This is a genomic window from Streptomyces sp. NPDC002698, from assembly GCF_042888945.1.
Classification (GTDB): Bacteria; Actinomycetota; Actinomycetes; order Streptomycetales; family Streptomycetaceae; genus Streptomyces.
In genome coordinates, this window is sequence record NZ_JBIAQM010000016.1 from 55312 (window position 1) to 110757 (window position 55446).

Consider the following 55446-nt stretch of genomic DNA (forward strand, 5'->3'; position numbering starts at 1 on the left):
GCCGGCCCGGCCTCCCGCGAGGCGCTGACGGGTCACCACATTCCGGGATCCTGAACCTGGATGCCCGCGCCGCGCCGCCGCCCGCGGGCCCGCTCCGACCTCGCCCTCCCCCGACCCTCACCTCCAGGAACACGATCAAGCCATTTTTCCTTCACACGAACGGCACAACAGGACCTAGAGTGTGCGCGTGACCGAGCAGAACCCCGAACTCATCGCAGGCCGCTACCAGCTGGTCGAACGCATCGGCCAAGGCGGTATGGGCCGGGTCTGGCGTGGCGTGGACCAGCAACTCTTCGGGCGGGAGGTCGCCGTCAAGGAGATCCTCTTCCCGCCGGGGATGGAGGACGCCGACCGCTCGACGCTGCTCGGGCGTTTCGCCGCCGAGGCTCGTGCGGCAGTCACTCTCAGCCACCCGGGAATCATCACGATCCATGACGTCGTGGAGCACCAAGGCGCCCCGGTGATCGTCATGGAGTTCATCCGCGGGCAGTCCCTGGCGGCCGCCATCCGCGGGCAGGGCCGGCTGCCCGTGCGGCGGGTGGCCGAGATCGGCGCCGCCATGCTCGACGCGCTCGCCGAGGCGCACGAGGGACGGATCGTCCACCGCGACATCAAGCCGGACAACGTGCTCCTGACCAAGGACCGGGTGGTCCTCACCGACTTCGGCATCGCGCACCTCGCTGACGCCACGACCAAGCTGAGCCACAGCGGGATAGTCATCGGTACGCCGCAGTACATGTCCCCGGAGCAGTTGGAGGGCAAGCGCCCGACCCCCGCCAACGACCTGTGGGCACTCGGCGCCACCCTGTACCACGCCGTCGAGGGACAGCCGCCGTTCGAGGCGGAAGGTCTCCACGCCCTGGCCGTGGCCGTCTTCACCCGCCCGCACCGCCCGCCGGTCCACGCCGGGCCGCTCGCGCCCGTGCTGGAGGCGCTGCTCACGAAGGATCCGGAGCAGCGGGTGGGCGCCACCGAGGCCGCCGGGATGCTGGCGTCGGTGCTGCGCTCCTTCCCGGCCCGGGACGACGCGGCCGCCGAACCGGGGCCGGATCACGAGCACAAGCCCGGGCGCGGTCCCGCCCCGGACGCCGCGACGGAGCACGCACCGCCTTCCGTGCCCCCCAAGCCCCGCAAGCCTCCCAAGGCCTCGACGCCGGGTGCGCCGCACGAGCCCACGGTCCTGGACTCCGGGGCGACCCCGGCCGGCCCCCGGCCCCGTGTTCCGGACCAGGACCCCGTTCGCGACCATCACCCGGTCCCGGACCCGGATCACGTTCCGGACGAGCCCTCCGTCCCTGACGAGCGCTCTGTCCCGGACCGGCACTCTGTCCCGGACCGGCCACCCGTTCCGGATCGGGACCCCGTTCGGGACCAGACTCCCGTCCCGGACCGGCCGACCGGCCCGCCGCCGGTCCCCGCACCCACGCCCCCGACCGAGGACCTGGTCTGGCCGGGGACGACGGCCGAGATGGAGGCGGGCGAGCCGAAGCCGGTACGGTCCCGCGCCCTCACCCGGCGTTCCGTGGTCCTGGGCGCGGCACTGGCCACGCTCGCGGCCGGTTCCGCCCTGACCTGGACCCTCTCGGGTGATGACAAGACACCCGGCGGTGGCAAAGCGGCCGGCGGCGCCGCCGCGGGTTCCGCGGTGACGGTGGTGATCGGGGTGGACGCACCGCTCACCGGCGGTATGTCCTCGATGGGCCTCGGCATCCGGAACTCCGCCGACCTCGCGGTCAAGACCGCCAACAAGAAGAGGCTCGTTCCCGGCGTCAAGTTCGAGATCAAGTCCCTGGACGACGCGTCCGATCCCGCCAAGGGCCAGGAGAACGCCGTCGGTCTCGTCTCCGACGCGAAGGTGCTGGGGGTCGTCGGGCCGTTGAACTCCAAAGTGGCCCGGACCCTGGTGCCACCCCTGGCACAGGCGGACCTGGTCAACATCTCACCGGGCAACACCGCTCCCGAGACGACGCTGGGCCCCGACTGGGCGACGGGCACCAAGTCCCGTCCGTACGACACGTACTTCCGCACGGTGGCCACGGACGTGGACCAGGGTCCGTTCGCCGCCCGCTACCTCCATGCCGAGGGCGGGAAGAGCAAGCTGTACGTCATCGACGACAAGAGCCTCTACGGCACCGGCCTCACCGCCGGTTTCATGGCGGAGTTCAAGAAGCTCGGCGGAACCGTGGTCGGCGCGGAGCAGGTCGATGACGGCCAGGCCGATTTCTCCGATCTCGCCTCGAGCGTCCGGGCCTCGGGCGCCGACGCCGTCTACTTCGGCGGCTACTACGACACCGCGGGGCCGCTCTCCAAGCAGCTCAAGGAGGCTGGGGCCGACATCCCCCTCATGGGCGGCGACGGCTTGTTCACCGACGCGTTCCTCACGTCCGGTCCGAAGGCCGACGGCGACCTCGCCGTCAACATCGGCGTGCCCGCCGAGGAGCTGGCGGGCGGGGCGGACTTCCTCGCCCGGTACCGCGAGGCCGGGTACAGGGACGGCGCCGACTGGTACGGGCCGTACGCCTACGACGCGACCTGGAGCATCATCGAGGCCGTGAAGTCGCTCGTGGCGGCCAACGGCGGCACGCTCCCCCGGGACGCCCGCGCGAAGATGCGGCAGGCCGTGTCCCGGCTCGCCTTCGACGGGGTCACCGGCCGCGTCGCCTTCGACGAGTACGGCGACACCCGCAACCGGGGTCTGACGGTGTGCTCGGTGACCGGCGGCCGCTGGACCACCGTCACCAGCGGAGCCGCGCCCTCCTGAGTCCGACGGGCCCAAGGACCGGTACGAGCACCGATACCAGGCGCTCCCGCCGACACCGCAGGCCAGGAACGGCCGGCCAAGAACACAGAACGCGTTACCGAAGCCGAAAGCCGGTCCGAACGCCAGGGCAACCGCAACCGGCCGCCGGGTGTCTAGGCAGCGTGACACATCACCTGGTTCGCCGTGAGGAAACGGCGTGCCTCACGATCCCGAGGGGGGATTTCATGCGCGTCCGCCCGGCCACCGCCGCCGCGTTCCTCGCCACCACTCTTTCCGCGTCAGTGATTCCGGCAGCCGCCCAGGCGGCGGACCGGGCCGCGCCCAGTGACACGACGTTCTCGAACGTCGTCGTCAACGGCGGCAAGGACGTCGTGCTCGGTCTGGCCACCAAGAAGACCGTCACGATCACGTGGACGGCGACGGACCCGGACGGTGTGGCCGCTTCCTGGGCCTACCTGTGGCACGGCCCCAACACCGACGACGCCGACGGCAGACTCCCGGCCTACCCGCCGGCGGGCACGTGCACGGTGTCGCCCACCGACCGCACCGTCTCCACCTGCAAGGTGAGCTTCGGGGTGGACGCCGCGCGGGACTTCGACGACATCGGTCTCGCCGGCACCTGGAAGGTACTCGCCGAAGCCCAGGACACCAACGACGACTGGACAGCCGTCGATGTCGCCGGCACGGCGCGGTTCAAGCGGTACGCCAAGCTCACCGTGAACGCCTCGCCCGAGCCGGTGAAGGCGGGCAGGACCATCACGGTCACCGGCAAGCTGACCCGCGCCAACTGGGAGACCGGCACCTACACCGGTTACGAGGGCCGGTCCGTCCAGCTCCAGTTCCGCAAGAAGGGCAGCACCGCCTACACCACTCTCAAGACCGTCACCAGTGGCAGCAAGGGAACGCTGAAGACCACCACGACGGCCAAGGCGGACGGCTACTTCCGCTTCCTCTTCACCGGCACCTCCACCACCGGCCCGGCCACGGCGACGGGCGACTTCGTCGACGTCAGGTGACGATGCCGGAACGGGCGGGGGCGGAACGACCCGCCCCCGCGACGACGACGGCGACGGCGACGGCGACGGCGACGGCGACGGCTGAGCGTTTCCCTACCGCGGGTCGCGCGGGGCGAGCCGTTCGGCGACCTCGGTCCTGACCGTCTCGCGCAGTTCGTCCGGCGTGAAGCCGAGTCCGCGCAGGACCTGCGCCGCCGTGCTCTCCTCGGCGCGGATCAGGCCCAGCAGCATGTGTTCCGTGCCGACCCAGTCGTGGCCCAGGTCCACCGACGCCTGGCGTGCCTGTTCGATGGCCTCCTTGCTCTCCGGACGGAACGCGATGTGGCCCCGCAGCGCCTTCTGCCCGGCTGGCGGCATCGCCTCCTCGATCACGTCGCGGACACGCTGCTCCGACTCGGCTTTCGCCAGCAGCAACTCGTACGCCATGCCCTGCGGTTCGCCGAGCAGGCCGAGCAGGAGGTGTCCGGTACCGATGAAGTCGTGCTTGTACGTCCGGGCGGCTTCCTGTGCCAGCACGATGCTGTGCCGGTTCAGGTTGGTGAACCGCTCGAACGGTGCGGGGGCGTGGCGTTGCTGGGCGGCCTGCTTGGACACCCCGATGGCGTCGCCGATCTGCGTCCACGACGCGCCGGTCCGCTTGGCCTTGCTGACGTAGTGGTCGATGAGCTGGTCACCGAGGTCGGACAGTGTCTGGGCGCGGAGTCGCGCTTCGCTGATGCGGGACAGTTCGTCGGCTTCGGGAAGTTCCTCGTCGAGCCGGGCGATCAGATCGGCGAGGCTGATGTCGAGTGGGCTCATGCGTCAATCTTAAGTTGACGATGCAGGGTCGTCAACTTGTAATTGACGACGATCTCGGTTCCCGCACGGAGACGGCCGATCCGACAGGACGGTTCGTCCGCCGCGTACCGCGCCCACGAACACGTACCACCGTATGTAGGCACCTGCCACCGCACGCACCGGGATCCGACCACCACGAACCCCGTCCGTCTCGCTCTCCGAGGGATCCGGTCACCGGCTCGGGAGAGAGCGGGGCAGCCCGAACCACGGGAGCACGCTGTTGTCGAATCGGGTCATGGCGCAGATCCGGTCACCGGCGAGCGTGAGGACGTAGAGGCCGGTCCCGTGACTGATGCCGTCGGGGGTGCGCAGGTAGGCCCCGAAGGCCGGCTGGCCGTTGGCCCGCGACGGGACGAGGTCGAACCTGCGGCCGGCGTCGAACAGGCCGGCGCAGAAGCGGGCCACGATGTCCCGGCCCTGGTATTCGAAGGGCATCGGTGGCATCGACATGAAGACGTCGTCGGTCAGGAGGGCCACCAGTGCGTCGACGTCCGCGGACTCCCACGCGCGGACGAACCTCGCGACGATTCCTTCCTCGGCGGGTGAGCCGGCGGCGGGAGGCGGTTGGTGTCCGACGGTCGCCGGCCGGCCGCGTCGCAGGCCGGCGCGTGCGCGCTTGAGGGCGCTGTTGACCGAGTCGACGGTCGAATCCAGCATGTCGGCCACTTCGCTCGCCCTGAACCCCAGGACGTCGCGCAGGACGAGGACGGCGAGCTGGCGGGGCGGCAGGGCCTGAAGGGCGGTCACGAAGGCCAGCGAGACGGATTCGGTCCGCTCGTAGCGGGCCTCCGGGCCGAGCGGCGCCTCGGCCTCGTCCAGCAGGGCGCCGGGAAACGGCTGCAGCCACACGATCTCGCCGAGCCGGGTCGGCTCGGGCGGTTCGGCCCCTGGCACATCCCACTCCTTGGCCGGGCGCCGGGAGGCCGCGCGGCGCGCGTCGAGACACCGATGGGTGGCGATCCGGTAGAGCCAGGTGCGCGGTGAGGCGCGTCCCTCGAACCCGGCAAGGCTTTGCCAGGCGGTCAGCAGTGTGTTCTGGAGAGCGTCCTCGGCGTCCTCGATGGATCCGAGCATGCGATAGCAGTGCACCTGAAGCTCTCGAAGGTGCGGCTCGGTCAGCTCCCTGAACGCGTCACCGTCCCCGGCTCGCGCCCGTTCGATCAGTTCGGCTGCCGCCATCGTCACCGTCTCCTTCTTTCCGCGCCCTGCCGCGCCTCCATCCTGTACAGGCGCCGACCGGGTGGAGAACTGGGCGGCCGGGCGGTGCCCAGTTCCCCACCCGGCCGGCGCCTGTACCTACGTGGTCGACGACAACGTCGGCGCGAGGAGGGATCGGGCATGGGAAAGATCGTGATGAGCGGGCCGCAGAACGTCTCGCTCGACGGAGTGGTACAGGACCCGGACGGCGAGGAGGGCTTCGAGCTGGGCGGCTGGTTCCCCCGGTTCGGCGGTGAGGATCTCGCCGAGTGGAGCAAGATCGCGCTCGAGGAGGCGCTGGGCGCCGAGGCCTGGCTGCTGGGCCGCAGGAGCTACGAGTTCTTCGGGGAGCGGTGGCGGCCCCGGAGCGGCGAGCTGGCGGACCGGTTGAACAGCATGCCCAAGTACGTCGTGTCCTCGACGCTCGAAGAACCCGACTGGGACAACTCGACGGTTCTGAAGGGCGACGTGGTGACCGAGGCCGCGAAGCTGAAGCGGGAGCTGGACGGAGAGATCGTCGTCCCGGCCAGCTACCGGCTCGGTCGTACGCTGATCGAGCACGACCTCGTCGACGAGGTGCGGATGGTCGTCTTCCCGGTCGTGCTCGGGGCCGGCGAACGGTTCTTCGGCGAGGCCCCGAGCACGAAGCCCCTGCGTTTGGTGGAAGCCAGGACCGTCGGTGACGGCCTGGCCTTCCTCACCTACGAGTTCGTCCGGAACTCCTAGAGACCGAGCGGCCGGTCGGCGGGTCGGGCACGGGGGTCAGAGCGCCGGCTCGGGGAGCTCGCCGGGCTCGACCACGACGACCTCGACACGGGTGCAGCCGACCGCCTCCAGCGCACGCCGGCGCCGCGCGGCGGAACGCTTGTCGTAACGGCCGGCCGAAGCCTGCGACGCACCGTCCGGGTCGGTCCACGTCAGGCTGTACCGACGTTGTGTAGTCGACATGCAGCCATCCTCTCTGGCATCACCGGCTCGTGCGGGCGTGCCCCCGGCCGGTTCATGGTCCATTCGGTCCAGCAGCCTCACATACCCGGAGCCGTACCGGAAGGATTGGCAGAAACTGATACCTCATGGCGCGGTCGGCGGGGTGTCATTCCGAGGGTGCTTCGGGGATCTGGGCGGGGCCGTGGCGGTCGAGGGCGTCTTCCAGTTCGGCACGGATGTCCGGAGGGATGTCGCCTTCGCGTCCCCAGACCAGGATCAGTTCGGCGACGTCGCGGAGCTTGGTGTTGGTGTGCTGCGAGACGTCCTTCAGCACGGCCCAGCCCTGGTCCGGGGACACCCGGCCGAGAGCGACCACCATCCCGATGGCCTGGTCCACGACGGCGTGCGATGTGACGGCCTCCTTCAACTGCCGCACTTCCGCCTCAAGTTCGACAACGCGGTCACTCTCGTCGTGCGATGCGCCGGATCCCGGTTCCATGCGCCCATCCTCCTGACTCGACCGGCGCGATGCCACCAAGGGCACGACGGCGGCGGCGAATGTCCGGGATACGTCCCGGGAGTTGCGGACGGGCCTGCCTGCCGGCCCGACACACGATGTGACGGGCCGTGCCGTCGGCTCCCGCTTCCCGCAGCGCGAGCCCTGAGCGTGGCGAGAACCACTGCCTCGGCGTACAACCATGTCGCCGATCTCCGATCGTTACGTCAAGCGACCCTAACGGGCTGGCAAAGTCCGCTGGTTGTGGGCTTGAATGCGGCTCGGCGCGACCGTTGTCGTGGACGCGCTCATGAAGAGACAAGGGTGGGAACGAACGTGAAGTCAGTTCCGGGGCGCGTCCTGGTGGGTATCGGCGTGGCGGCGGCGCTCGCGACGACGGCCGCGTGCGGCGGGCAGGACACCGGCGGCAAGAGCGACGGCAACAAGAACGGCGGCAGCTCGAAGAAGCCGGCCGCCGCGGCGAAGCCCGCCGTCGAGGAGGGGCTGAAGCCCCTCACCGAGGCGCAGTTGACGAAGGCCGTGATCACCAAGGCGGACCTCAAGGGATACCGCGTCGGCGACACTCCCGACGACGAGATCCCGGAGGTGAGCGTTCCCGCGAATCCCGCCAAGTGCCAGGCTCTCGCCGACATGTTCCTGCTGGGCACCGAGCCCGACGCGACGGCCCGTGTGTCCCGCTCGGTGACGAGCCTGACGGCGACCGATGCCACGGTGCTGCGCGTCGGTCTGCTCGCGCAGAAGGAAGCGGACGCCAAGAAGGTGGTCGCGGACCTGCGCACCCAGAGCGGGACGTGCAGCTCCTACGAGCACACCGACTACCACTACACCGGGGTCAAGCCCGCGAAGGCCCCCGCCCTCGGTGACGAGGCGGTGTCGTACACGATGACCAGCGACATCGAGGGAACCAAGATCCCGGTGACCTACACGGTCGTGCGGAGTGGTTCGACCCTGGCCGTCTTCTACGCGATGAACATCCTGGGCAAAAAGGCCCCCGAGGTGCCGGCCAGTGTCGTCGAGGCACAGGTCACGAAGATCAAGAAGACCGCCTGACGGTCCCTGCCTCACATCCGCGAAGGGCCCCGCAGCACGGCTGCGGGGCCCTTCGCCGCAGGCGCCCCGTCGAGTCGCGGCGGCCCGGCCCGAGGAAGCCGTGAAGGAAGCTGCGGAGGAAGCCGCGGGCGAAACCGTCCTGTCGATCATCACCGCCCCGTGCACGCGCGGGTTCTCGCACTGCGATCCGGAGGCTCCCGCGAAGTACGCGCGGCGCGTCGTTCCGAGGAGACCGGCGACCGGGCAACGGGCGACCGGGCAACGGCCGATACGGCAAGGCCACATCTGCCGAACCGGCCTTTAGAATCTGCCTGTTGGCTCCCTCACGCGCCCCGGCATCCCGGCCCCACCGTCCCGACCCGACGTCCGCCGACGAAAGCCGATCACCTCGTCGGCTCCTGGCCCCGCCCGCTCATGGCGTCCCTACGACCGCGGTCCCCGTCGACGCCGCCACCGGTCGCCGCCGAGCCCAGCCGTCCCTTCCGCCATCTGACCGCACTCCCTACGACCAAGGAGCACAGGATGCAGGATCGGCCCGAGGATGTCCCGGCGCAGCCCCAGGCGCAGACGTCACCTCACCCCGGCCCCACCACGCAGCCCACACCCGTCCCCGCGCCCCAACCGCAGGCACAGGCGCAGCACCAGCCGTTACCCCAGCCAAGACCCGAACCCGCGCCGGGCCCGAACCAAGGCGCGACGCCGACGGTCACCTACGGGACTGCTCCCGCCTACCCTCCGGCCCAGCAGTACGCGTACGGGCAACCGCCCGGCTTTCCCCCGCCGCCCGGCGGCAAGGGCACCGCGGGGCGCGCGGTGCTGTGGGCGGCGGTCGGTGCGGTGGCGGCCTCCGTGCTGTGGGCCGGGGGAATCCTCGTTCTCGGCCCGTTGGGCGACGACGCCGATCTCGCGGGCTACCGGGCCAAGGCCAATCTCTGCTCCGCGGTCGACTACACCGCCTTGAGGACCGAGTACGCCGAGGAGGACAACCTCCCCACGCACAGCGCGCTGAAGCACAAGGCGATCGATCAGAGTTACTGCAGCATCTCCCTGAAGACGTCCTCCAGTTCCTCCTACGCCGACGCGTACCTCTCGGTGGAGATGGACCTGCACAAGACGACCGACCCGGCCCCCGAGTTCACGGCTGTGTGGTCCGAGTACGCCCAGCGGTACGAGGACTACGAGGTCGAGGAGGTTTCCGGTTTCGGCGACGAGGCGTATCTCGTGACCGAGGACACCACGTCCGGCTCGGGAACCAGCGGCAGCCGGGCGGTGATCCTCGCGGTGCGCGACGGCTGGATGACCTACCAGATGAGCTGGAGCACCTATTCGTCCTCCTACGGGACGACCACCCCGCCCGAGATCGACGAGGTCTCACGGTGGGTGAAGACCGACACCCGCTCGACCTTGGAGAACCTCCGGCCGGAATGACCGGACATCCGGAGGGGGCCCTGTCCCGCGCGACACGGGACAGGGTCTTCCGTACGACCGCACGCGTGCGAGAAGCGTGGCCCGGCGTTCCGTCAGCGGGCCGCGAAAAATCAGAGGCTCTTCCATTCCTGTGCCGCCCGGGCCAGGTGTTCCCACACGGCGGCGAGGGCGGGGCTCGCCGGCGTGTCGCGCCGGGACGCCAGGTACAGGGTGTTCAACGGCTCGACCTCCGGCCGGTGCATCTGCACCACCTGCCCCGCGGCCAGCGCCGGAGCGGCGAGGTAGCGGGGCAGCACGGAGATGCCCATGCCGGACACCACCGCGGCCAGCACGGCGCGCAGGTCCGGGACGACGACGGCGACCTGATTGGGGGGCCGTCGCCCGAACTCGCTGCGCCAGTACCGCCGGATGATCGGAAGATCGGCCGCGTACGCCACCAGCGGCATGGGGGCCAGTGCGGCGACCGGGTCCGCCGCCAGCCGCTCCCGGTCCACGGCGTGCGCCAGCGCGGGCGGCCCCACCAGGAGGAACTCCTCGTCCACCAGCGGTGCCACCGACAGCCCCTCCTGCCGGGGGCGGACCGCGGAGACGACCAGGTCGAGCCTTGCCGCCGTCAGTGCCGCCAGCAGTTCCCCGGCCAGGCCCAGCGTCACCCGGATCCGCAGGCCGCGGGCGGAGAGCGGCGCCAGGGCGGGAAGCACCTGGAGGGCCATCACCTCGGCCGCTCCGCCGAGGTGGATCGTGCCCTCCAGCATGCTGTCCTCCCCCGAAGGGGCCAGGGCGGTACGCAGCCCGTCGACATGCAGGCCGACCCGGGCGGCCAGCACCGCCGCCCGGGGCGTCGGCCGGGCTCCTTTGCTCGACCGCACGAACAGCGGCTCGCCCAGTTGCTCCTCGAGACGGGCGAGCTGTCCGGTGACCGCCGGCTGGCTCACGCCCAGCCGCGCGGCCGCGGCGGAGAGCGAACCGGTGCGGTAGATCTCGAGGAACGTCGCCAGTAGGTCCAGACCGGGCACGGGCACCTCCGTCCATCACTTCATCCATCACGGAGCTTATGAAAGGCTCCGGTCGATCCAATCCTAGTGATGGACTCGGCGCCCGGGGCACGGCCACCGGCCGGGCGACGCCTTACGGCACATCCACGGGAAGCAGGCCACCCCGGTCCATAACTCTTCTTATGGCGCGGCGGAGGCGGCAGGGCATTTCCGTGATGAATGCTGGGGTTGTCCCGAGCACCGCGGTACTGCGGTCCGCAGGGCCCAGGTACCGCCTCCAGAGTCGCCCCACAGATAAGAGCAGGTATTCCGATGCCGAAGATCCTCATGATCGTCTCAGCCGCCGACAGCTTGGTCCTGGCCGACGGATCGACCCATCCGACCGGCTTCTGGGCCGAAGAGGTCGCCGCCTCCCACAAGGTGCTGCGCGCCGCCGGAGCACAGGTGGACATCGCCACCCCCGGGGCCGTCCGCCCGACGGTCGACGCCCTCAGCCTCGACTCCCGCGGCGGTGTGTCCGAGGCCGACGCCCAGGAGTTCCGCGCCTACCTCGACACCCTCGCCGACCAGCTCTCCAGCCCGCTGAAGCTGGCGGACGTACGCCTGAGCGACTACGACGCGCTCTACATCCCCGGCGGTCACGCGCCGATGGCGGACCTCGCTCACGACACCGACCTCGGTCGGCTCCTCAACGAGGCCGACGCCCAGGGCACGATCGTCGCCGCCCTGTGCCACGGCGTCGCCGCCCTGCTCAGCGCCACCACGCCGGACGGCGGCTTCACGTACGCGGGCCGCACCCTCACCTCCTTCGCCGACGAGGAGGAGCGCCAGGGAGGCCTCGGCGACAACACCCCCTTCTACCTGGAGAGCGTGCTGCGCGAGCGTGGTGCCACGGTCGAGACCGGGGCGCCGTGGAGCAACCAGGTCGTCGTGGACGGCAAGCTGATCACCGGCCAGAACCCCCAGTCCAGCACGGGTACGGCCGAGGCCACCCTGAAGGCACTGGCCGGCCGCTGAGTTCCCTGGCCACTGTCCGGGCCGCCCGCCACGGAGGCGTGTCAAGCCTCCGTGGCGGGCGGCCCCGTTGCTGGGCAAAATCGTTCCTCAAGTGGCTTTTCATGGCAGGCTGTTGGCGGCCGTTCGAGGTGGGGCAGTGGACTGCGAGGGGGATCGCCCGATGGTGTTTCCGACGAGGGGGACGGCGGAGGCCGTGTCATGAACGGCGAGATGGCCTGGATCGCCGTCTACTGGCTGCTGGGATTCGGCGCGGTCAACGCCGTGCTGTTCTCGGTGTGGTGGCTGCGTACACGGGACGAGCGGAAGTTCTTGCGGGGCATACGGACGACGGACGTCGACCCGATACAGGCGGCATGGTGGCTCGGCGCCGCGTGGGAGGGCGCGTCCCCGCAACAGGAGGGCTACGCGGCGGAGACGGCCGTGAGCCTGCTGATCCTGGCCGGGGACGCCGAGATCGACGACGACGGCCGGATCACCGTGCCGCCCGGACGGCTCGGCAGCCAGAAGGATCCGGTCCTCGCCGCGCTCGTGACACTCCTGCGCCGCCACAAGGGGGCCACGGTGTACGAACTGCTCAACGACCCTCCTTTCCAACGGTTCAGGACGGCTCTCGAGGCCCGTCGTGCGCCCCTGCGCGAATGGTTCGGCTACTACCGCGTCCCCGCGCTGACCGCCGCGTTCGTCACCGCGTTCGGCATGTCCATGCACGCGATGCTCCTGCGCTGTCCTGTCCCCGGGCTGCCCGACCGGGATCCGGGCTTCTGGACCACGGCCTGGATGGCGGTGTGGGCCGTGCTGGCCGCACCGGCGGCGCTCTGGCCCCAGGAGTTGTCCCGTCCCTGGCGCCGGTTCACCCGTCGGTGCCGGGCCGCCGTCACCGCGGCGCTGGCCGACCGGAGCCCGGGCACCGGCTACCTGGTGTACGTCAGCACAAGGGAACCGTCGGACCGACGCCCGCCGGAGGACAAGGCCCCGCAGCCCCGGGCCACGGCCGCCGTCACCGCCCACAAGCCGTCCCCGTACGACGATCTCACCGACGACCTGGACTTCGACCTGGCCACACGGTCGGACGCCCACCACGACGGCGCCGGAGGCGGGGACGCGGGCGGGGCCGACTGAGCCACGCCCCTTGTCAGTGCCGTGAGGTTCACTGTCTGTCATGGAGCTCACGCAAGAGACCGTCAACGACCTGTTGGACCGACTCGGTCCACGGAACGGCTACATGTACCTGTCCGGTGACGTGGACCCGCAGGAGCTGACCGATCTGCTCTCCGACAGATACGGCGTCCCGCGCACGCTCGTTCTCGACGGCTTCACCGATCCCACGGTCGACGAGTCCAAGGGGTCCGGGCTCCTGGTCCCCTTCGAGGACCGGGCCGTGAGGATACGGGCATGGGCGTACGGGGATCAGTAGGTCGGCACGGGTGTCGCGCGGGACGCGGAGGACATCGAACGACCGGTCCTCGTGGTCGCTCACCGGGAGGTGCCGGAACTCTTGACGGCGTCTCCGGATGAGGACGCGGACGCCGACGTCGGCTGGATGGAACGGCTCATACGGATCACCGGCTGGACACAGCCGGCCCAGCGGCCGGACGTGGACTGGACGGAGGTGGAGTCGCGCCTGGGTACGGCATTGCCGGGCGACTACAAGCGCATGGTCGAGACGTTCGGTCACGGTGCCTTCGACGCGTATCTGGACCTCAACCAGGAGCCCTGGACACACCTCGAACAGGACGGGCTTCTCGTCTGGGCGGGCACCGAACACGAGGACCTGTACTGCTGGAGGACCGACGGCGACGACCCCGACCGTTGGCCCGTCGTGGTCCGGTCCTTCGACAACGAGGACGTCCCGTTCACCTGCGGGACCGCCGAGTTCGTCTGCCTCGTCCTCGTCGACCCGCACCACCCGTTCACGATGGCCCGCTATTTCGACACTCACTGGTTCATGAACTATCGGACAGCCGACTGACCGTGCTCTCACCGCGAACGAGAATCCGCGGTGGGGCCCGTCGGAGCCTTTGGCGAACGGAAGCGGCGAGTTCGTACGGGCGGGCTACTGAACGGCCCCTGGCGGTAAGGGTTGAGAGACATCCGCACGACCCCCTGACCGCCGGGGCGCACACCGGCGCACGGACGTTGGCTGTAGGTGTTCTCGTACGCCGGGCAGGGGCGGATGCCCCTCCCCAGCCCGCTCTTGATCCCTCCCGTTCGGCTTCGGCCGGTGATCAGTTACGCTGCGGCCCGTCGATCACGAGGGAAAACATGTTCAAGCGACTTGCCACGGCCGCGGTGACGGCTGTTCTGATAGCCGGGCTGGGTGCGTGCGGCAACGGGGGTGACGTCCGCGACGAGGGGGCGAACCACTCTGCCGGCGTCGGCCAGGACAGCGGGAACGCCGCCGGGGAGCGCCGGCCGGACACGGCCGCCCCGGCCGACACCAGCGTCTTCGGCCTCCGTGACGAGATCCGCCACCGCGCGGCCCTGACCACCCGGGCCAAGCGGCCGCACATGACGAAGAAGTGCACCACGGCCACCCGGCGGGTCAAACACACGACGAGCACCGGCTCGGGCTCCAAGCGGCGTACCCGCACCTGGTATTCGACCGAGCACTCCAAGAGCTGCAAGCAGGTCCGCAGCGGAACCGAGACCTACACGCGTGTCGTCCGGCGGGAACAGTGGTGTGTCAGCCTGGACGACGTGAGCGGCGACAAGAACAAGGACGACGTCTGGTACCAGGTCAGCAGAACGACCTACGACGCGGCCATCGGCACGGACGAGCACGCGCGTATGGACTTCACCCCCAAGCACACCGGCTGCTGACCCGGAATCACACGCCGGGCCGGCCGAACCGGGCCTGAAGAAGGACCAGTACGAGCGGCGCCCGGACCAGGGTCCCGGCGCCGCTCGCGTCCGCCGCCCGGCGAAACTGTCATGATCCGCGTCGCCCGAGGCGAAACCGGTCCACCGGTGCCCGGCGACAGCCCCGGACCCCCGAGCGGCCCCGGACGGCACGGGCGACGAGACACACCGAGGACGGGCGCCCCGCCGGCCCCGCCCGGGCGGTTCATCCGTCCGGACTCGTCCCGTCCCGCAACGGGAAGGCCATCACGCTCACGCCCAGCGGGACGGTGCCCGGCGTGTGCGGAGGCCGGGCCGCTTCGTGGAGCTCGGTGGCGAGCTCGACGAGTCGCCGCCGGACGTTCTGCCAGGTCCGGGGATCCACCCACAGCTCGGCGTCCACGGTGACGCCCTCGCTTCCCTCCACACGTCGCCGGGCTCGTTCCCGAAGGGTGTGCGCCATGGTCTCGGCCAGCATCGGGGTTCCCTCGTGCCGGTCGGAGAGCGGTGTGCCCTGGACGGTGCGGTAGCGGCGCTCCCTGCCGCCGCGGCGGGTGCGTTCCTCCGCCAGCTCGACCAGGCCCACCGCGTCCAGGCGTCGCAGGTGCTGACTGGCCAGCGCGTGAGAGACGTCCAACTCGCGGGCGAGCTCGGCGGCCGACATCGGCCCCGGCCACATGAGGCTGAGCATCCTCAGCCGCAAGGGGTGGGCGAGCGCGCGCAGCACGGGATCGGTATCGGTCACGCGAGCCAGTAAAGCGCATGCCCGGCACCGGCGGACCCTTACCGCCAAGCAGATGATTGGGGGTAGGTTGTGCCGCCGGGCGCACCGAAGGGCGAGGGAATGAGCTGGAACACGCTGAAGGTCTTCCGGGACCGCAACGCGAGTCTCTATCTGGGCGGAGTGATCGTCTCCGGTTTCGGCGACTCGGCCATGGCGCTGGCCGCCGGGATCTGGGTCAAGACGCTCACCGGTTCCAGCAGCCTCGCCGCGCTCGTCGGCTTCTGCATGTGGCTGCCGGCCTTCGCGGGACCCGTGATCGGCACCGTGGCGGACCGGGTGCGCCGACGTCCACTCCTGGTCGCGGCCAACCTGGCCCTGGCCGTCGTCATGACCGCGCCGCTCTTCGTGCGTTCAGAGGAACAGGTCTGGCTGCTGTTCGCCGTGCTGACCCTGGTCGGAACGGGCATGGTGCTCACGGACGCGGCCGAGACCGCCCTGGTGACGGCCGCCGTGCCGGACGAACTGCGCGGCGACTTCAACGGCCTGCTGCTCACCGCCCTCGAGGGCATGAAGCTGTTCGCTCCGCTGGCCGGCGCGAGCCTGTTCACCTCGTTCGGCGGCCGGACCGTGGCACTGCTGGACGCGGCCAGCTTCGTCCTGGCCGCAGCCGCCTTCAGACTGATCCGGGTGCGGGAGGCCTCGCCCGCACCGCGCACCGGGCGGGCGTGGACCGCCGGGACCGTCGAAGGCGCCCGCTACCTGCGGCGGCACCCGGCACTGCGTTCGCTGGTCGTCACCAGCGGCACGACCATGATGCTGGCCGGCGTCAGCAGCACGGCCACGTACGCGATGCTCGACGCCGGGCTCCACCGGTCCCCGGCCTTCGCGGGCGTGCTCACCTCGCTCCAGGGACTCGGCTCGGTCGTCAGCGGGCTGGCGGCCGGTGCGCTGATGCGCCGGATACCCGGGCGCACCTTCTCGGCGGCCGGACTCGCCCTCTTCGCGCTCGGCGTGCTGGCGCGGGCGACTCCCTGGCTGCCCGTCACGCTCGGCAGCAGTCTGCTCATCGGCCTCGGCATGCCCTGCCCGCTCATCGCGGCACTGACAGCCGTCCAGAAGTACACCCCGTCCGAGTTGCTCGGCAGGGTCGCGGCGACGGCCAACACCGTGATGTACGCGCCCACCGGGCTCGCCCTGCTCCTGGGCTCGGGCATGGTGGCCGTCTTCGACTACCGGGTGCAACTCCTCGCCGCCGGCATGTCCGGCCTGGCCGCGGCATCCGTGCTCACGGTGAAAGGCCGCGTCGAGCGGGCCACGGCATCGGCCGGCACCCCGGCCATGCCCGAAGCCCAGGAAATGTGACGCCGCGCGGCAGGCGCGATACCGGAGGGCGAGTACGGCGCACACGGCCCGGCACACGACGCGGGGCGAACGGGCCCGTCCGGCGGCCACGACCGGTACCGGCACACCGGTCGCCGCCCGCGGCCCGGACCGCGTGGCCCTCAGGTGCGGAGGTTCCTGCTGGGGGTGCGAATGCCGTTACTTGGACGTAACGGTTCCGCAACCTTGACTGTATTGGTCCAGTCCAATAACGTCACCCCCGCACAGAACCCCACATGAAACAACTCCCCCCAACCGTCATCAGGTTGACGGACCGTCACCCCCTCCGGGAGGGCCCCCGTGGTTTCCCGACGTTCCTTCCTGGCCGGAGCCGTTGCCGTCACCAGTACGGCCGCGCTCAGCCCGTTCTCGCCGGTCTCGCCGTTGACGTCCACTGCGGCGGCGGCAGCGGTCTCACTCCCCGTGAAGCTGGCGAACACCTCCGGCCACGACACCGTCTACGCGTACATATCCGGCACCGACAGCAGCGGCTGGCCGGTCTTCGTCTCGGCGAACGGCACGCTGAACAGGCTGTCCAGCCCGTCGTCGCCGGTGACCCCCATCGCCGACTACTCCATCGCGCTGGGCGCCTCCGGTTCGGCCCCCAAGACCGTCACGCTGACCGACTACATCATCGGCGGCCGCGTCTGGTTCTCGGTCGGCCAGAAGCTCCAGTTCTTCGTCAACCCGGGCTCCCCGCCCGGTGTGGTGCAGCCCGCCCTGGTGAGCTCCGACCCCAACTGGGCCACCAACTGGACGTTCTGCGAGTTCACCTTCAACAGCGCGAACCTCTACGCCAACATCTCCTACGTGGACATGGTCGCGCTGCCGATCTCGATGGCCAGCACCGGCAGCGGGGGCAACCAGTCGGTCAGCCCGCTGCCCTCGGGCGCCCTCGCCTCCATCGCCTCAGGCCTGCAGGCGCAGCACGCCTCCGACGGAGCGCCCTGGGACAGGCTGGTGGTCACCGACTCCTCCGGTGGGGTGCTGCGCGTCATGGCTCCCGCGCACTCGCCGGTGGACTTCGGCGGCTACTGGAACGACTACCTGAACCGGGTCTGGAGTCACTACGCCACCACCCCGCTGACCATCAACGGCCAGGGCGGCATCGGTTCCTACACCGGCACCGTCTCCGGCAACGCCATCGTCTTCTCCGGTCTCAACACCAACGGCGTGCCGTTCACCAAGCCGAGCGCCGTCGACATCTTCGGCTGCGCGTCCGGTCCCCTCTACAACTCCGGCGGGGACGCCCGCGGGGCGATCGCCGCCCGGCTCGCCGCCGCGCTCAACCGCAGCTCGCTCCTGGTCCCGGGCGGGAACAACAACCCCGACGGCGTGACACCCTCGCAGTACTACACGGACTCGATCACGAACCACTACGCGCGGCTGGTCCACAAGTACGCCAGCATCGGCTACGCCTTCCCCTACGACGACGTCGGCCCGACCGGCTCGGCCCCCGTCGACGGACACATCCAGGACGGGGCGCCCACCTCGTGGAGCATCACCCTGGGCGCCGGAGGTACCGGAGGAGGATCGGGGGGCGGCTCGGGCAACGTCAGCGCCTACAGCACCATCCAGGCCGAGTCCTACTCGGCGCAGAGCGGGACCACCACCGAGAGCTGCTCCGACTCCGGCGGCGGCAGCGACGTGGGCTACATCGCGAACGGCGACTGGCTCAAGTTCTCCTCCGTGGACTTCGGTTCGGCCTCCCCGAACCAGTTCAAGGCCCGGCTCGCGTCCGGCGCCGCCGCCGGTGTCAGCGGTGCCGTCCAGGTACGGCTCGACAGCACCAGCGGCACGAAGATCGCCGAGATCAACTTCGCCAACAACGGCGGCTGGCAGAACTGGCAGACCGTTCCCGCGAACATCGTCGCCTCCGCCACCGGAGTCCACGACGTGTACCTGGTCTTCTCGGGCAGCGGTTCCGACTTCACCAACATCAACTGGTTCACCTTCACCAGCTGATCCGCGCGTTCCAGCGGTGCGACCTCCCCACAAGGGCGGTCGCACCGTCGTCCTTCTGTCTTGTCGCCCCGTTCCCGCGCCGCCTGAACGACCTCGCCCGCCGCCCGGGCCCCGGCATCAGTGGGCGATGCCGTCGATCAGTTCGCGGGCGCCCTGTCGCAGCAGAGCCAGCGCGACGGAAGCACCGAGGTCCGACGGGCTGAGCCGTCCGGCCCATTCGTGGGCGTTCAGGACGGTCTTTCCGTCGGGGCTGAACACGCAGGCCCGCAAGGACAGATCACCCCGGGACGCCTTCGCGTATCCGGCGATCGGACTGTTGCAGTGGCCTTGGAGGACGTGCAGGAACATCCGCTCCGCCGTGGTCTCCCGATAGGTGGCGGGATCGTTCAGTCCGCTGACGACGCCGATCGTGGAGGTGTCCGCCTCACGGCACTGAAGAGCCAGGACGCCGGCCCCGATCGGCGGGCACATCGTCTCGGTCGACAGGACCTCGGTGATCACGTCCGGCCGACCGATGCGCTCCAGTCCGGAGGCGGCCAGCAGCAGGGCGTCGACCTCGCCCGCGGCGAGCTTGTCCAGACGTCGGTTGGCGTTGCCGCGAAACGGCACGCATTCCAGATGCGGGTGGGAGGCGGCGAGTTGAGCGACCCTGCGCACCGAGGACGTTCCGATCCGGGTCCCCGCGGGGAGCTCGTCGAGGAGCAGGCCGCCGGGATGGACGAGGGCATCGCGGATGTCGTCACGCTTGAGGAAGGCCGCGAAGGTCGTCCCGGCGGGCAGCGGCCTGTCCGCGGGCACGTCCTTGACGCAGTGCACCGCGAGGTCCGCCTCCCCGGCGACGAGCGCGGCGTCGACCTCCTTGGTGAACGCCCCCTTGCCCTCGACCTGGGAGAGATCTCCCATCCATTTGTCGCCGGTGGTCTTGACCGGGATCACCACGGTGCGGAGTTCGGGATGAAGCACGCCGAGCTCGGCGCGGACGCGCTCCACCTGGGCCAGGGCCATCGGCGAGTCACGGGAGACGATGCGGATCAGCTCAGGAGCGGACATGTCGTACACGATAGTGCGTCGGAGCGGGCCTCCTGCTCCGAACCCGAAGGCCCAACTCAGCAGCGCGAGACGGGTGTTCGAGACTCGGACAGGGTACCGAGAACGATCCGCGCACACGGCGGTGGCCGCCTCAACGCGTCGCGGCGCCGCGACGTCTCGCCGCGGAACGTGCCACCGGGACCCCCGCGGCCGGCGTTCGCGGCACGACGAACGCCTCCCGCCGGGGTGCCGGTAGGTCCTAGTGCCGTGTCAGTCAAGGTTTGCCCCTTGAGGAGCGGCGTCCGGTGCGTGCTCTCGGCGTGCCGGCCGGAAGTCCTCGTACTGGATGTACTTGGGCTTTCGGCCGGTGCGGCGAGAGGGCGTGCCGGGCGTCGCGACGGGGCGAACCTTGGCTGACGCGGCACTAGCCGTTCGGCACGGTCACCGGGCCGAGGGTTCCGCCCTTGTCGGACGAGATGTAGACCGGGGACGGGTTCGTGGTCGCGGCGCTGCCCGCCCGCAGGCGCAGGCTCCACGTGCCGTTGACCGCGCCCGCCGCCGCAGGCTGCACGATCACGCTGGTGGCGAAGACGGGGCCGGTCGGCGAACCCGAACGCAGCGTCAGCGACGCCCCGGGAAGGGACCCGGTGCCTTCGAGCCGCAGGTCTCCGGACTTCCACTTGGCGAGCGTGATCGCGAGCTTGTCGACCGCGGGCACCTTGGGGGTGACCTCGACCGGTGTGGACGAGGCGCCCGTGCCGACCGCGTTCACGGCGACGACCGTCACCGCGTACTTCGTGTCGTTCTTCAGCCCGGTCACCAGCACACTGGACGCGCTGGCTCCGGCCGTGGCCGTGACGGGCGCGCCGGAGGCGGGCGTCGCGGTGACCTCGTAGCCGGTGATCGGCGAGGTGCCCGGGTCCTCGGGCGCCGTCCACCGGACGGTGGCACTGGCGTTGGAGCTCTGCGCGGTGACCGACCGCGGGGCGTCCGGCGCCTTGGCCGACCCGAACGTGTACTTCTCCAGCCGCGCCTGCGAGGCGTTGCCGGCCGGGTCGAAGGCCACGAAGCGCACGGTCCTCGGCCCGTCGGACGCCTTCAGGTCGAACGGCCCGGTGTACAGCGTCGCCGCGGGTCCGGTGGAGCCCGCCTCCAGCGGGTCGGAACCGTCGAGCGTGTAGTAGATCTCCGAGCCCGGCTCGTCGGCGGTGAGGGTGACCGTCGTGTCGGCCGTGTAGAACCCGCCGGCGGGCTTGGCCGTGACGGTCGGGGGCGTGGAGTCGGCCGAGGGGCCGCCGCCCGGCAGCGCGGGCGGCCAGGATTCGCCTGCCTCGCCGAACGACCTCACCTCGACCCGCTTGCCCTCCACGGAACCCGGCAGGGTCACCGAGGTCGCGTCCGGGTCGTTGACGCGGACGCCCACCTCGCCCTGCACACCCTTCTTGCTGAGCCGGTCGACGGCTCTCACGGTGTATCCGAGGACGGGCGGCGCACCGGGGGTCGGCCGGGGCGGAGTCCAGCTCACCGAGGTCGTGTCGCCCTCGTCGTGCACCACGACACCGGTGGGCGAAGCCGGCCCCTGCTGAACCGCCCCGGCCGGGCAGCCGCCCATCCCGGGGCCGCCCACCTCGCCGAACTCCGAGATGGTCACACCCTGGGTGTTGCCGTCGGGGTCCTGGTCCTGCCAGCTCATCGCGACGTAGAGGCCCTCGGCCGCGACGGCCGCCGTGTCCTCGTTCAGAAACTCGTACGTGGCGGTGAAGTTGCCGTCGGCCAACTTCACGCCGGAGGAGTAGCCGCCCTTCGGCGCGTTCGCCACGGCACCCGGAACGGCCCGCACGTCGCGCCGCGCCACCTCGGTGTCCCGCAGGGCCGGCGCGACGATCCGCTGCTCCAGGAACGTCGGGTCGACGTCGGATCCGAGCCGCCCCTGGATCACCAGGGTGGTCGGCGTGGTCAGGGCTCCGCCCGTGACACCGAGATCGAGGGTCTTGGCGTCGGCGGCCACCACACCCCCGAACCTGACCGACACCACGTCACCGGCCCGGATGTCGGGTGTCACCTGAGGGCCGCCGCCCGCGCCCCAGCACAGACCGCCGGGGTGGTTCACCTCGATGGCCGGGTTGCCCGCCGAGATCGAGGCCGCCGACGCCATCGTGCCGGTGGCCGAACCGACGAGGCCGACATGCGGGCGCTGCACCTCGATGGTCACCTGCTCCCCCGCGTGCTCGGAGAAGCCGTCGATCGAGACGAAGTCCCGGTCCGGGAAGATGGTGATGTTGTCCGGGAAAGCCGGAACGGCCGCGTGGGCGGTGACAGGTGCGACCGATGCACTGATCACCATGCCGGAGATGACGAGACCGGCGGCGGTCACCTTCCGCTTGCGTCCGCCCCGCACGAACTTACTCATGACGACTTCCCCTCCTTGGCCGTACCCGGCCCGGGCTGCGCCGGGCCGTCGGCAGCGATGAGCGGATGCCAGCCTGTCCAACTCCTCCGATCCCCGGCAGCCTTGTCTTGGGCACCCGCCCACTCCCCAATCTGGAGGGGTCCACGATCCGGAGGGGTCAGCGCCGTGCGGGGCTGCGCGGCCTTCCGTCAGTGGTCGTCGCCGCCGTGGCCGCCACGGTGCCGGCCACGGCCACGGCCACCGTCGTCACCGGCGTGACCGTCCCCGCCGTGGTCGTCCCCCACGTTCACGTGGTCGTCGCCGCCGACGTGGACACCGTGGTCGTCACCAGGAGCGTCGTCCTGTCCGCCGGTTCCGCGGCCGCGGTCGTCCCCCGTGTCGCGGCCGACGCGGTCGTCCCCGCCGGTGTGCACGCCGTGGTCGTCGGCTCCGGTGTGCACGCCGCGGTCGTCACCCGGGCCGTCGTCGCCGCCGCGACGGTCCAGGGTGACGGCGCCCGTGCGGCTGTCGACGCGCACTTCGCGGCGGACGTGGTCGGCGCCGACGATGTGCACCTCCCAGAGACCCGGGTGGTCGCCGTCGAGTTCGACCTCGACGACGGTACCCGGGTACGCCTTCCGCGCGGCGGCAGCCGCCTGGGCGGCCGTCAGGAAGGCCGACGACGGGGACGGCGCGGGCGCCGGCGACGCCGTGGCGGACGGCCGGTCCTCGGGACCGCCCCCGTGCCGGTCGGTGCCTCCCGTCGCGAGCGCCGAGTACCCACCGCCGCCGATGAGCACGGCGGCCACGAAGACGGTGGCGATGGAAGCGGTGCGCTTCATGTCGAACCTCCCCGGCCGGAGGACTGCCCGGCCTGTGTCGTATCTGTGTCATGCCTGTTGGATGTCGCCAATGTGCCTGGGGAAAGCTGAAGGGCACCTGAAGCCACCTGAAGATCCCTTCAGGTTCTGTTTGGGAGGCTGGGCACATGCGCCTGTTGATCGTGGAGGACGAGAAGCGGCTCGCCGTCTCGTTGGCCAAGGGCCTGCGGGCCGAGGGCTTCGCCGTGGACGTCGTCCATGACGGGACCGAGGGACTGCACCTGGCTTCGGAAGGCGTTCACGACCTGGTGCTGCTCGACATCATGCTGCCGGGCCTCAACGGCTATCGCGTCTGCGCGGCCCTGCGCGCGGCGGGCCACAACATGCCGATCCTGATGCTCACGGCCAAGGACGGCGAGTACGACGAGGCCGAGGGCCTGGACACCGGCGCCGACGACTACCTCACGAAACCGTTCTCGTACGTCGTGCTGGTGGCGCGGGTGAAGGCGCTGCTGCGCCGTAGCGGCACCGCCGGCGCCTCGCCCGTCCTGCGGGTCGGGGGGCTCGTCGTCGACACCGCCACCCGCCGCGTGTGCCGGGACGAGACGGAAGTGACGCTCACCGCGAAGGAGTTCGCCGTGCTGGAACAACTCGCGACACGGGCCGGGCAGGTGGTCGGCAAGCCCGAGATCCTGGAGCACGTCTGGGACTTCGCCTACGACGGCGACCCGAACATCGTCGAGGTGTACGTCAGCACGCTGCGCCGCAAACTCGGCACCGACGCGATCCAGACCGTACGCGGCGCCGGCTACCGGATGGCGGCCTCGTGAAGCGGCGGCTGTTCGGTTCCGTGAAGGCCACGACGGTCCTGTGGGCCACGGCCGTGGTGGCGGTCGCGCTGGTGGCCGCCGGGATCGCGGTGCTGACGTCCCTGCGCGTGAACCTCACCGAGCAGGCACAGGGCGAGGCCAACGACACGGCCCGCAGGATCGCCCTCGGGGTCGCCACCTGGCGCGGGGGTGACGCCCGGCTGCCGCTGCCGGAGGGCGCGCGGGAGGGGATCCCGGTTCAGGTGACGGACGAGGACGGTCGTCTGCTGGCCGTCGGCGACGGGCTGGAGAGCATCAGCGGCACCGGCGTCACGGCCGTTCACGTGCCGCGGTCCGCCGCCTCCCCCGCCACTCCCTCCCCGTCCTCGTCCCCGTCCCCGTCCGTGACACCCGCCCCGGCCCCCGCCACCCAACTCGGCACCGAAGCGGCCGACGACCACGGCGGCGGCCGCGGTCGGGACAGGGACCGCGGCGACGACGACGGCGCGGACGACAGCGGATCGGGCGGCCACGGCTCCGACGACAGTGGCTCGGGCGGCCACGGCTCGGACGACCACGGTGTCACCGACGGCCCGACGCCCCGGGCGAACGACCCGGCCATCGGCACCATCGGTGACACCGTCCAGGAAAGCTCCGGGCACGCGGTGGTCGACGGGCGCCGTGCCCCGTACCGGTTCGCCACCGTCAAGGCCACGGATCTCGGCGGCCGCACGGTGCTGGTCCACGCGGGCGCCTCGTTGTCGGCCCGCGAGAGCGCCGTCCGCAGCGCCGCGGTGGCGATGCTGGCGGGACTGCCGCTGATCCTGCTCGTCGTCGGCGGCGTGACCTGGCTGGTGACACGGCGTGCCCTCGCGCCCGTGGAGGGCATCCGGCGGGAGATGGCGGCGATCACCGCCTCCGAGGACCTGTCCCGACGCGTACCGGAACCCCTCTCGCACGACGAGGTGGCCCGGCTGGCCCGCACCACCAACGAGACGCTCACCGCGCTGGAGGCCGCCGTCGACCGGCAGCGCCGCTTCGTCGCCGACGCCTCCCACGAACTGCGCAGCCCCATCGCCTCGCTGCGCACCCAGCTCGAAGTCGGCTCCGCGTACCCACAGTTGCTGGACGTGCCCGGCGCGGTCAAGGACACCGAGCGGTTGCAGCACCTCGCGGCCGATCTGCTGCTGCTCGCCCGGCTCGACGCCGGGGAGCGGCCGGGACAGGGACCGGTCGACCTCGGTGAGCTGGTCCGCGAGGAGGCGGGGCACCGCCCGTCCGACCGCACGCCGGTGTCCTTCCACGCCGACGGGGAACTCCACGTCACGGGCTCGCGCGGTCAGTTGGCCCGCGTGATCGGCAACCTCCTGGACAACGCCCAGCGGCACGCGCGGGACGGGGTCGTCGTGCGGGTGGGGAGACGGGGCGACCGGATCGTTCTCACCGTCGCGGACGACGGCGGCGGTGTGCCGGCCTCCGAACGTGAGCGGATCTTCGAGCGGTTCGTACGGCTGGACGACGCGCGCGCCCGCGACGAAGGCGGCGCCGGGCTGGGCCTGGCCATCGCCCGCGACGTGGCGCGCCGCCACGGGGGCACCCTCACCGCGGGCGAGGCACCGTCCGGAGGCGCGCTGTTCGAACTGAGCCTGCCCGCACCACCCGTCCTCCCTCACGCGCCCGCGACGCCGGAGCGGGCTCAGGAGTCCGGACATGACCGACACATGACCGGCATCTGACCGGCACCTGAGCGACACCGTGTGCGGCGGAGCCCGGCCACGGTCGGCCCACCTGTCGGGTTCCCCGCCCACGCCGGGACGTCCGGAGCGGGATCAGGAGCCGGACCATGCCCATCCCTGACGCGTCGAAACGGTGGGGAACATGTCGGGAACGCCGTACCACGGCGCCCTCCCCGTGTTGTCGGCAACAGACCTCGCGTGAAACAAGTCACGGCTGCGCGCTGTGCCGAACAGCCTGCTCCACCATGTAAGTTCCTGCGTCCAAGGGGCGTGGACTCCCCCTGATCACACATTCGTGCCAGCACATATGCGCCCCCTGAGGGAGACATCACCATGCCCGCAGAAGAATCGGCCCACCACCCGCCCCAGCGCATCGGAGTAGTGGCCGAGTCCACTTCCGGGGAGACCCGGGTCGCGGCGACGCCCGCCACCGTGCGCCAGTTGGTGGGACTGGGATACGAGGTCGTCGTCGAGTCGGACGCCGGCACGGCGTCGGGCTTCACGGACGACGCCTACGGTGACGCGGGCGCACGGATCGGCGACGCCTGGCAGACGGACGTCGTGCTCAAGGTCAACTCCCCCTCGACGGGCGAGATCGCGCGCGTGCCCGACGGCTCGACCCTGATCGGCCTGATCAGTCCGGCCCAGCGGGCGGACCTGCTCGCGGAGCTCGCGAGCCGTCCCATCACCGTGCTGGCCCTGGACGCGGTACCGCGGATCTCGCGGGCGCAGTCCATGGACGTGCTCAGTTCCATGGCCAACATCGCCGGCTACCGGGCCGTGATCGAGGCGGCGCACGTGTTCGGGCGCTTCTTCACCGGCCAGGTGACGGCCGCGGGCAAGGTCCCGCCGGCGAAGGTGCTGGTGGCCGGCGCCGGTGTGGCCGGTCTGGCCGCCATCGGCGCCGCCTCCAGTCTCGGCGCGATCGTCCGGGCGACCGATCCACGGCCGGAAGTGGCCGACCAGGTCAAGTCGTTGGGCGGCGAGTACCTCGCGGTGAACGTCGCGCAGGAGGCGAGCACCGACGGCTACGCCAAGGCGACCTCCGCCGACTACGACCGCGCCGCGGCCGAGCTGTACCACGGGCAGGCGAAGGACGTGGACATCGTCATCACGACCGCGCTGATCCCGGGCCGCCCCGCCCCGCGCCTGCTCACGGCGGAGGACGTGGCGGCGATGAAGCCCGGCAGCGTCATCGTCGACATGGCCGCCTCCCAGGGCGGCAACGTGGCGGGAACCGTCGCCGGCCGCACCGTGGTCACCGACAACGACGTGACCATCATCGGCTACACCGATCTGGCGTCCCGGCTGCCCACCCAGGCCTCGCAGTTGTTCGGCACCAACCTGGTGAACCTGATCAAGCTGCTGACGCCCGGCAAGGACGGCCGGCTGGTCATCGACTTCGACGACGTGGTCCAGCGGGCGGTGACCGTGGTGCGCGAGGGTGAGATCACCTGGCCTCCGCCGCCCGTGGCCGTCTCGGCTCCGGCCGCCCCCCAGCCCGCCCCCGCGGCGGCCGCCGCACAGCCGAAGGAGCCGCGGCTCACCCCGGCGGCCCGGTTCACCCTGTTCGGCGCCGGCATGCTGGCGATGTTCGCCCTCGTCGCCTTCGCCCCCGCCCAACTCGCCGCGAACTTCACGGTCTTCACCCTGGCGGTGGTGATCGGCTACTACGTGATCGGCAAGGTGCACCACGCGTTGCACACGCCGCTGATGTCCGTCACCAACGCGATCTCCGGGATCGTGGTGATCGGAGCGCTGCTCCAGATCGGGCACGAGAGCGCGGTCGTCACGACGCTCTCGTTCGTGGCGATCCTGCTGACGAGCGTCAACATCTTCGGCGGCTTCGCCGTCACCCGCCGCATGCTGTCCATGTTCTCGAAGGGCTGAGCCGCCATGACTACCACTACAGCGTCCCACGCTGCGGACCTGGTCGCCGCCCTGCTGTTCATCCTCAGCCTGGCGGGACTGTCCCAGCACCGCACCTCCCGTGCCGGTGTCGTGTACGGCATCGCCGGCATGGCCCTCGCCCTGGTCGCCACCGTCGTGCTCGCGGCACAGAGCATCACCGCGGGCGCGGTCACGCTGATCGTCGTCGCGATGGTGCTCGGCGCGGCGATCGGCATCTGGCGGGCGCGACAGGTCGAGATGACCGAGATGCCCGAACTCATCGCCGTGCTGCACAGCTTCGTCGGCCTCGCCGCGGTGCTGGTCGGGTGGAACAGCTACCTGGAGGTCGAGGCGCACGGCGCCGCGCAGAAGCACGTCACGGCCGATCTGCTGGGGATCCACCACGCCGAGGTGTTCATCGGCATCTTCATCGGCGCGGTCACCTTCACCGGCTCGATCGTCGCCTTCCTCAAGCTGTCGGGGCGCGCCAAGTCCCGTCCGCTGGTCCTGCCGGGCAAGAACGCGCTCAACGTCGCGGCGCTGGTGGCGTTCGTGGCGCTGACGGTCTGGTTCACCATCAGCCCGAGCCTCGGCCTGATGATCGCCGTGACCGTGCTCGCGCTCGTCCTCGGCTGGCATCTCGTGGCCTCGATCGGCGGCGGCGACATGCCGGTCGTCGTCTCGATGCTCAACAGCTACTCCGGCTGGGCCGCGGCGGCGGCGGGATTCCTGCTCGACAACAACCTGCTGATCGTCACGGGCGCGCTGGTCGGATCCTCGGGCGCCTACCTGTCGTACATCATGTGCAAGGCGATGAACCGGTCCTTCATCTCGGTCATCGCGGGCGGCTTCGGCATCGAGGCTCCCACCGGCGGGGACGAGGAACAGGGCGAGCACCGCGAGATCCAGGCCCGGGAGGTGGCCGAGCTTCTGACCCAGGCCCGGTCTGTCGTCATCACCCCCGGCTACGGCATGGCCGTGGCCCAGGCGCAGCACCCGGTCGCCGAGCTCACGCGTCAGCTGCGTGAGCGCGGCGTGGAGGTCCGCTTCGGCGTCCACCCCGTGGCCGGCCGTCTGCCCGGGCACATGAACGTGCTGCTGGCCGAGGCCAAGGTGCCGTACGACATCGTCCTGGAGATGGACGAGATCAACGACGACCTCGCCGACACTTCCGTCGTCCTGGTCATCGGTGCCAACGACACCGTCAACCCGGCCGCGGAGGAGGACCCCACCAGCCCGATCGCGGGCATGCCGGTCCTGCGGGTGTGGGAGGCGGAGCAGGTCGTCGTCTTCAAGCGCTCCATGGCGTCCGGCTACGCGGGCGTGCAGAACCCGCTGTTCTTCCGCGAGAACAGCAGCATGCTCTTCGGTGATGCCAAGCAGAGCGTCGAGGAGATCCTTCGCGCCCTGCCGTCCGACCCCCGCGCCCAGGCGTCGAGCGAAGCCGCTCTCGCCCGCTGAGGCCCCCGCGCCCCGGCGCCCCGCCTCCGCGTCACGCGCGGCCGCGTCACCGGCTGCGCCCTGTTCCGGACACGGCCCCGCGCGGCCACGGACCCGGCTGCCACCTCAGGCAGCCGGGTCCGTCCCTGCCGCGGCACTAGGAGCTGTCCGGCCGATCATGCTGCTCGTTGGGATGCCGGCGTGGCAAGGACGAGCGTGGGTAACGAGACGGACAGCATGCTCTGCCTGTGGGTGGAGCCGTGGGGAACCGATCACTGGATGCGTCCGGGTGAGGAGTTCACCGTCGTGACGCAGACAGCACCCGAGGAGTCCCCGTTCAATGTCGTCGTTCACCGCCAGGGCATCACGGTGTGGGTGAATTCGGCCAACGATTCCGAGGTCTTCGACAAGAACGGCAACCCGGCTCCCTGGGGGCACCGGCGTCCCGCCGATGCAGGGTTCCGAGGATCCACTCCGGCTCAGGCACGGAGCCGGATGACGAGGGCGGAAAGGTTCCCGGGCCCTGCGGCGCGCCGGTTACGCTGGCGCACATGTCCGCACCGCGCGCGATGCCGCTGCTCACGGTGAGCGATCTCGATTCCGCAGTGGAAGCTCACGTCCAGGTCACCGGGATGGAGGTGATCATGAATCACGGCTGGATCGTCACCCTCGCCCCGCCCACGGACCACTCCGTGCAGGTCAGCCTGATCACCAAGGATCCCACCGGGCCGGTGAACCCTGCGGCGTCCCTGGAGGTGGAGGACCTGGAGGCGGCTCTGGCAGGGGCCCGCGCCGCCGGTCTGGAGATCCTGTACGGACCGGCGGACGAGGAGTGGGGCGTACGGCGCTTCTTCTACCGGGACCACGACGGCAACGTCGTCAACGTCCTCGCCCACCTCTGACCACCACGGCTCCCGCCTTCCGTTGCCGTCGTCCCTCTCGTCACCTGCGCCAGAAAAGGTGGTGCGTCACGCCGCTCGGGCTGGGCACGGCCTCCATGTGGAACCGGTCCAGCAGTTGTTCGGGCGAGTCCCAGAGGCGCAGCCCGGACCCGAGCTTCACCGGGGAGACGGCCACGTGCAGGGTGTCGACGAGACCGGCGTCGAGGAACTCCCGGACGGTGGTCACTCCGCCGCCGAGCCGGACGTCCTTGCCCTGTGCGGCCTCCCGCGCCCGCGCGAGAACGGTGGCGGGGGCGCCGTCGACGAAATGGAACGTGGTGTCGGAGAGCGTGAACGACGGACGCTCGTGGTGGGTCAGGACGAACACCGGTGTGTGGAAGGGCGGCTCGTCACCCCACCAGCCGCGCCAGTCGTGGTCGCGCCACGGGCCGCGCTGGGGTCCGAACTTGTTGCGGCCCATGATCTCGGCGCCGATGTTGTGGCTGAAGTCCCGGGTGAAGTAGTCGTCGAGGCCCCGGCTTCCCCCGGGCTCGGTGCGGTTGGGCCAGCTCGCCGTGGCGCCGGCCCAGGCGAAGAGCTTTCCCGGATCGACGTCGTGGCCGAAGGGCCGCTCCAGGCTCTGGTCCTCGCCGGCGGCCACGCCGTCGCTCGAGACGGTGAAGTTCTGCACGCGCAGCAGCTGATCCATGTGTTCCCTCATCAGGTCCTGTCGCCTCCTCGCACGGGGATGCGTCCTACATCAGGATGTCGAACGGGAAACGGCTGGATCGACAGCGGAGCCCGAGTTTTTCCGGCGCGCGCCCCGCAAGGCCGTTCGCCTGCGCCGTTCGGCGGCGTCCCGGGCCGGCGCTCGGCGTGGCGTCAGGCCCACGCGCCCGACAGCCGCCGTGTCACGACGGCGCTGAGCGTGCGTATGCCGTGCGCCGAGCCCGGGTCGATGCCGGTGAGTTCGGCGGCCCGGCGCAGGCGGTAGTCCAGGGTGCGCGGGTGGACGTTGAGGGACGCCGCCGCCGCGCCGCGGTTCATGTCGTGGCGGTAGTAGGCGTCGAGCGTGGTCACGAGGTCCGGGCCCGATTCGAGGCTCCGGGCCACCGTGTGGAGCCAGGCGTCGATGAACGGCACGTCCGCGACCGCGAGTTCGACGAAGACGTCCGCCATGGTGTGTGGCCGTAATCGGCGGGAGGACTTCCCCAGCGGGGCCGACTCGCTGATCCGGCGGGCCCGTTCGAGGGCGGCGGGGAGTTCGTCGAGCGGTGCGACGGCGGTGCCGGCGGCGCAGGGGCGGCCGAGCGCCTCGGCGAAGTCCCCGACGAGGTCGGCCACGGCGCCGGGCGCGGAGGGCAGCCGTACCGCCTCGTCGGCACAGGGAACGACGGCGATCAGCTCGCCACCTCTCGTGCCGCTCTTCGGGTACCAGACGACGGGCGCCCGGTGCGTCTTCACGAGCGTCTCGATCTCGACGTCCAGATCGCGGTCGTTCAAGGGGCTGTCCGGCACGCGGATCACCGCGACGGCGCAGAATTCGGGAAGTTCCAGGTCGAGGGCGGCGGCGAGGTCCGCGGCCATGGGGTCGCCGGTCAGCAGTGACCTGGCCAGCAGGGCGACCTGTCCGACGTACGGCAGACGGCGGCGCAGCACCGTCACGAAGCCCCGGCGGTAGGCGACGATACCGCGATCGCCCTGCGGGGCGAACCAGGTCATCACCTGCATGAGTTCCTCGACATCGCCGCCGCGCAGTCTCTCGGCCGCCTCCTGGATGTCGCGCAGCATGAGTGCGGTGTGCAATTGCAGCACCTGCTGCCGCGAATCCGGGGACATTCCGGCATCGGCCCGCACCTCGCCGATGGCCGCGATGTAGCCGAGGTCGTCATCGGTCAGACCGCTGTTGTCCGGAGACAGTTCGATCGTGCGGCGCCGCAGCCACACCGAGTATTCCATCGTCTCGGCCGTGACTCGGGGCTTGCTTTCCCACGAACGGAACTCCGGAATCTCACGCAGATAAGCATCGACCTCCCGGCGGGCGTTGGTCGACGCCTGCCGGGCCAGTTCGGCGAAGAGGCTCCCCATGGGAGCGAGCCTGCCAGCGCAGGTGAGCGGGCCGACAGATGAAATCCAGACGTGATTTATCACTTCGCGTGAATCGACAACCTTTACCTCACCCAGATATTTGTCACGGTGCGCAAAGTTCTCGGATCAAGGCGCCTCTACGCCTTGATCTGCTTGCAGAGCTGCGGCGAAGGCGGCTAAACAGGAGTCGCCAGCACACCGGAATTCGCATTCGCAGACATTTACGTCGCGTGTGCAATTTCCCTCGATGTCATTCGATCGAACGGGAGGAAAACACCGATGAGAGCAGGAATCCGAAAAAGACTCATAACGGCGGCCGCGGTCCTGTCCGTTTCCGCAGCACTGCTGGTGAGCGCGCCCGGCACCGGTTCGGCCACCGCCGCCGCGCCCAGCCTGAGGGCTTTCGGGATCACCGGCGACGGCACCCTGATGGCCACCTTCACCACCGACCGGCCGAACGTGCTCGACTGGGTCCGGGACATCACCGGTCTCAGCGGCGACACCAGGCTGCTCGCCATCGACCACCGGGTCCAGGACGGCCTGATGTACGGCCTCGGGGAGAAGGGCGGCATCTACACGATCAAGACCCCGCCGCAGACCTCCGATGTGGTGGTCACCAAGGTCTCCCAGCTCCAGGTCGCGCTGTACGGAACCAACTTCGGCCTCGACTTCAACCCGGCGGCCGACCGGCTCCGCGTGGTCAGCGACAACGGCCAGAACCTGCGGCACAACCTCAATGACCACACCACCGTCGAGGACACCACCCTCACCACCCCGCCGCTCACCGGGCCGGCGCGGGGCGTCACCGCGTCCGGCTACACGAACAACGATCTGGTCGCCGCCACCGGGACGCTCCTGTACGGCATCGACACCACGACGGACAACCTCGTCCTCCAGGCGCCGGCCAACAACGGCACCCTGACCACGGTCGGCTCCCTCGGCTTCGACGCGCAGCCCAACGCGGGCCTGGACATCTTCAGCTACCTGTCCAACGGCAAGACGACGTCGGTCACCGCGTTCGCCTCGCTCACCCCGTACGGCGCGAGCACCCCGACGCTCTACAGCGTCAACCTCGTCACCGGCGAGCCGACTCCGATCCTCCGGTTCCCGCTGAACATCACGTCCCTGGCGGTCACCCTCACCGGAAGCTGACCCTCACCGACTCGCACGGCGGCCCGCCGGACAACCGCGTGCCCGGCGGGCCGCACGTACAGCAGCGAGATGATCACTGGTGGGGCGTCCCGGCGACCGCCGAGGGGTCTTGGCCGTGGCCAGGGCGCCGCGAGGATTGCTGGCCCGCGTCATCCGAGCCGTGAGCTCCGGCACCCCCACGCCGGACAAGGGACGAACAGACACCGACCACCCCGGAAAGACAGGCTTACCCCGAACCATCCAGAGGGTCTCGAACCGTCAACGGCCCTGCGGCCGGCACCCACAACCAGCGAGCCGGGCGCGATGAATCGCCAAGACCTGTGGACTGACCGCGTCAGGTCGGCTGCTGATTCGCCTGCCGCAGTCGGCTGCTCGCCGCGTTGCGAACACGGCGGGTTCGCCCCCGTTCGGCGAGCACGCCGAGGGCCTCGGTCGAGATGACGAGGTGTGCGGCCGAGGCCGTCCGCTGGAACCAGTCGGATGCGGTGGTGAGTTCCTCGGCGGTCCAAGGCTCGTCCAAGGCGATTGCCCTGAGGAGGGTCCACTCGTGGAGTCGGCGGGCGAGGAAGGGGCGGTCGCCGACGACCGTGGTCATGGTCCGGGCCCAGGTGACGAACCTCGGGTCGGTCAGCAGCTGGGCGGCCCGGCGCTCGAGGTGACGGTTGATCGCAGCCTGGGCCATCGACCTGTCCGGGTCGCGCAGCACCGTGGCCACCAGGGCGGGCTCGTCCGCCTCTGATACGCCTTCCAGGTCTTGCAGGTGGCACCGGTAGCGGAGGTGCTCCGGGGGTTCTTCGTCGAAGCGCGGGTCGGTCATGCGGCGATTCCTTCCGGCAGCGAGCCGGGCCGTGGACGCTGCAGGCGGCCGTGAGGACGACGCCCGTCGTGGCGGAGCCCGCCGCCCGCGCAGCTTCTTGATCGCTCATGGACCTTCATAGTGCCGGCCGACTCCACGAGTGTGCAGTACTCGGGACGGTCCACCTCGGTCGGCCTCTGTGGGCAGGTGTCCGTGTTCAGGCCGGCAGGGAGGCGAGCCAGCCGGTCAGGATCTCGTTGACCTCTTCGCGGCGCTCCTGCTGAATCCAGTGGCCGCAGCCGTCGAGAACGTACGAGGAGACCAGACCGGGCAGGGTGGTGGGGTATGCCTGGATCGCCTCGGCCATCCAGGTGGTGGAGGCGTCCAGCGCCCCGCCGAGGAACAGGGACGGCTGGGTGATGGGCTTGCCGTTGAAGCCGGCGAGGTCCTCCCAGTCCCGGTCCATGTTCCGGTAGCGGTTGAGCGCTCCGGCCAGGCCGGAGCGTTCGAACTCCCCCGCGTAGACGTCGAGGTCGTCCTCGCCGAGCCATGCGGGCAGCCGTCCGGCGGGGAACCGGTCACGCAGTCTCCCGCCGCGGCTGACGAAGTGCGGGTCCGGGAATCCGGGTGCGGGCATGGTCTCGGCCGAAAGCGCGGCGTAGAAGCCCGCGAGCCAGCCGCGGACGTCGGGTTCGATCTCGGCCTCGGCCCGGCCGGGCTCCTGGAAGTAGGAGACGTAGAACTCCTCGTCGCAGCCCATCCGCGCGAAGACCTCGCTGGGCCGCGGGCCACCGGGGGGCGCGTACGGAACGCTGAGCAGTCCGACCGCGCGGAAGACGTCCGGCCTGACGAGGGCGGAGTTCGCGGCGATGGTCGAGCCCCAGTCGTGCCCGATGATCACCGCGGTCTCCTCGCCGAGCGCTCGCACCACCGCCACGTTGTCCTCGATCAGGTCGAGCATCCGGTACGCGGCCGCGCCCTCGGGCTTGGAGGAACGCCCATAGCCGCGGACGTCCATGGCGACCGCGCGGTATCCGGCTGACGCCAGCACCGGCAACTGGTGGCGCCAGGAATACCAGGACTCCGGGAACCCGTGCACCAGCAGCACCAAGGGCCCATCGCCCTGCTCCACCAGGTGGATCCTGCCGGCGGGAGAGGGGACCAGACGATGTGTGACATCCGTGACCTGGGCGGGCTGTGACATGAATCCTCCAGGGCTGTCGATCGATCCGCGTGCGCCGAGTGCGCCACCCGGCCGGCCCAGAGGCAGCGTGCCTACGGCTCAGGCAATGATCATGCGGTAGGCGTGGCGGCCGCCGCGATTCCTGTTGCTGCTTCGGCAAACGCGTCCCGTCGCTCGCGCAGCCCGTCCCCCATGCACAACCGCTCAGACGAACCCGTCGACCCCGCCTGCCCGGGGAGGCGGCGTATGGCGCGGCCACTCGTGCCCGTACGGTCCGACGCGGCGCTCCGGAACACATCGAGCAGTGCGCACCTCGGATACGTCCCGAACACGGGGTACTTCCAGCGCGGTCACGCTCGCGGGTGGTGATGGGCTGATTTCGGTGGTGGTCACCCCGGCGGCCGTGGCCTGCAGGACGGCGGCGCGGGCCCGGCCCAGCAGCACCTGCAACGGCGGCGAACCGGCGCTCTCGGACGCCGTCCTGGACGGCGCGGTGGGTACCTCGTGGTGCAGGGAGTAGATGAGGACCGGCGGTAACCCCGGATCCGCGAGAGAGATCGGTCCCTTCCAGCAGAAGTACGACGGAATCAGCAGCAGCCCGCGGCCCTTCAAGTGGATGTCGTGTTCCGTCGGACAGGTGCTGATCTCAAGGCGTGGGTGTTTCCACCGGACGGTCGGTCCGAGGCCTTCGAGCAGGCCCTCGGTGCCCCCGTCGAGCAGGTGACGGGCCAGCCGGATCCGCTCGGTGTGCAGGCTCTCGTGCACCCACTCCTTGTGAAGCACGGCCAACACCCTTTCCACCTGCGATATTTCAGCACGTTCGAATGAGCATGACAGGTGGAGGCGTAGACCGGATCATGAACTCGCCCCGTCGCACTGGCCTCGCGACACCCCATGCGGTTTTCCCCAGGTGGCCGCCGTCGCCACCGACGTCAAGGACGGCACCCACTTCAAGCTGCGGGTGCACGCCTACGACACGACGCCCAGGTCGTGCCGTTGCAGCTCGCGTACTGACACCCCCAGCGCCGCCCCCGCGCACTTCACCCCCCAAGGAATCACGATGACCTCCCCTCTGCGTCCCTTGAACCGCCGCTCGATCCTGCGCGGAACCTTCGCCGCGACCGTGGGTGCCCTCGCAGGCCCCCTGCTTCTGTCGGGCACCGCACACGCCTACAACTGGTCACGCACCCTGAACCAGGGAGCCGGCGGAGCGGATGTGACGGAACTGCAGATCCGGATCGCCGGCTGGGCCGCTGACTCGGCCAGCCAGTCCCGGGTGAGCATCGACGGCGACTTCGGCCCGGGCACGGCCGCCGCGGTCCGCAGGTTCCAGGCGGCTTACGGACTGGCCGCCGACGGCAGCGTCGGACCCGCCACCCAGGCGCAGCTCAACGCCCTGGAGCAGTCGGACGGCTCCACGGCCCACTTCAACTGGAGCGAGTTCACCGACCGGACGAGCGGCACCTTCGACGGCGGCAAAGTGAGCGCTGCCGCCGTCCGGGAAAACGCCCGGCGCTGCATGTACAAGCTGGAGGCGCTGCGCAAGAAGCTCGGCAACACGCCCATCACCGTCAACTCGGGCTTCCGCAGCATCGAGCACAACGCCGAGATCGGCGGGGCCAGCGACAGCATGCACCTGTACGGCACCGCGGCCGACCTCGACGTTCCCGGCGTGGCCACCAAGACCGTCTACCAGAAGGCGGAGACCTGCGGGTTCTCCGGGCTGGAGCGGTACACCGTCGATCACCAGCATGTCGACAGCCGCGCGGACCTCGGTCGGGCCTGGTGGTGGGAGAGCGGCACCGTCTGAAGCCCGGAAGCCCGGAAGCCCAACAGCCCGGTTCGCCCCACTCTGACCCGTGTCGAGACGGGCTCGGCCTGGTCGGGCCGGGCCAGGACTCCGGCGAGGTCCCCGGCCCCGGCGACTTGGCGTCCGAAGCGGTCCGTCACCCGATCCACCCGGGCTCTGCCCTCGCGCGCCCGAAGCCACACTCCCCACCTGGAGGCACACCCATGAACCGCAGACCGTCACGCGTACCCCTGCGGCGCGCAGCCCTGTCCGTCCTCGGCCCCCTGACCGTGCTGGTCGCCACCGTGCAGCCCGCCGGCGCCGCGCCCCGCGCCGAGGGACTCACGGCGCCGGGCCCCGTCAGCCGCGCCTTCACCCGGGCGGCGGCCGAGTTCGACGTGCCGCGCGATGTCCTGATCGCCCTCGGATACGGAGAGACCCACCTCGACGACCACGCAGGCCTGCCCAGCCAGGCCGGTGGCTACGGCGTGATGCACCTGGTGAGCAACCCCGATCAGCACACCCTGGAACTGGCCTCCCGGCTCACCGGTGAGACACCCCGCGAACTGCGCCAGGACACCGCGGCGAACATCCGCGGCGGAGCGGCCGTCCTGCGCGCCTACGCCGACGACGCCGGCCTCGGCCGAGCCGAGCGGCACGACGCCGATGCCTGGTATCCGCTGATCGCCCGGTACGGCGGCGCGACCGCCCCCTCCGCCGCGCGCCTCTACGCCGACACCGTCTACACCTTCCTGGCCGACGGCGTGACCGCCCGCACTCCGGACGGCGAGGAGCTGACCGTCACCGCCCGCCCTGTCGCCCCCGAACGCGGCCGCTACGAGGCCGCGGTGGCGCCTGCCGCGCAGAGCCCGGACTACCCGCCGGCCCTATGGGTCGCGGCCAACTCCGCCAACTACGTCGTGGGCCGCACGGCCACGATCAGCAAAGTCGTCATCCATGTCACCCAAGGCTCCTACGCCGGGACGATCAGCTGGTTCCAGAATCCCGCGTCGGAGGTCAGCGCCCACTACGTGGTGCGTTCCTCCGACGGTCAGATCACCCAGATGGTTCGTGACAAGGACACGGCCTGGCACGCCCGTTCGGGCAACGGATCCGGCATCGGCATCGAACACGAGGGATACATCGACAACCCGAGCTGGTTCACCGACTCGATGTACCGCTCCTCCGCGGCACTGACGGCCTACCTGTGCAACCGCTACAGCATCCCCAAGGACCGCGCCCACGTCGTCGGACACTCGGAGGTGCCGGGCAACGATCACACCGATCCAGGACCGAACTGGAACTGGACGTACTACATGCAACTGGTCGGCGGCAGCACGGGAGGCGGAGGTGACGTCCAGCTGACCTTCCCGTCCTACGACACCCTTCGTTCCGGCTCCTCCGGAGCTCAGGTGTCGGCCGCACAGTCGCTCCTCAACCGGCAAGGATTCGACGCGGGCACGGTGGACGCCAGCTTCGGTTCGAAGACCACCGCGGCCGTCACCGCTTTCCAGCAGGCCCGCGGGCTCAGCGCCGACGGGGTCGTCGGCGCGCACACCTGGACCGCACTCCTCTCCGCCGGCAGTGTGCCGGTGCTCCGCCAGGGCAGCACGGGCTCCGACGTCCAGCGTCTTCAGAGGGCTCTCACGGCCGCCCTGGGACGGACCGTCTCCGCGGACGGCGACTTCGGATCAGGGACCGACCAGGCGGTGCGGGACTACCAGAGCAGTCGCGCACTGAGCGTCGACGGCACGGTCGGCCCCGCAACCTGGAGCGCCCTGCAAGCCGGTCGCTGACCGAGATCGGATCGCGTGAGACGTCCGCCCGCCGCCATGCTGCCCATGGGCGGGCGGACCCTTGGTCCGTAAGGTTCAGTGGGCGAGCAAGGAGCCGAAGTGGGCCTCGGTTCCTGGTGTGTTGAGGGTGATCGCGTTCTGTCGGGCGTGGCGTGAGCACATCGGCGGGCCCGTCACATCCCGGGCAGTTCGTGCCCGGGATGTGACCAGCCGGTGGGGCAGAGTTCCTGAGCGGCGGCCCGAAGCCGTGCCGCCTCCGGGTCCGGCTTGCGCCGCCGGGCGAGGACCAGGCAGACGCGTCCGGGCAGTCGCAGCCGCACGTACCAGGGGAACGGAATGGCGCTCGCTGCGGCAAGGTGGGCCTGATCGACCGCCTTGCCGACGCGCTCCAGGTCGTCGAGCCCGGCAACGTACAGGGCCAGAGCATACGGCGTCCCGTCGCCCGGTCGGATCTTCTGTGATGAATGGGCCGGTGGTTCGCTAGCGGTGGGAACGGCTGAACAGGTGTGCCTGCCGCACCCCGGCTTTGCGGAGTTCGTCCGTCACGATGCGCAGTGCGGTGCGGGCCATGTGCGGGTAGATCCCGTCCTTGCAGTCCATCCAGATGCGGGGCACCGTGGCGTCGACGGCGGCGTAGTTGGGACTGTAGGGAGGGAAGACCTCGTCCCAGAGGTTCTCGGCCTCCTCCGGAGAGAGTTCGCGGCCGTCCTCGAACACGCACATCAGCCGAGGTTTCGCAGCGGTGAGTGCGGCGACCGCGCGGGCCGGTTCGTCCGACTCGACGACGATCTCCCAGTTCTGCACCAGTGCATCGCCGTTGCCCCCAAGGATCCCGAATGCCTCGCGGCCGACCGTGATACCGCCCGGCTCGCTCTCCGTGACCACGGCCCGCCGCATCCACAACGCCGCCTCGTCGCTGTACAGGCAGGCTTCTGTCACGCGCCAGAGCATCTGCGGGCCCGAACCACGAACCGCCTCCTCGAACAGTTCCTGGGCGTGCTCCCACTGCCCTGACTCCCGGGCCAGGCACCCACGCCTGAACAAGGCCTCGGAAGAGTGATCTACAGACGGCGGAAGAGCGTCGGTATCCATGGCCCTTCTCTATCAGTGGGCACTGACAGCTCGTCACTGGATTACTGGCAGAGCGGACACAGGCTGACCGGTCGAACTCTCCTGGCAAACGGTCAAGGTCGCCTGTCAGGGGGCACATACACCCTGGCCCGGTCCGCCGGCCAGGAAGACGATGGAGTCGTGGGCGAGCAGAACGAGGACCAGGACGACGTCGTCGAACCAGCGCGGCCGCCGCTGACGACCGCCCGGGCCCACTTCGTGTTGGTGAGCGGCTCGTTCGACGGACGGTGCCTGCGGGCCTGCCGGGTGATGGACACCCCGTCGAGACAGCCGACATCATCGTGCCTGCCGCCCACTGCGAGATCCCCGGCAAGCGGTAGTCCACCTCAGCGCCCCAGGTCCGGCCATCCGTCCTTGTTGGAGTAGCTCTCGCAGCAGTACCGGGTCGGGCGGTCCCACTCCTTCCCGGTGGCGAGTTCGTACGCTTGATCCGGCACGTACAGCAGCCGCTCCCCGTCAAACTCGGTGGAGGTGTACGGGGCGAACTTGTCGACGTCGAAGAAGACGCCTTCCCATACGGCTCGTCCCGCGGCGACGACAGCGCAACGGGCGTACAGGAACACGTCGGCAGACTGTGGGAAGGGCTCGCCGTTCCGGTCCGTCATGCCGGCAACCGGAAGCATCCCGAACTTCTCTTGGTCCAAGCGGTAGAGAGCCTCGGCATGGCGTTCGGCGAAACCGATGATGTCAGGGACGGAACGGCGGCTCAGCTCCTCGGCCAAGCGCCGACAGCTCTCCTCCGCGGCTTCGCCGTTCAGGGTGGCTATCAGCGCCCAGAAGGCGGCCCATGTCATGGTCACTGGCGCAGGATGCCAGAGCCGTCTGACATCCACGGCTGACATCAACGAGACCGGACGGCGGCATACGTCAGCGCCCCCGCACGACCGCCGGACCTGCCGGCAGCGGCACCAGGTCGGGGTGTCGATCGAACTTACAAGGCGGATGTCGGCGGTTCGAAACCGTCCGCGCCCACCAGGACAAAGACCCCCAGCCGATCATGGCTGGGGGTCTTTGACATCCAGATCTGACATCAGTGCCGTGGCTACTCGTGCTGCAGCCGCCGCGTGAGCAGCCGGTCCATGTGACTGACCGCCTCGCGCTGGGTGTCCTGGACGACGTGCGCGTAGATGTTCATCGTCACGGCGATCTGGCAGTGTCCGAGGATCTCCATCACAACGCGGGGCGCCACGCCGGCCGCGGTGAGCAGGGTCGCGCAGCCGTGCCGGGCGTCGTGGAGCCGGATGACCCGTAGGCCCGCGTTCCCGGCGACCCGCTGCCGCTGCTTCCGGATCCTGAGCTCGCGCTTGTCGAGGTCGACGTCCTGCCGGCGGAGCCCGATGACCTCCCCGCGACGGAGACCGAGCGCGATGGAGAGCACGAAGGCCGGGTAGAGCGGATCGCGCCGGGCCGCGGCGAGGAAGCCGAGCGTTTCCTCCAGGCTCCAGGGATCGAGGCTGCGGGAGTCGACCCGAGGCGCGTCGACCAGGGTGACGACGTTCCTGGCGATCAGCTCCTTGCGGCAGGCGGCCGAGAGGGCGGTGCCCTGGTCTTCCGCTGCAAGCTCTCCGGGGGCACCGAGCGCACGTCCAGCGAATCGACCGCGGTTGACTGGCTCACGCCCGAAGAGGTCAGCGAGCGCATGGCCGAGGTCTTCGCGATCCGACTCCTGGACGTCTTGGACGCCTTGGACGGCAACGGCCCGTTCTGGAACCCTGGCTGCCAGGGGCCATTCGCCGAGTGGCTGTGGAAGCGGCTGGGTCGGCACAGCTCCCTGGGATGGGCAGCTGAGATCGAGCGCGAGGCCGAGGCCTCCGACACACCAGCGGTCGAGCTGTTCTTCAGCCTGCTGGACGAGTACCGCGCTGAGCGCAGCCAGCCCAAGGAATAGAACTTTCTCTACTCCATCAAGCCCCGGCTCCGCTTCGCTCCGCCGGGCCCGCTCCCGGCTCCGCGCCGGGCGCCGCTCCTGCCTTCGGCCCGCTCCGCCCGCGCGGCGCCGACGCGCGCCCACATGTGGACAGGGCCGTTGGCCATGAGTCGAGCACCGCAGGAACGCGGCAACGGTCCAAGCATGCCTCCGGCGGGGGCGCTCAGGCTCCGAGATGGAGGGGGCGCCGTTCGCGAGTGCCGGCCGAGTGTGGCGTGCGCGGGGTGCTCCCATCCCGTCCGCCGTCGACCCAGGCAGAGCCGAGCAGTCGCGGCCCAGGGCGTCAAGGTCGTTCGTCCGGCAGGGCGCTCCACCTTGACGCCCTGAACCACGCCCGCTCCACGGTGTGTGGGTCGACGGCAGACGGGATGGGAGCTGGGGTAGGTGTGTGGTTGAGCTGGTCAGGCGAGGGACGACCGGATCCGGTCGATGGCGCGCAGAACCTCATCTCTGTTCTTCGCGCTCTTGATCCAGGTTGGTAGCCGCGCGACGAGGGTCATCTTTTTTACCTGCGCGTCCCATGGTGCTCGTTCACGCAACGGCGCCTGTACGAACTTCCGGATCAGCTCCAAGTGTTCCGGGTTGTAGGCCCACAGCCAGCCGTGTCGCGTCTCTGTCTGCAACCACAACGGCAGACCGAAGTAGGGATCTGCCGCTTCGCCTCGCCCCCGGAAAAGGCGGAAGCCTCCCCCAGCAGCATCTCGCGACAGACCGCATGCCCTACAGACGAGGCGGCGGCGCGCGAACACGGAAGGAACCTCGTCCTCAGCCGCCGACGCCACCGGGGCAACGTGTGCAATCCCAGCGCACTTCGGACAGCTCACGAGCACATGATCAATGAAGTGGTACTTCGTGTGCTGGGCATCTCGGAACCGCTGTGGCGAGAGCATGACGCCAGTATGCGATCCCTCTGCCTGACCATGCTCATGCACGGAAGAACCGTGCCCCTTCCGTGCCCGGTCAGGCGGGGAACCTCGGGGAACCACGGTCGCTCGCGGCGACAGGACCGAAGAGAGCCCCCGACCGATCCTGCTGGTCAGAGGCTCTCCACCACTGCGGTGGGTGTGGGATTTGAACCCACGGTGACTCGCGCCACGACGGTTTTCAAGACCGTGGACTAGGTCTGGGACGGAGCCGGACGCTCACACCCAAGGAGGTTGAGCCAACGATCGAAATACTGGGCTTCGGCTTCTCGGTCACCCTCGACGGTCAGCCACTCGCGGGCGGCAGCGATCATGTGCAGCTCGGCCTGATCCGCTTCTGCGGGCCGAAGCTCGATCCAATCGGTCAGCTCACCCCAGATGTTTGCAAGCCAGTAGAGCGCTTCATCCCCACCGTCCACCGGCAACCCACTAGCAAGGCCCAAGGCCTCCAACGCCGACTCGTACGGCGAAGTATCGCTATCCAGCATGGCTGTGATACACGTCCTGACCGCTGCGCGAAAGGCCTCCGAGTCGCTCATGGCGTAGAGGGTAGGGGACGCGATTTGAATCGTCGGGCCACGCGATCGGCTTGTACAGCAGCGAAGTACCGCAACCTTCGTGATCAGCCCCGACCACCATCGATCCTGCGTGACCGTCTGACGTGCCCGACAGACCCCAGTGACCGCCCCGCCCATAGTTCGCATCGAGAGGGCTCACGTCGGTCTTAGACCGTTGTCCATCCCTGCTGTGACCGGCGATGATTCAGCCCGGATCATGATTACGAGAGAGTCCAGGCATGCAGACTTCGAGACCGGGCAGTCCAAACACTGCGTCCTGCCGGAGCGTGAAGCAGTCGCGTATTTCGCTGCTGGCCGCCTACGTCTAGAGGGCGCCAGTCGACGTGCCCCTCTCGTGCCCGTTCGGTCGCGAAACAGCGGGGAGTCACGGGCGCCGACCTCACGCAGCCAGCGTCCCGTCCCTGTGTCACACTGCTGCCGGCCGTCAGAGGGCGGCTGCGCGAGGAGGTGGAGCGTGGGAGCGGCATTTATTCTCTGGGGCGTAGCGGTGTGGCTTCAGCTCGCGGGCACGGTGGTCGGCATGCGCGCGCTGGTACTAGGACGAGTTCCCGGCCGACGGCTACAACGCTACGTCGCGCAGCCGAGGGTCTGGGGGGCCGGTGTGCTGTTGCTCATGGCTTGCGTCTTCTCGTCCGTGACTGTCGCGGTCATCGGAGCGGGGCTTATCGCTCTCGGACATGTCAGGACACCGAGGTTCGACTACTGATCATCGAGCGGTGAGGGGTGGCCCCAGGGCGTGCCACTCCCGTGCCAGAACGGACGGGGACTCACGGGGAATCGGGGTTCGCCAGGGCGCATACCGCTCGACGCCGCCCAAGGCAGAGATTCCCAGGTCGCACCTGTGATCGCCTCACCTCGCTCCTAAAGCGGGGGTCGCAGGTTCGAATCCTGCCGGGGACACAAGAGAAAAGGTCCCGGACCGATCATAGTCCGGGGCTGTTGACATCCACTCAGCCATTTTGTGATTTTGTGGGATAGATGGAGGGAGAAGAAGGTGAGTCGCCGCAGGGGGACCCGTAAGGTCGCCGCAGTCGTGACTGCGACTGTGCGTGAGTGGAGGGACGAGGAGGGGTGGGGTGTGCTCGACTCGCCCGAGACTCCCGGAGGGTGCTTCGGCCACTACGCCGACATTCAGGCGCCCGGCTTTCGCACGCTGTCACCGGGGCAACAGGTCGATCTCATCTGGGAAGCACCCGGTTTCAAGCAGGACGGGTACGACTACCGGGCGGTGAGCATCGTTCCCCGCCCTGTCTGACATCCACGGCTGACATCAACAAGGTCGGACAGCGGCACACAACAGCACCCCCGGGCGACCACCGGACCAGCCGTCGACGGCCCCGGGTGCGGGCGTAGATCGAACTCCTAAAGGGGTGCTCACTCTCTGCATAGCTCAGTACCAGGGCGTGAAGCCGGCTGACTGGTCAAGGTGGAACGCGGAACCCGGAACCGTCGGGGTCCAGCCCTCACGCAAAGCAAGTCGAATGGCCGCAGCCACATCGGACGGCAGCACAGGCTCAGCCTCACGACCGATCCAATTGCTCGAATGCGGCTGGTCAGTGGTGACCACGAGCGTCGTGCCGGGCGTTTCAGCATGCTCAACCGCGAATGTGCACGGCGACCAAGCCAGGCCCTGGTCGTACGTTGGCCTGCCTCGCAGCCGCCAGCGGTAGACCGTGCCGTCGACAACGATCCGTCGTGATCCCTTGCGGGTCAGCGCCATGACACCCCCTCCAACAGCGAAGATGCTAGCGAACCCAGCCCCGCCGTCCGTCTCAGTTTCCGTCTCGTTCAGCGCCGTTCACGGCCGTTCAGACGAAACCAGCGGCAGTGGCCGCTCAGACAACCAGCCGCACATAAACACAGGTGAACGGCCCCGCACGCGGCCACGGGACGCACCAACACAGTTGGAAAGCGTGCGCTTCATGCCGAGGTACCTTCTGGTCATGTCAGTCGAGCGTGTCTGTCCACGCTGTGAGCCATACCGGGTCCATCGCTACCGCTTTAAAGCCGATGGGGCCTTCTTCTTTTTGTGCACTGAGTGCGACTCGCTGTGGTGGCCCGACGAGGCAGTCGAGATTGCTCGGGCGCACTTCCTCGACGACGTCGTCGCGGCACGCCTGGGCGTGGAGGGCAACCCGTGGACCGACCGTGTCTGGGCCGACGTCATCGAACCAGTACCCGAGCTCCATGCTGAAGTAAGCCGCACCACTGGCGCACCAGATGGAGCGGGAAACAGCAGGGAGCCACGGTGAATGCAGCCGAGGCAGGTGAGCCCTCGCCTCAGGCATTCACCCAGGTCAGCGCCCGAACTGGCTTCAAATGCCCGCAGTTTCCCAAGCTGAGGGCCTCGATGCTGTGGTTCCGCGGCGGTTGGGTCGCTCACTGGCAGTGGCCATGCCGGTCATCATCCCGGCCGTTCGGGGGATAGGCGGGCAGCCTCGGAGGCGTGTCCCACCCTGCGGGGGCATCCCTTGCTGGACGAAAGGGAGACATGATGCCGCTCTATCTATCGAGGTTCAGCTACACGCCGGAGACCTGGGCGAGACTCATCGGCCACCCCGAGGACCGCGCAAAGGCCGCTCAGTCGTACATCGAGTCCGTCGGTGGCAAGCTCCACGGCTTCTGGTACGCGTTCGGCACCCGCGACGGCTACAACCTGTGGGAAGCCCCCGACAACGTCTCCATGGCCGCGGTCGCCCTGGCGATCAGCGGAGGCGGCGCACTCAGCTCGTTCGAGACGACCGTTCTCCTGACCGTCGACGAAACCCTGGATGCCCTGCGCAAAGCCGGGCAAGTCCAGTACCGGGCTCCCGGCGCGTAGCGGTCTGGACGGCTGGCAGCTGCCGGGTTCAGGAATCGAGACGGCAGCGAGGTACAGCACCCACAGCAACCGTCCGCGTCCAGTAGTGGTCGTTGAAGACCACACAGCGTCATGCATGACCACCATGAGCGACCTCCATAGAGCTACGGATCAGAAGGTCCTGACATCCACGGCTGACATCAACGACGCCGGACGGGGGCGTACACCAGCGACTCTGTCCGGCCGTCGCAGCAGTCGCCCCCCCCAGCCGGAGCGGGCGCGGATCGAACTTACAAGGCGGTGCTCACCAGGCCCCGGAGCTGGCGTGCCAAGTAGGGTCCCGGGCGTGACTACTTCTCCTGAGCACGTCGGCAGCAGAGAGGACCTGGCAGCCTTCGTTCGTTCCCTGCAGCGCAGCCACGTCGAGGATGGCAGCTCATGGGAGAACACGGACCTCCCGAGCTTCCTGGAGGCCTTGGCCGCATGGATCGACGACGCGGACGGCTGGTACAGCAACGCCAGCCACGAGTTGCCGGCCAGCGGTGACTGGACGTTCTTCGCACGAGCTCTGCGGGCCGCGACTATCTACGAGTAATCCGCGCTGTGTCGAATGCCTGTCGAAGTCTGGTAAGCCGTCGTTGGCGCGGGTGATTGCCCAGGTCAGGGCCCAGCCGCAGGCGTACGATCCAGGCGCCTTCTAAGTGCCCGTACTGCGGGCGGACGCGGCAACTTAGCAGTCATTCACAACCCCGTCCGCGGTATCACCCGAACACAGTGCTGAGTGCTGGACAGCGCCCGATACTGAGCGCGACTGAGGGAGAGGGGCTGCAGGCGATGTTGCGACGGTGGGCACAACGGCGTTACGACAAAGCTCAGGCGGAGTATTGGCAGAGCATTGAGCCCATGCTTGAGCCTGGAGAGCAGAAGATTGCCAGTGCGCCCACACGAAACCTGTGGGACGGTCCGCAGGATGGAGTCCTCTTCCTCACGGACCGAACTATCTACTGGGGTGCTTGGCTAGGACAGGGCCGACAGACGAGGCCTATGTTCGCGCAAGATCTTCGAGAGTGCCCGAATGCACGCATCGGCGAACACGGCACGTTGGACATAGCCGTGAGTGGTGAGCCGATTGGATCCTTCGCCTCGTTCACCCCAGCCCCCGGCGCCCAGTGGGGCTTCACCGAGTTCTGTAAGAGCTTCGGCCAAGCGATGGAAGACTGCAGCGAGCTGCCGCCAGCCGCAGAGACACCTTCTGGCGATACCCGGTGAGTGCCTAACTGCGTGACAACGCCGACGAACACCCACGGACGTCCGCGAACGTCTGTGGACCATCGGAGCAGGTGAGAACCGAACCAGCCCAAGGTGGCACGCGCGTACAAGTTGCTTCGGGACGAAGCAGTCCCCGTGCCACAGCCGTGCCACATCGTGCGGTCAATCACGGTCAACGACGGTCCGCCACAGTCGAGATGCGCCGTTCGCTTGGACTGGCGCTACAGCTGGACTGACCTGGGCAGGCTCGCCCACGACCACGTCCGCCCTTACAAGGCGGATGTCGGCGGTTACCGTCCGCGCCCACCAGTCTCAGGACACGGACATGGACCAGGTCGGCTGGCGTGAATCGGGATATCCGGGCCTTGATCCATGCACTCCAGCGGTCAGGTCGCGGTGGGGAGGTGGCGCGCCGCGATGAGTCCGGCCACCGCTCGAAGTCTCTCGAAGAAGGAGGCACAGTACTCCTCATTGACCAAGGACACGATCTTGTCGAGGTCGGCGATGCACGCCCAGAGGAGGGCAATGCCGTCGCCGTCGAGTCCGCCGTTCAGTTCTCTCTGGACGAGGCCGGCGACGTCGGCGTCCAGCAGGATCAGCTCCACCCCCTCGATGTCCACTCCGCGAAAGCCTGCGGGATACGGCGCGCGGCAGTGTTCCTCCCATAGCCGGACGAGCTGGTAGACGGGCTGCGCGCTGCTCGTCCCGGCGGCCCGGGCTTCCGCCACGGGCGTTGGACGAAGACACAGCGAGACGGCGTCGAAGACGGCGCGCACCATCGTGATGGCCCCGACCGGGGTGAGGGCGGAACTCGTCACGGCGCCCTGCGTGAGTTTGTCGCGCAGCAGTCGGCTGCGGTCGAGTTCGGTCCCGAGGTCCGCCGCAATGAGGCCGGTGTCGGTGGCCCGCTTGATCAGTTCCCGGAGTGGTTCGTCGACGGCCAGACGCTCGGCAAGGACGTGCTCCAGGGCGAACAGAGAATGCGTGACCGCAACGGTGGCGAACTCGTATCGGTAGTAGGAGTGCCGGAGGAGCTCGCGGGAGGTTTCCATCGCGCTCATGACGTGCATCGACGCGTCGCTGGGCAGAACCAGGTCGGCAACCAGGGCATGCATGCCCTCATAGTCGAGAACGATGTCGCGGCTACGGGGGTCCGGTACCGGCAGAGGAAGCGGACCGAGCTTCGGTGGCAGGGTGGTCACCGGTGCAGTCTTGTCGTTTGAAGACTGCCAGCGCCATCGGAATTGTCAGATGCGGTGGGCAACCCGCAGCCGTCATTTGAGCCACCGGCCCGGTCCGACCTCTGGAGTGAGCTCGCGGGTCGTACCGGTCAGCTCCGGAAGGCGCCTCGACGTCGAACGGGATCGGCGCCAACTGCCAGGGCATGGCAGGACTGTTCCCCAAGAACCTGCTCGCCGCGACCGATGCCGTCCTCGACACCTTCGAGGGTGACCTTCCTGGACTTGCCGACGCCAGTGACGCACAGATCTTTGCCGTGGTGGAACGCGTCGTCCTAGCCCTGGACGCGGTGGACGAGTGCGCACCACAACCGCACCAGATAGGACGGGGAACAGCGGGGAACCACAGTGGACGCCGCCAGACCCGAAGCGGCCGCACTGTGGGCTTTCATCCCGGTCAGCGCCCGAACTCGCCGCAAAGGAAGGCAGCTTCCCAAGCTGAGGGCTCGACAGCTCAGTACGGCAGCGGAATCTCGTACTCGCCCAACGCAGCGTGAGCTTGCTCCTGCCCGTGTGTAGCCCTCACGCCAAGTCCCCGCTCGCGCTGCCGCAGATGGGGACTCCGCCCTGGGCGTCAGTTCTTCCGGCGACGCCCCTGCGCATAGGGGCCGTGGCGATCATGTTCCCGCCATTCCTCGTCATGAGGGTCACGGTCTTCGGCGCCCGCATTGTCTCCGGGAGTCGAAATGTGTTCCCCCTTGTTGACCTTGGCCAGCAGCGAGGCGAGGGGATCAGGGGGACCATCGCTGAAGCGATCGGAGCCGCGCTCGGGCGGCGGCCCCGGCTCTGTCTCGTCGTGCCGCGCCCGTGATGTATCGCTCATGAGCAGCCCCCTCCGACTCACTGAGATGCACTCGAGGTCTTTCCCTGGAAGGTCGCGGGTAACCCGACTTCGCCCTTGCCCGCTGTGCAATCCTGCCGGAAGCCAACCGCCATCGGACACACTCCAGACCATAGAACCTCGTCGACTCCGAGGTCCTGGTGACGGGCGGCGTGCGCGGCCGCCAGCCGCTGGCGCTCCATGGCATTGGAGTACAACAGCACCGGGATGAGTTCGCCGATGCGGACCAGGTGCTTGCCATACGCGGCTTGAGCCGCCCGGCTGGTCGACCAGCCCGGCCACGGCTCATCCGGGGAAGCTCGGTGTGCGCTCATATCGCGGGAAGTTACCCACCTCTCAGCAGCGGCGAAGCCGGAACCGGCCATCCCGGTCCCGGCCTGCCCCGCTGCTCCCTCTGGCACCCGGCTCACGCCGTGGTCCGCAGTTGAACCGGCTTCCGGGCAGCCGCGGCGGCCGTACCGGACTGCCGGGCAGCACGGTCCTTACGTGCCTGGCGCAGGGCCGCGATCCGGGTCTTTCCGGCGTCGCGGCGACGCTGAGCGCGGGCCGCCTCGATCGAGGCCGACGCCTCGTCAGGCTCGGGGAACACACGGGCGCTCAGCTCGCGCATCGCGCGGGTCTGCCGCTCGACTGCCTGAGCGATGTCCGGGTCCGCCAGGGAGGGTGGGGCTGCCTGGCAGTGTGCGGCGAGCGCCTGGTGGAAGCTGGGTGAGGCCATCTCCCGTGTCTTCACCGGCGCTTCGGGGGCGGCCGTAGGGGCTGGCTCCATGACGCGGGGCGCGGGCGAGGCGCCGACGGGCAGGACCCGCACCGTGCGCACGACGTCAGTGCCGGCCGGCTCGTTCGACGCGGCGACGATGCGCGGGGCGATCAGCCTCAACTGGGTGGCGTACGCGGGCAAGGCGGGGAGCAGGTCCAGTTGCCCGGTCTCAGAATGGAAGGTGACGGCCTGGACGTGGTCGGGCAGCTCCGGCGAGAGGCCGGCCGCGATGTCGGGCCACCGGTCCAACACGGTTCCGCCGGCGGTCAAAACGTCCCAGGCCCGCTCGGTCACCAGCCCGCCGATCGCCGCACCCAGCCCCATAGGCTCGCGCCCGTCACGCCGGACCACCGACATCGTCCGCAGCTTCGGCTGACGTACGGGTGCTGCCGACGTTTCTGCATACCGCCTCCAGCGCGGCCCGCAGCGCCACCCGAGCCAGGCCGACGCCCGACACCGCTCACGACCGCTCCCAGGTGTGTAGCCGAGGTTCAGGAGCCCAGGCGGGACAGACGCTGCACGTCCACGACGAAGGCCCTGGTGAACAGCCGCTGTACCGACGTCTCGCCGTACCGGTCGATGTGGGCGAACACGACCTGGTGGTCACGGACGGCGCGAGTGCACCAGTCCAGGACCTGCTCGGGGGTCAGGTCCTCGAGGACCAACCAACTCCTGGCGGACGTCCTCGCCCTCCGGCTCCGGCGTGGGTGCGGCGGGCACCGCACGCGGGGCGGGCAGCACGACCGGGGCCATCAGCGAGGTCGGGACGTCGGCGGCCGGCTGCGCGGCGGCGGCTTCGGCGCGGGCCTTGGCAGCAGCCTGCTGCGGGCTATCCCCGCGGGCCCAGGGACGACCCAAGAGATCGCAGTGAGGCCGACTGCCGACTGATCGTTCGGATGTCAGGCGACCAGCAGACAGTCCGCGATCGGGACGGGCAGAGCCGCTTGGGATCATGGAGAGGTGAACACCCCGAACGATCCCGATGACCCGATCCAGCAGCTGGTGGGCCTGGACGTCAGGTCCGTGTGCTTCGTAGCCGACTACGTCGAACTGCACTTCGACCCCAACGGAGAGGTCCTGCGCGCCATCAGCGACCCCTTCGGCGTGCAGGACGGCCGTGAATGGCGCTTCCCCCAGCCCGGATCAATGGACCTGCTGCACCGCTACATCGGCAAGACCGTCGACGGCTACGAACTCGACCCCGACCGGCTCCTCGCACTCCATTTCGGCGAGGATCGATTCGTCATCCCCCTCGACGACGCCACGCGCGTGGGCCCCGAAGCAGCCCACTACCTCGGCCCCGACGGCGTCCCAGGAGGAATGTGGATCTGGTGACCGTAGAGGACGCACCGATCCAACCAGCCCCAGCGAGCCCTTAGGGCGTGCAGATCTTCAACTCGTAGCTTTCAGCTTGGTGGTTCGTCGGGATGGCTCAGGCGCACGTGGCGCACCACAGGCTGTAGGAGCGCCAGCGGGTGGCCCGGACGTCCCGGCTGTTCTGCGGCACCGCGGTGGTGAGCTTGCGGGCGGCGGACGCGGAGATCCGCTCGCCGCCGCGGGTGCGCACGTCCGCTTCCGCGCGGGCGGCGCCGGACGGCCGGGGCACGGCCGGTGACGGGGACGAGCTCGGCCGACGTCATCAGGCGTCCTCCTCCAGCGCAGCGGGCGGTGCCTGCCAGGTCAGTGTCTCCAGCGGCGGCCGGACCGGCCGGCGGGAGGCAGGCAGCGGGAGCGCGGCGGCGGCCAGCGGGTCGTATCCGCACCTGGCTGCGCACCGCACTGAACCATGTCACACAAGCGCTGTGACCTGCGGTTTCTAATCCTCGTACGCTGTGGCTCATCAGGGTTTTTCCTCGTACGCCACAGCGCATCAGGTGAAATCCTCATGCGCTGTGGCGTATCTGACCTCATGCGCTGTGGCGCACTTGGCCTCATACGCTGCAGCGCATGTAAACAATAAGAACTCAACAAGAAGAACCAACAAGACGAAGCTCTTCTGTGGTTGCCCATGCCGATCACCCTGCGGACGGTCCCCGGTTGCGGTGATCCCCGGTTGCGGTGATCCTCGGCCGCCGAGGCGACCTCACCCCGAGACGCAAGAACCGGCATCCGGCATTCCTCTCCCCCGGCCCGCGCCCCACCGGAGGAGAGTGCCCGTGAAGCCCCACGTGATCGATGACGAATGGCAGTCCCTTTGGGGGGACCTCCAGGACGCCGCCTATACCGCCCTGTGCGCGGCTCTGCCCGGCCTCGGCCTGTCCCCCACCCCGCCCTACTGCTGCCCCATGACGCTTGCGATCGACAAGCCCGGTGATCTCGGCGAGGGCCGTGTCTGTGTCGACACCGACGCCCGCGCCACCGTCGAGATCGGCGACATCCTGCTGCCCGTGCTGTGTACCGCGGTCGACGAGGTGTTCGGCGAGGCCTGGTTCGACGAAGCAGAGGGCCCGCTGATCGACCAGGAGCCCGGCCGGTTCCCCTACGCCGACGAGAGCACCGGCGCCGAATGGGTGCTGGAGCTGGGCAAGGAGACCGGCAAGGTACTGATCGAGTGCGTGCCCGTCCCGGAGGCCGCCGCGCTCCTCGACGCCATCGCCCGCGAAGCACAGTCGGCCCCTGCGCCGGCTGCCGGGCCTGGGGAAGCTGTCACACTGCCCGCATGACGCACGACGCCACCCGCGCCCACATACGGAACACCACGCTGATCTCCGTCGCCACGGGCGCGGCAGGCGCAGCGGTGGGCGTGGCGGCGGGCGGATGGCACTACGGTCTCGCGGTCGCCGCGACGACCGGAGGCGGAGCGCTGCTCGGCGGGTACATGGCCCGCAACCGTGCCGCCCAGGTGTTCACGGCCGTGGAGTGCGCCACCGCGCTCGGCTACGCCGACGGCCTGGCCCACGGAGTGCTCGCCGCCGTCTCCAACTACGAGGCCGCCGTGTTCCCCGTGAGCCCCGGCGGAGTCACCGAGGACGAGCGCGCCGGGCGCCGCGCCGTCGCCTACCGGCTCGCCGCCGCAGACGGGCTCCCCGGGCCCGTCCGTATGGCCACAGCCGACGCCCTGGCCGCGCTCGACGAAGGCAGCGAGCTCACCTCCGCGGCCGCCGTCCGGCGCCTGTTCGCCGCCGTGCACCGGCAGACCTCGCGACGCTAACCACCCGCGGCGTGCATGTGAGCGTCCTGCTCCAGCCGCTCCATCGTGGCCGTGACCTGCGGCCCAGCGTGCCGGGGCGGGACGGAGACTCCTGCCGTGGCCTCTCGACGCCGTACAGGCCCAACCGACGCCGTGCGTGCCTCGGCGCCGCAGGTGTTCGCGGCACGGGCCGTTGCCGTATCCCTTGTCGGCCGCGATACTGTCGGGCTTCGTGCGGGGCCGGCCCGAACCGACCCGCGGAACACGGATCTTTGCCAGCACCGTCTGGAACCGGGTGCAGTCCGCCCGCTGACCCGGCGTGACGATCAGGGACAGTGGACGACACCGGCCGTCGGCGCTCAGGTGGAGTTTGCTGGTGAACCCGCCCCGCGAGCGCCCCAGTCCCTCACCTCCTGCACCACCTCCACCAGCCGGGCAAGCCGGCTCTGCCACGGCGTTTCGCCCTGATGTTCTGCCGTCTCGGCCCCCTTTGACGCAGGTGCCGGCGGAGGCCCGGTGCGGGCACCGGCCGCGTGCTGATGGGCCCGCACGATGGTGGAGTCCACCGAGATGTCCCAGTCGATCTCGCCCGCGACATCGGCAGCGGCCTGAACCTGTTCCAGCAGCCGCTCCCACGTGCCGTCAGCCGACCACAGCCGGCGGCGTTCACAGACGGTCTTCCACGGCCCGAAACGCTCGGGAAGATCCCGCCAGTGCACCCCGGTCCGCACCCGGTGCAGAATCCCGTCGATCACCTGCCGGTGATCCCGCCACCGGCCACAACGCCCATTGTTCACCGGCAAGAACAGCCGCAGCCGTTCCCACTCCGCATCCGTCAGATCACCCCGCCCCATGCCCACAACAACGACTCAGACACGGGGCAGTCACATGATCGCCCGGACAGCTCCTAGTCGCCCGAGGAGCCGAAGATGCCCAGATGAGTGGGCCTTTCACCGGAGTAGAGGACGACGTAATAGCCGGTCCACCCCATCCGGCGCTCGCCCAGCAGACTCCGCGCGTGTTCCTCGTGGCTCGTCGTCTCAGCGGCGGCGGCGACGAGTCTCTCGTACTGCTCGACCGTGGGGCGGTCGGTGGCGAAGTGGTGAGCCACCCGGCTCGCCGCCAGAGGGCGGAGGGTGCCGTAGTCGGAGGGACGGGACGGGACCGGCGGGGCATCCGTGGCGACGACCGTGTCGATGTCGAGGATCGTATGGGTGCCCTCCGTCCCCATGAACTCCTCGTCCTCGTACAGGTCCTCGATGCTCGGGTAGCTCGATCCGTCGCCGTACTCCTCCTGGAACACCCTGGCCCGCAAGGCCTCCAGAGCCGCCTCGACGTCCCCGTCGTACCTGGTGACGTAGTCCCACCCGCTGGCGCCCATCGAGCCGCCCTCCCTGAAGATCGCGTACGACCGAACGGTAACGGCGGGCACTGACACCGGGGTTCCCGCACCCCGCCGCCGGACGTGTCCGGCTGACGGACGGCACGGTCGCAGGTGTGTGATCGGCCGGACGGCTCCCAACTCCCAGCTCCCAGCTCCTAGTTGATGCGTGTTCCCGCGCCGCCGACGCGGACGCGGGGGTCGCCCGCGCGCAGCGTCACGGTGAGCCGGCCGGGGCGGCCCAGGTCCTCGCCCTGGTGCAGGGTGAGCTCGGCGTCCTCGGGGACGAGGCCGAACTCACGGACGTACGCCCCGAAGGCGGCGGCCGCGGCGCCGGTCGCGGGGTCCTCGACGACACCGCCGACGGGGAAGGGATCGCGGACGTGGAAGACGGTGGCCGTCTCTCGCCAGACCAGCTGGACGGTCGTCAGGTCCAGGCGGTGCATGAGGGCTTCGAGGCGCGCGAAGTCGTACGCGAGATCGGCGAGGCGAGCGCGCGTCGCCGCCGCGAGTACGAGGTGGCGGGCGCCGGCGAACGCGATGCGGGGCGGGAACGCCGGGTCGAGGTCGGCGGCCGGCCAGTCCAGCGCGGCGAGCGCCTCCGTGAGGTCGGCGTCGGCGATCTCCTCGATGTGCGGCTCCACGCTGGTGAGCGTGGCCCGGATCGTCCCGCCCTCCTGGACCACCTCCACCGGCACGACGCCGGCGCGCGTCGAGAACACCAGCTCCCCGGGCCCGATTCGCTCGGCCAGCGCCACGGCCGCCGCGACGGTGGCATGCCCGCAGAACGGTACCTCCGCCTTCGGGCTGAAGTAGCGGACGCTGTAGGTGCGTCCCTCCTGGCCTTCGAGTCCCTCCGGGGGCGAGGTCAGGAACACGGACTCCGAGTATCCGAGTTCGGCGGCGACGGCCAGCATGGCGCTGTCGTCGAGGGCGGTGGCGTCCAGAACGACGCCGGCGGGATTTCCGCCGTCCGGGGTGTCGGAAAAGGCGGTGTATCGCACTACCTCGGGCCGC

Annotated in this window: 54 protein-coding genes, 1 tRNA gene and 3 pseudogenes (1 of these 58 only partly in view); 27 read left to right on the forward strand and 31 right to left on the reverse strand. The window is 69.7% G+C overall.

Going from position 1 to position 55446, the window contains the following annotated elements:
* The first annotated feature begins 187 nt into the window (after nucleotides 1-187).
* The gene (locus tag ACFYW9_RS22800) at nucleotides 188-2761 is read left to right on the forward strand and encodes an ABC transporter substrate-binding protein (RefSeq protein WP_389153264.1); all 2574 of its coding nucleotides are present in this window, start codon (nucleotides 188-190) and stop codon (nucleotides 2759-2761) included.
* 224 nt (nucleotides 2762-2985) lie between these two features.
* Complete coding sequence (locus ACFYW9_RS22805; protein WP_389153267.1) at nucleotides 2986-3777, forward strand: hypothetical protein; 792 nt, start codon at nucleotides 2986-2988, stop codon at nucleotides 3775-3777.
* 93 nt (nucleotides 3778-3870) lie between these two features.
* Here ACFYW9_RS22805 and ACFYW9_RS22810 read toward each other — a convergent pair whose 3' ends face one another.
* On the reverse strand, nucleotides 3871-4575 hold the full coding sequence (locus ACFYW9_RS22810; RefSeq protein WP_389153270.1) for a Clp protease N-terminal domain-containing protein: 705 nt from the start codon (nucleotides 4573-4575) through the stop codon (nucleotides 3871-3873).
* 210 nt (nucleotides 4576-4785) lie between these two features.
* The gene (locus ACFYW9_RS22815; RefSeq protein ID WP_389153273.1) at nucleotides 4786-5793 is read right to left on the reverse strand and encodes an RNA polymerase subunit sigma-70; all 1008 of its coding nucleotides are present in this window, start codon (nucleotides 5791-5793) and stop codon (nucleotides 4786-4788) included.
* Between the two features lie 159 nt (nucleotides 5794-5952).
* Between ACFYW9_RS22815 and ACFYW9_RS22820 the strand changes: the two genes are divergently transcribed.
* On the forward strand, nucleotides 5953-6537 hold the full coding sequence (locus ACFYW9_RS22820) for a dihydrofolate reductase family protein (protein WP_389153276.1): 585 nt from the start codon (nucleotides 5953-5955) through the stop codon (nucleotides 6535-6537).
* 36 nt (nucleotides 6538-6573) lie between these two features.
* Here ACFYW9_RS22820 and ACFYW9_RS22825 read toward each other — a convergent pair whose 3' ends face one another.
* Both ACFYW9_RS22825 and ACFYW9_RS22830 read right to left on the reverse strand, forming a co-directional pair.
* Entirely contained in the window at nucleotides 6574-6759 is a 186-nt protein-coding gene (locus ACFYW9_RS22825) for a hypothetical protein (RefSeq protein WP_389153279.1), read from the reverse strand.
* Between the two features lie 145 nt (nucleotides 6760-6904).
* Entirely contained in the window at nucleotides 6905-7237 is a 333-nt protein-coding gene (locus ACFYW9_RS22830) for an ANTAR domain-containing protein (RefSeq protein WP_351873789.1), read from the reverse strand.
* 333 nt (nucleotides 7238-7570) lie between these two features.
* Here ACFYW9_RS22830 and ACFYW9_RS22835 point away from each other — a divergent pair, with 333 nt between their 5' ends.
* Together ACFYW9_RS22835 and ACFYW9_RS22840 are read left to right on the forward strand one after the other, a co-directional pair.
* Nucleotides 7571-8305 carry a hypothetical protein gene (locus ACFYW9_RS22835; protein ID WP_389153283.1) on the forward strand — a complete coding sequence of 245 codons (735 nt, stop codon included), beginning with the start codon at nucleotides 7571-7573 and terminating at the stop codon, nucleotides 8303-8305.
* A gap of 522 nt (nucleotides 8306-8827) precedes the next feature.
* Nucleotides 8828-9733, forward strand: a complete 906-nt coding sequence (locus tag ACFYW9_RS22840) for a hypothetical protein (RefSeq protein WP_389153286.1) — start codon at nucleotides 8828-8830, stop codon at nucleotides 9731-9733.
* A 110-nt stretch (nucleotides 9734-9843) separates the two neighbouring features.
* Here ACFYW9_RS22840 and ACFYW9_RS22845 read toward each other — a convergent pair whose 3' ends face one another.
* The gene (locus tag ACFYW9_RS22845; RefSeq protein ID WP_389153289.1) at nucleotides 9844-10749 is read right to left on the reverse strand and encodes a LysR family transcriptional regulator; all 906 of its coding nucleotides are present in this window, start codon (nucleotides 10747-10749) and stop codon (nucleotides 9844-9846) included.
* Nucleotides 10750-11040: 291 nt separating this feature from the next.
* Here ACFYW9_RS22845 and ACFYW9_RS22850 point away from each other — a divergent pair, with 291 nt between their 5' ends.
* The 5 genes from ACFYW9_RS22850 to ACFYW9_RS22870 all read left to right on the forward strand — a co-directional run bounded on the left by ACFYW9_RS22850 (nucleotide 11041) and on the right by ACFYW9_RS22870 (nucleotide 14565).
* Nucleotides 11041-11745: a type 1 glutamine amidotransferase domain-containing protein gene (locus ACFYW9_RS22850; RefSeq protein ID WP_351873776.1), complete on the forward strand. Its 705-nt coding sequence runs from the start codon at nucleotides 11041-11043 to the stop codon at nucleotides 11743-11745.
* A gap of 198 nt (nucleotides 11746-11943) precedes the next feature.
* Nucleotides 11944-12864 carry a hypothetical protein gene (locus ACFYW9_RS22855; protein WP_389153293.1) on the forward strand — a complete coding sequence of 307 codons (921 nt, stop codon included), beginning with the start codon at nucleotides 11944-11946 and terminating at the stop codon, nucleotides 12862-12864.
* 40 nt (nucleotides 12865-12904) lie between these two features.
* A complete protein-coding gene (locus ACFYW9_RS22860; protein ID WP_389153296.1) occupies nucleotides 12905-13159 on the forward strand; it encodes a hypothetical protein in 255 nt (84 codons plus the stop codon).
* 81 nt (nucleotides 13160-13240) lie between these two features.
* Entirely contained in the window at nucleotides 13241-13714 is a 474-nt protein-coding gene (locus ACFYW9_RS22865; protein ID WP_389153299.1) for a hypothetical protein, read from the forward strand.
* A 293-nt stretch (nucleotides 13715-14007) separates the two neighbouring features.
* Nucleotides 14008-14565: a hypothetical protein gene (locus tag ACFYW9_RS22870; protein ID WP_389153302.1), complete on the forward strand. Its 558-nt coding sequence runs from the start codon at nucleotides 14008-14010 to the stop codon at nucleotides 14563-14565.
* A gap of 244 nt (nucleotides 14566-14809) precedes the next feature.
* Here ACFYW9_RS22870 and ACFYW9_RS22875 read toward each other — a convergent pair whose 3' ends face one another.
* Nucleotides 14810-15328 (reverse strand): ArsR/SmtB family transcription factor, encoded by a 519-nt coding sequence (locus tag ACFYW9_RS22875; RefSeq protein WP_389153305.1) that lies wholly within the window; start codon nucleotides 15326-15328, stop codon nucleotides 14810-14812.
* Nucleotides 15329-15427: 99 nt separating this feature from the next.
* On the opposite strand from ACFYW9_RS22875, the gene ACFYW9_RS22880 reads away from it, so the two are divergent.
* Entirely contained in the window at nucleotides 15428-16669 is a 1242-nt protein-coding gene (locus ACFYW9_RS22880; RefSeq protein WP_389153308.1) for an MFS transporter, read from the forward strand.
* 318 nt (nucleotides 16670-16987) lie between these two features.
* On the forward strand, nucleotides 16988-18652 hold the full coding sequence (locus tag ACFYW9_RS22885) for a beta-1,3-glucanase family protein (protein WP_389153311.1): 1665 nt from the start codon (nucleotides 16988-16990) through the stop codon (nucleotides 18650-18652).
* Between the two features lie 117 nt (nucleotides 18653-18769).
* On the opposite strand, the gene hemC is transcribed toward ACFYW9_RS22885, so the two are convergent.
* The 3 genes from hemC to ACFYW9_RS22900 all read right to left on the reverse strand — a co-directional run bounded on the left by hemC (nucleotide 18770) and on the right by ACFYW9_RS22900 (nucleotide 22912).
* Nucleotides 18770-19702: a hydroxymethylbilane synthase gene (gene hemC / locus ACFYW9_RS22890; protein WP_351873755.1), complete on the reverse strand. Its 933-nt coding sequence runs from the start codon at nucleotides 19700-19702 to the stop codon at nucleotides 18770-18772.
* A 403-nt stretch (nucleotides 19703-20105) separates the two neighbouring features.
* The gene (locus ACFYW9_RS22895; protein WP_389153316.1) at nucleotides 20106-22091 is read right to left on the reverse strand and encodes a fibronectin type III domain-containing protein; all 1986 of its coding nucleotides are present in this window, start codon (nucleotides 22089-22091) and stop codon (nucleotides 20106-20108) included.
* A 188-nt stretch (nucleotides 22092-22279) separates the two neighbouring features.
* Nucleotides 22280-22912, reverse strand: coding sequence for a PepSY domain-containing protein (locus tag ACFYW9_RS22900; protein WP_389153319.1), 633 nt, complete (start codon nucleotides 22910-22912; stop codon nucleotides 22280-22282).
* Nucleotides 22913-23058: 146 nt separating this feature from the next.
* Here ACFYW9_RS22900 and ACFYW9_RS22905 point away from each other — a divergent pair, with 146 nt between their 5' ends.
* The 5 genes from ACFYW9_RS22905 (at nucleotide 23059) to ACFYW9_RS22925 (ending at nucleotide 29668) form a co-directional block, all read left to right on the forward strand.
* Nucleotides 23059-23721, forward strand: coding sequence for a response regulator transcription factor (locus ACFYW9_RS22905; RefSeq protein WP_389153322.1), 663 nt, complete (start codon nucleotides 23059-23061; stop codon nucleotides 23719-23721).
* Nucleotides 23718-25436, forward strand: coding sequence for a sensor histidine kinase (locus tag ACFYW9_RS22910; RefSeq protein ID WP_389153326.1), 1719 nt, complete (start codon nucleotides 23718-23720; stop codon nucleotides 25434-25436). The genes ACFYW9_RS22905 and ACFYW9_RS22910 overlap by 4 nt, the downstream gene beginning before the upstream one ends.
* A 333-nt stretch (nucleotides 25437-25769) precedes the next feature.
* On the forward strand, nucleotides 25770-27326 hold the full coding sequence (locus ACFYW9_RS22915) for a Re/Si-specific NAD(P)(+) transhydrogenase subunit alpha (RefSeq protein ID WP_389153329.1): 1557 nt from the start codon (nucleotides 25770-25772) through the stop codon (nucleotides 27324-27326).
* A 6-nt stretch (nucleotides 27327-27332) separates the two neighbouring features.
* Nucleotides 27333-28787: a Re/Si-specific NAD(P)(+) transhydrogenase subunit beta gene (pntB, locus tag ACFYW9_RS22920; protein WP_389153332.1), complete on the forward strand. Its 1455-nt coding sequence runs from the start codon at nucleotides 27333-27335 to the stop codon at nucleotides 28785-28787.
* Nucleotides 28788-29317: 530 nt separating this feature from the next.
* Nucleotides 29318-29668 (forward strand): VOC family protein, encoded by a 351-nt coding sequence (locus tag ACFYW9_RS22925; RefSeq protein ID WP_351873714.1) that lies wholly within the window; start codon nucleotides 29318-29320, stop codon nucleotides 29666-29668.
* A 40-nt stretch (nucleotides 29669-29708) separates the two neighbouring features.
* On the opposite strand, the gene ACFYW9_RS22930 is transcribed toward ACFYW9_RS22925, so the two are convergent.
* Entirely contained in the window at nucleotides 29709-30356 is a 648-nt protein-coding gene (locus ACFYW9_RS22930; protein ID WP_389153336.1) for a dihydrofolate reductase family protein, read from the reverse strand.
* Between the two features lie 173 nt (nucleotides 30357-30529).
* Nucleotides 30530-31735, reverse strand: coding sequence for a PucR family transcriptional regulator (locus tag ACFYW9_RS22935; protein WP_389153339.1), 1206 nt, complete (start codon nucleotides 31733-31735; stop codon nucleotides 30530-30532).
* A gap of 279 nt (nucleotides 31736-32014) precedes the next feature.
* Here ACFYW9_RS22935 and ACFYW9_RS22940 point away from each other — a divergent pair, with 279 nt between their 5' ends.
* Nucleotides 32015-32887, forward strand: coding sequence for a DUF4394 domain-containing protein (locus ACFYW9_RS22940; RefSeq protein ID WP_351873706.1), 873 nt, complete (start codon nucleotides 32015-32017; stop codon nucleotides 32885-32887).
* 334 nt (nucleotides 32888-33221) lie between these two features.
* Here ACFYW9_RS22940 and ACFYW9_RS22945 read toward each other — a convergent pair whose 3' ends face one another.
* The 3 genes from ACFYW9_RS22945 to ACFYW9_RS22955 form a co-directional block, all read right to left on the reverse strand.
* On the reverse strand, nucleotides 33222-33704 hold the full coding sequence (locus ACFYW9_RS22945) for a hypothetical protein (RefSeq protein WP_389153344.1): 483 nt from the start codon (nucleotides 33702-33704) through the stop codon (nucleotides 33222-33224).
* Between the two features lie 196 nt (nucleotides 33705-33900).
* Complete coding sequence (locus ACFYW9_RS22950; RefSeq protein ID WP_389153347.1) at nucleotides 33901-34887, reverse strand: alpha/beta fold hydrolase; 987 nt, start codon at nucleotides 34885-34887, stop codon at nucleotides 33901-33903.
* A gap of 183 nt (nucleotides 34888-35070) precedes the next feature.
* Nucleotides 35071-35649: a hypothetical protein gene (locus tag ACFYW9_RS22955; RefSeq protein ID WP_389153350.1), complete on the reverse strand. Its 579-nt coding sequence runs from the start codon at nucleotides 35647-35649 to the stop codon at nucleotides 35071-35073.
* Between the two features lie 277 nt (nucleotides 35650-35926).
* On the opposite strand from ACFYW9_RS22955, the gene ACFYW9_RS22960 reads away from it, so the two are divergent.
* Nucleotides 35927-36676: a D-Ala-D-Ala carboxypeptidase family metallohydrolase gene (locus tag ACFYW9_RS22960; RefSeq protein ID WP_389153353.1), complete on the forward strand. Its 750-nt coding sequence runs from the start codon at nucleotides 35927-35929 to the stop codon at nucleotides 36674-36676.
* 203 nt (nucleotides 36677-36879) lie between these two features.
* Nucleotides 36880-38451, forward strand: a complete 1572-nt coding sequence (locus tag ACFYW9_RS22965) for an N-acetylmuramoyl-L-alanine amidase (protein ID WP_389153356.1) — start codon at nucleotides 36880-36882, stop codon at nucleotides 38449-38451.
* A 173-nt stretch (nucleotides 38452-38624) separates the two neighbouring features.
* Here ACFYW9_RS22965 and ACFYW9_RS22970 read toward each other — a convergent pair whose 3' ends face one another.
* The 5 genes and pseudogenes from ACFYW9_RS22970 to ACFYW9_RS22990 all read right to left on the reverse strand — a co-directional run.
* Nucleotides 38625-38771: a hypothetical protein gene (locus tag ACFYW9_RS22970; RefSeq protein ID WP_389153359.1), complete on the reverse strand. Its 147-nt coding sequence runs from the start codon at nucleotides 38769-38771 to the stop codon at nucleotides 38625-38627.
* Nucleotides 38772-38931: 160 nt separating this feature from the next.
* The gene (locus ACFYW9_RS22975; RefSeq protein WP_389153362.1) at nucleotides 38932-39390 is read right to left on the reverse strand and encodes a hypothetical protein; all 459 of its coding nucleotides are present in this window, start codon (nucleotides 39388-39390) and stop codon (nucleotides 38932-38934) included.
* A 258-nt stretch (nucleotides 39391-39648) separates the two neighbouring features.
* Nucleotides 39649-39777, reverse strand: coding sequence for a hypothetical protein (locus tag ACFYW9_RS22980; protein WP_389153365.1), 129 nt, complete (start codon nucleotides 39775-39777; stop codon nucleotides 39649-39651).
* Nucleotides 39778-39908: 131 nt separating this feature from the next.
* Nucleotides 39909-40376 carry a DUF4240 domain-containing protein gene (locus ACFYW9_RS22985; protein WP_389153590.1) on the reverse strand — a complete coding sequence of 156 codons (468 nt, stop codon included), beginning with the start codon at nucleotides 40374-40376 and terminating at the stop codon, nucleotides 39909-39911.
* 248 nt (nucleotides 40377-40624) lie between these two features.
* Nucleotides 40625-41122 (reverse strand): annotated as a pseudogene (locus ACFYW9_RS22990) (site-specific integrase); the annotation flags it as partial.
* On the opposite strand from ACFYW9_RS22990, the pseudogene ACFYW9_RS22995 reads away from it, so the two are divergent.
* Nucleotides 41123-41284, forward strand: a pseudogene (locus ACFYW9_RS22995) (NUDIX hydrolase); the annotation flags it as partial.
* Between the two features lie 626 nt (nucleotides 41285-41910).
* On the opposite strand, the gene ACFYW9_RS23000 reads toward ACFYW9_RS22995, so the two are convergent.
* Complete coding sequence (locus ACFYW9_RS23000) at nucleotides 41911-42399, reverse strand: hypothetical protein (protein ID WP_389153368.1); 489 nt, start codon at nucleotides 42397-42399, stop codon at nucleotides 41911-41913.
* A gap of 169 nt (nucleotides 42400-42568) precedes the next feature.
* Nucleotides 42569-42683: transfer RNA gene (locus ACFYW9_RS23005), tRNA-Ser, on the reverse strand.
* A 1321-nt stretch (nucleotides 42684-44004) separates the two neighbouring features.
* On the opposite strand from ACFYW9_RS23005, the gene ACFYW9_RS23010 reads away from it, so the two are divergent.
* The gene (locus tag ACFYW9_RS23010) at nucleotides 44005-44265 is read left to right on the forward strand and encodes a cold shock domain-containing protein (protein WP_351870702.1); all 261 of its coding nucleotides are present in this window, start codon (nucleotides 44005-44007) and stop codon (nucleotides 44263-44265) included.
* Between the two features lie 135 nt (nucleotides 44266-44400).
* Here ACFYW9_RS23010 and ACFYW9_RS23015 read toward each other — a convergent pair whose 3' ends face one another.
* Nucleotides 44401-44730: a hypothetical protein gene (locus ACFYW9_RS23015; protein ID WP_389153372.1), complete on the reverse strand. Its 330-nt coding sequence runs from the start codon at nucleotides 44728-44730 to the stop codon at nucleotides 44401-44403.
* 774 nt (nucleotides 44731-45504) lie between these two features.
* Here ACFYW9_RS23015 and ACFYW9_RS23020 point away from each other — a divergent pair.
* Together ACFYW9_RS23020 and ACFYW9_RS23025 are read left to right on the forward strand one after the other, a co-directional pair.
* A complete protein-coding gene (locus tag ACFYW9_RS23020) occupies nucleotides 45505-45831 on the forward strand; it encodes a GYD domain-containing protein (protein ID WP_266825398.1) in 327 nt (108 codons plus the stop codon).
* 325 nt (nucleotides 45832-46156) lie between these two features.
* Nucleotides 46157-46405 (forward strand): hypothetical protein, encoded by a 249-nt coding sequence (locus ACFYW9_RS23025; protein ID WP_389153375.1) that lies wholly within the window; start codon nucleotides 46157-46159, stop codon nucleotides 46403-46405.
* A gap of 1060 nt (nucleotides 46406-47465) precedes the next feature.
* On the opposite strand, the gene ACFYW9_RS23030 is transcribed toward ACFYW9_RS23025, so the two are convergent.
* The 5 genes from ACFYW9_RS23030 to ACFYW9_RS23050 form a co-directional block, all read right to left on the reverse strand.
* Nucleotides 47466-48194: a hypothetical protein gene (locus tag ACFYW9_RS23030; RefSeq protein WP_389153378.1), complete on the reverse strand. Its 729-nt coding sequence runs from the start codon at nucleotides 48192-48194 to the stop codon at nucleotides 47466-47468.
* A 697-nt stretch (nucleotides 48195-48891) separates the two neighbouring features.
* Entirely contained in the window at nucleotides 48892-49140 is a 249-nt protein-coding gene (locus ACFYW9_RS23035) for a hypothetical protein (RefSeq protein ID WP_351873668.1), read from the reverse strand.
* Nucleotides 49141-49157: 17 nt separating this feature from the next.
* A complete protein-coding gene (locus tag ACFYW9_RS23040; protein ID WP_389153382.1) occupies nucleotides 49158-49472 on the reverse strand; it encodes a hypothetical protein in 315 nt (104 codons plus the stop codon).
* Nucleotides 49473-49564: 92 nt separating this feature from the next.
* Nucleotides 49565-50275, reverse strand: a complete 711-nt coding sequence (locus ACFYW9_RS23045) for a DciA family protein (protein ID WP_389153385.1) — start codon at nucleotides 50273-50275, stop codon at nucleotides 49565-49567.
* Nucleotides 50276-50409: 134 nt separating this feature from the next.
* Entirely contained in the window at nucleotides 50410-50583 is a 174-nt protein-coding gene (locus ACFYW9_RS23050) for a hypothetical protein (protein ID WP_389153388.1), read from the reverse strand.
* 295 nt (nucleotides 50584-50878) lie between these two features.
* On the opposite strand from ACFYW9_RS23050, the gene ACFYW9_RS23055 reads away from it, so the two are divergent.
* On the forward strand, nucleotides 50879-51253 hold the full coding sequence (locus tag ACFYW9_RS23055) for a hypothetical protein (RefSeq protein ID WP_389153391.1): 375 nt from the start codon (nucleotides 50879-50881) through the stop codon (nucleotides 51251-51253).
* A gap of 97 nt (nucleotides 51254-51350) precedes the next feature.
* Here ACFYW9_RS23055 and ACFYW9_RS23060 read toward each other — a convergent pair whose 3' ends face one another.
* Nucleotides 51351-51485 carry a hypothetical protein gene (locus ACFYW9_RS23060; RefSeq protein ID WP_389153394.1) on the reverse strand — a complete coding sequence of 45 codons (135 nt, stop codon included), beginning with the start codon at nucleotides 51483-51485 and terminating at the stop codon, nucleotides 51351-51353.
* Nucleotides 51486-52074: 589 nt separating this feature from the next.
* Between ACFYW9_RS23060 and ACFYW9_RS23065 the strand changes: the two genes are divergently transcribed.
* A complete protein-coding gene (locus ACFYW9_RS23065) occupies nucleotides 52075-52581 on the forward strand; it encodes a hypothetical protein (RefSeq protein ID WP_389153397.1) in 507 nt (168 codons plus the stop codon).
* Nucleotides 52578-53069, forward strand: a complete 492-nt coding sequence (locus ACFYW9_RS23070) for a hypothetical protein (protein WP_389153400.1) — start codon at nucleotides 52578-52580, stop codon at nucleotides 53067-53069. The genes ACFYW9_RS23065 and ACFYW9_RS23070 overlap by 4 nt, the downstream gene beginning before the upstream one ends.
* 141 nt (nucleotides 53070-53210) lie before the next feature.
* On the opposite strand, the pseudogene ACFYW9_RS23075 reads toward ACFYW9_RS23070, so the two are convergent.
* The 3 genes and pseudogenes from ACFYW9_RS23075 to ACFYW9_RS23085 form a co-directional block, all read right to left on the reverse strand.
* A pseudogene (locus tag ACFYW9_RS23075) lies at nucleotides 53211-53902 on the reverse strand (IS5 family transposase); the annotation flags it as partial.
* Between the two features lie 53 nt (nucleotides 53903-53955).
* The gene (locus ACFYW9_RS23080; RefSeq protein ID WP_351874807.1) at nucleotides 53956-54429 is read right to left on the reverse strand and encodes a hypothetical protein; all 474 of its coding nucleotides are present in this window, start codon (nucleotides 54427-54429) and stop codon (nucleotides 53956-53958) included.
* A 158-nt stretch (nucleotides 54430-54587) separates the two neighbouring features.
* Nucleotides 54588-55446 carry the 3' portion of a PhzF family phenazine biosynthesis protein gene (locus ACFYW9_RS23085; protein ID WP_389153403.1) on the reverse strand. Its footprint extends 17 nt past the window's final position, so the window shows 859 of its 876 coding nt (coding positions 18-876); its start codon lies beyond the right edge, outside the window; the stop codon is at nucleotides 54588-54590.

What these genes read in the sequence shown, in the direction of transcription:
- ACFYW9_RS22805 (WP_389153267.1), top strand. Translation starts at nt 2,986, where the DNA reads ATGCGCGTCCGCCCGGCCACCGCCGCCGCGTTCCTCGCCACCACTCTT.
- ACFYW9_RS22810 (WP_389153270.1), bottom strand. Translation starts at nt 4,575, where the DNA reads ATGAGCCCACTCGACATCAGCCTCGCCGATCTGATCGCCCGGCTCGAC.
- ACFYW9_RS22815 (WP_389153273.1), bottom strand. Translation starts at nt 5,793, where the DNA reads ATGGCGGCAGCCGAACTGATCGAACGGGCGCGAGCCGGGGACGGTGAC.
- ACFYW9_RS22820 (WP_389153276.1), top strand. Translation starts at nt 5,953, where the DNA reads ATGGGAAAGATCGTGATGAGCGGGCCGCAGAACGTCTCGCTCGACGGA.
- ACFYW9_RS22825 (WP_389153279.1), bottom strand. Translation starts at nt 6,759, where the DNA reads ATGTCGACTACACAACGTCGGTACAGCCTGACGTGGACCGACCCGGAC.
- ACFYW9_RS22830 (WP_351873789.1), bottom strand. Translation starts at nt 7,237, where the DNA reads ATGGAACCGGGATCCGGCGCATCGCACGACGAGAGTGACCGCGTTGTC.
- ACFYW9_RS22840 (WP_389153286.1), top strand. Translation starts at nt 8,828, where the DNA reads ATGCAGGATCGGCCCGAGGATGTCCCGGCGCAGCCCCAGGCGCAGACG.
- ACFYW9_RS22850 (WP_351873776.1), top strand. Translation starts at nt 11,041, where the DNA reads ATGCCGAAGATCCTCATGATCGTCTCAGCCGCCGACAGCTTGGTCCTG.
- ACFYW9_RS22855 (WP_389153293.1), top strand. Translation starts at nt 11,944, where the DNA reads ATGAACGGCGAGATGGCCTGGATCGCCGTCTACTGGCTGCTGGGATTC.
- ACFYW9_RS22860 (WP_389153296.1), top strand. Translation starts at nt 12,905, where the DNA reads ATGGAGCTCACGCAAGAGACCGTCAACGACCTGTTGGACCGACTCGGT.
- ACFYW9_RS22870 (WP_389153302.1), top strand. Translation starts at nt 14,008, where the DNA reads ATGTTCAAGCGACTTGCCACGGCCGCGGTGACGGCTGTTCTGATAGCC.
- ACFYW9_RS22880 (WP_389153308.1), top strand. Translation starts at nt 15,428, where the DNA reads ATGAGCTGGAACACGCTGAAGGTCTTCCGGGACCGCAACGCGAGTCTC.
- hemC (WP_351873755.1), bottom strand. Translation starts at nt 19,702, where the DNA reads ATGTCCGCTCCTGAGCTGATCCGCATCGTCTCCCGTGACTCGCCGATG.
- ACFYW9_RS22895 (WP_389153316.1), bottom strand. Translation starts at nt 22,091, where the DNA reads ATGAGTAAGTTCGTGCGGGGCGGACGCAAGCGGAAGGTGACCGCCGCC.
- ACFYW9_RS22900 (WP_389153319.1), bottom strand. Translation starts at nt 22,912, where the DNA reads ATGAAGCGCACCGCTTCCATCGCCACCGTCTTCGTGGCCGCCGTGCTC.
- ACFYW9_RS22905 (WP_389153322.1), top strand. Translation starts at nt 23,059, where the DNA reads ATGCGCCTGTTGATCGTGGAGGACGAGAAGCGGCTCGCCGTCTCGTTG.
- ACFYW9_RS22915 (WP_389153329.1), top strand. Translation starts at nt 25,770, where the DNA reads ATGCCCGCAGAAGAATCGGCCCACCACCCGCCCCAGCGCATCGGAGTA.
- pntB (WP_389153332.1), top strand. Translation starts at nt 27,333, where the DNA reads ATGACTACCACTACAGCGTCCCACGCTGCGGACCTGGTCGCCGCCCTG.
- ACFYW9_RS22925 (WP_351873714.1), top strand. Translation starts at nt 29,318, where the DNA reads ATGTCCGCACCGCGCGCGATGCCGCTGCTCACGGTGAGCGATCTCGAT.
- ACFYW9_RS22930 (WP_389153336.1), bottom strand. Translation starts at nt 30,356, where the DNA reads ATGGATCAGCTGCTGCGCGTGCAGAACTTCACCGTCTCGAGCGACGGC.
- ACFYW9_RS22935 (WP_389153339.1), bottom strand. Translation starts at nt 31,735, where the DNA reads ATGGGGAGCCTCTTCGCCGAACTGGCCCGGCAGGCGTCGACCAACGCC.
- ACFYW9_RS22940 (WP_351873706.1), top strand. Translation starts at nt 32,015, where the DNA reads ATGAGAGCAGGAATCCGAAAAAGACTCATAACGGCGGCCGCGGTCCTG.
- ACFYW9_RS22945 (WP_389153344.1), bottom strand. Translation starts at nt 33,704, where the DNA reads ATGACCGACCCGCGCTTCGACGAAGAACCCCCGGAGCACCTCCGCTAC.
- ACFYW9_RS22950 (WP_389153347.1), bottom strand. Translation starts at nt 34,887, where the DNA reads ATGTCACAGCCCGCCCAGGTCACGGATGTCACACATCGTCTGGTCCCC.
- ACFYW9_RS22960 (WP_389153353.1), top strand. Translation starts at nt 35,927, where the DNA reads ATGACCTCCCCTCTGCGTCCCTTGAACCGCCGCTCGATCCTGCGCGGA.
- ACFYW9_RS22965 (WP_389153356.1), top strand. Translation starts at nt 36,880, where the DNA reads ATGAACCGCAGACCGTCACGCGTACCCCTGCGGCGCGCAGCCCTGTCC.
- ACFYW9_RS22985 (WP_389153590.1), bottom strand. Translation starts at nt 40,376, where the DNA reads ATGACATGGGCCGCCTTCTGGGCGCTGATAGCCACCCTGAACGGCGAA.
- ACFYW9_RS23000 (WP_389153368.1), bottom strand. Translation starts at nt 42,399, where the DNA reads ATGCTCTCGCCACAGCGGTTCCGAGATGCCCAGCACACGAAGTACCAC.
- ACFYW9_RS23015 (WP_389153372.1), bottom strand. Translation starts at nt 44,730, where the DNA reads ATGGCGCTGACCCGCAAGGGATCACGACGGATCGTTGTCGACGGCACG.
- ACFYW9_RS23020 (WP_266825398.1), top strand. Translation starts at nt 45,505, where the DNA reads ATGCCGCTCTATCTATCGAGGTTCAGCTACACGCCGGAGACCTGGGCG.
- ACFYW9_RS23030 (WP_389153378.1), bottom strand. Translation starts at nt 48,194, where the DNA reads ATGCATGCCCTGGTTGCCGACCTGGTTCTGCCCAGCGACGCGTCGATG.
- ACFYW9_RS23035 (WP_351873668.1), bottom strand. Translation starts at nt 49,140, where the DNA reads ATGAGCGATACATCACGGGCGCGGCACGACGAGACAGAGCCGGGGCCG.
- ACFYW9_RS23040 (WP_389153382.1), bottom strand. Translation starts at nt 49,472, where the DNA reads ATGAGCGCACACCGAGCTTCCCCGGATGAGCCGTGGCCGGGCTGGTCG.
- ACFYW9_RS23045 (WP_389153385.1), bottom strand. Translation starts at nt 50,275, where the DNA reads ATGTCGGTGGTCCGGCGTGACGGGCGCGAGCCTATGGGGCTGGGTGCG.
- ACFYW9_RS23070 (WP_389153400.1), top strand. Translation starts at nt 52,578, where the DNA reads ATGACGCACGACGCCACCCGCGCCCACATACGGAACACCACGCTGATC.
- ACFYW9_RS23080 (WP_351874807.1), bottom strand. Translation starts at nt 54,429, where the DNA reads ATGGGCGCCAGCGGGTGGGACTACGTCACCAGGTACGACGGGGACGTC.